The 56,082-nt window shown below is 70.4% G+C and carries 54 protein-coding genes and 1 tRNA gene (2 of these 55 only partly in view); 30 read left to right on the top strand and 25 right to left on the bottom strand.

The window, feature by feature from the left end:
- The 10 genes from ACQUQD_RS17745 to ACQUQD_RS17700 all read left to right on the top strand — a co-directional run.
- Nucleotides 1-484, top strand: the 3' portion of a protein-coding gene (locus tag ACQUQD_RS17745; protein WP_428953068.1) for a DUF2637 domain-containing protein. The gene continues 182 nt to the left of window position 1, outside the view; only the last 484 of its 666 coding nucleotides appear in the window; its start codon lies beyond the left edge, outside the window; it ends in the stop codon at nucleotides 482-484.
- 20 nt (nucleotides 485-504) lie between these two features.
- Nucleotides 505-693 (top strand): mobile element transfer protein, encoded by a 189-nt coding sequence (locus ACQUQD_RS17740; protein WP_428953067.1) that lies wholly within the window; start codon nucleotides 505-507, stop codon nucleotides 691-693.
- A gap of 10 nt (nucleotides 694-703) precedes the next feature.
- Entirely contained in the window at nucleotides 704-859 is a 156-nt protein-coding gene (locus ACQUQD_RS17735; RefSeq protein ID WP_428953066.1) for a hypothetical protein, read from the top strand.
- Between the two features lie 27 nt (nucleotides 860-886).
- Nucleotides 887-1,213, top strand: a complete 327-nt coding sequence (locus ACQUQD_RS17730) for a SpdD-like protein (RefSeq protein WP_428953065.1) — start codon at nucleotides 887-889, stop codon at nucleotides 1,211-1,213.
- A 93-nt stretch (nucleotides 1,214-1,306) separates the two neighbouring features.
- Nucleotides 1,307-1,504, top strand: a complete 198-nt coding sequence (locus ACQUQD_RS17725) for a hypothetical protein (protein ID WP_428953064.1) — start codon at nucleotides 1,307-1,309, stop codon at nucleotides 1,502-1,504.
- 5 nt (nucleotides 1,505-1,509) lie between these two features.
- A complete protein-coding gene (locus ACQUQD_RS17720) occupies nucleotides 1,510-1,755 on the top strand; it encodes a hypothetical protein (RefSeq protein ID WP_428953063.1) in 246 nt (81 codons plus the stop codon).
- Nucleotides 1,752-2,450, top strand: coding sequence for a DNA methylase (locus ACQUQD_RS17715; protein WP_428953062.1), 699 nt, complete (start codon nucleotides 1,752-1,754; stop codon nucleotides 2,448-2,450). Before ACQUQD_RS17720 ends, ACQUQD_RS17715 begins: the two co-directional genes overlap by 4 nt.
- Nucleotides 2,447-3,841: a replication initiator protein RepSA gene (gene repSA, locus ACQUQD_RS17710; RefSeq protein ID WP_428953061.1), complete on the top strand. Its 1,395-nt coding sequence runs from the start codon at nucleotides 2,447-2,449 to the stop codon at nucleotides 3,839-3,841. Before ACQUQD_RS17715 ends, repSA begins: the two co-directional genes overlap by 4 nt.
- Complete coding sequence (locus ACQUQD_RS17705; RefSeq protein ID WP_428953060.1) at nucleotides 3,838-4,050, top strand: excisionase family DNA-binding protein; 213 nt, start codon at nucleotides 3,838-3,840, stop codon at nucleotides 4,048-4,050. The genes repSA and ACQUQD_RS17705 overlap by 4 nt, the downstream gene beginning before the upstream one ends.
- On the top strand, nucleotides 4,050-5,174 hold the full coding sequence (locus ACQUQD_RS17700; protein ID WP_428953059.1) for a tyrosine-type recombinase/integrase: 1,125 nt from the start codon (nucleotides 4,050-4,052) through the stop codon (nucleotides 5,172-5,174). The genes ACQUQD_RS17705 and ACQUQD_RS17700 overlap by 1 nt, the downstream gene beginning before the upstream one ends.
- Before the next feature lie 87 nt (nucleotides 5,175-5,261).
- Here ACQUQD_RS17700 and ACQUQD_RS17695 read toward each other — a convergent pair.
- Both ACQUQD_RS17695 and ACQUQD_RS17690 read right to left on the bottom strand, forming a co-directional pair.
- Nucleotides 5,262-5,334 (bottom strand) — tRNA-Arg (locus ACQUQD_RS17695).
- Nucleotides 5,335-5,498: 164 nt separating this feature from the next.
- Entirely contained in the window at nucleotides 5,499-6,332 is an 834-nt protein-coding gene (locus ACQUQD_RS17690; protein WP_428953058.1) for a hypothetical protein, read from the bottom strand.
- Nucleotides 6,333-6,355: 23 nt separating this feature from the next.
- On the opposite strand from ACQUQD_RS17690, the gene ACQUQD_RS17685 reads away from it, so the two are divergent.
- Genes ACQUQD_RS17685 through ACQUQD_RS17675 form a run of 3 tightly spaced genes read left to right on the top strand, consistent with a single transcriptional unit; the run spans nucleotide 6,356 to nucleotide 8,205 of the window.
- Nucleotides 6,356-6,811, top strand: a complete 456-nt coding sequence (locus tag ACQUQD_RS17685; RefSeq protein WP_428953057.1) for a toxin glutamine deamidase domain-containing protein — start codon at nucleotides 6,356-6,358, stop codon at nucleotides 6,809-6,811.
- A complete protein-coding gene (locus ACQUQD_RS17680) occupies nucleotides 6,805-7,101 on the top strand; it encodes a YrhB domain-containing protein (protein ID WP_428953056.1) in 297 nt (98 codons plus the stop codon). The genes ACQUQD_RS17685 and ACQUQD_RS17680 overlap by 7 nt, the downstream gene beginning before the upstream one ends.
- Before the next feature lie 42 nt (nucleotides 7,102-7,143).
- A complete protein-coding gene (locus ACQUQD_RS17675) occupies nucleotides 7,144-8,205 on the top strand; it encodes a YrhB domain-containing protein (RefSeq protein WP_428957591.1) in 1,062 nt (353 codons plus the stop codon).
- 932 nt (nucleotides 8,206-9,137) lie between these two features.
- Here ACQUQD_RS17675 and ACQUQD_RS17670 read toward each other — a convergent pair.
- The 7 genes from ACQUQD_RS17670 to ACQUQD_RS17640 all read right to left on the bottom strand — a co-directional run bounded on the left by ACQUQD_RS17670 (nucleotide 9,138) and on the right by ACQUQD_RS17640 (nucleotide 17,316).
- On the bottom strand, nucleotides 9,138-9,578 hold the full coding sequence (locus ACQUQD_RS17670; protein WP_428953055.1) for a hypothetical protein: 441 nt from the start codon (nucleotides 9,576-9,578) through the stop codon (nucleotides 9,138-9,140).
- A 74-nt stretch (nucleotides 9,579-9,652) separates the two neighbouring features.
- Complete coding sequence (locus ACQUQD_RS17665; protein ID WP_428953054.1) at nucleotides 9,653-10,153, bottom strand: hypothetical protein; 501 nt, start codon at nucleotides 10,151-10,153, stop codon at nucleotides 9,653-9,655.
- Nucleotides 10,154-10,180: 27 nt separating this feature from the next.
- The gene (locus ACQUQD_RS17660; RefSeq protein WP_428953053.1) at nucleotides 10,181-11,503 is read right to left on the bottom strand and encodes a hypothetical protein; all 1,323 of its coding nucleotides are present in this window, start codon (nucleotides 11,501-11,503) and stop codon (nucleotides 10,181-10,183) included.
- Between the two features lie 96 nt (nucleotides 11,504-11,599).
- Complete coding sequence (locus ACQUQD_RS17655; RefSeq protein ID WP_428953052.1) at nucleotides 11,600-12,019, bottom strand: hypothetical protein; 420 nt, start codon at nucleotides 12,017-12,019, stop codon at nucleotides 11,600-11,602.
- Nucleotides 12,020-12,049: 30 nt separating this feature from the next.
- Nucleotides 12,050-13,390 carry a type VII secretion-associated serine protease mycosin gene (gene mycP / locus ACQUQD_RS17650; protein WP_428953051.1) on the bottom strand — a complete coding sequence of 447 codons (1,341 nt, stop codon included), beginning with the start codon at nucleotides 13,388-13,390 and terminating at the stop codon, nucleotides 12,050-12,052.
- Nucleotides 13,391-15,235: 1,845 nt separating this feature from the next.
- Nucleotides 15,236-15,784, bottom strand: coding sequence for a hypothetical protein (locus ACQUQD_RS17645; RefSeq protein ID WP_428953050.1), 549 nt, complete (start codon nucleotides 15,782-15,784; stop codon nucleotides 15,236-15,238).
- 254 nt (nucleotides 15,785-16,038) lie between these two features.
- Nucleotides 16,039-17,316 carry a M6 family metalloprotease domain-containing protein gene (locus ACQUQD_RS17640; RefSeq protein WP_428953049.1) on the bottom strand — a complete coding sequence of 426 codons (1,278 nt, stop codon included), beginning with the start codon at nucleotides 17,314-17,316 and terminating at the stop codon, nucleotides 16,039-16,041.
- Between the two features lie 223 nt (nucleotides 17,317-17,539).
- Between ACQUQD_RS17640 and ACQUQD_RS17635 the strand changes: the two genes are divergently transcribed.
- Together ACQUQD_RS17635 and ACQUQD_RS17630 are read left to right on the top strand one after the other, a co-directional pair.
- Entirely contained in the window at nucleotides 17,540-18,202 is a 663-nt protein-coding gene (locus ACQUQD_RS17635) for a TetR/AcrR family transcriptional regulator (protein WP_428953048.1), read from the top strand.
- Between the two features lie 110 nt (nucleotides 18,203-18,312).
- Nucleotides 18,313-19,833 carry an MFS transporter gene (locus ACQUQD_RS17630; protein ID WP_428953047.1) on the top strand — a complete coding sequence of 507 codons (1,521 nt, stop codon included), beginning with the start codon at nucleotides 18,313-18,315 and terminating at the stop codon, nucleotides 19,831-19,833.
- A gap of 9 nt (nucleotides 19,834-19,842) precedes the next feature.
- Here ACQUQD_RS17630 and ACQUQD_RS17625 read toward each other — a convergent pair whose 3' ends face one another.
- The gene (locus ACQUQD_RS17625; protein ID WP_428953046.1) at nucleotides 19,843-20,352 is read right to left on the bottom strand and encodes a MarR family winged helix-turn-helix transcriptional regulator; all 510 of its coding nucleotides are present in this window, start codon (nucleotides 20,350-20,352) and stop codon (nucleotides 19,843-19,845) included.
- Nucleotides 20,353-20,465: 113 nt separating this feature from the next.
- Here ACQUQD_RS17625 and ACQUQD_RS17620 point away from each other — a divergent pair, with 113 nt between their 5' ends.
- On the top strand, nucleotides 20,466-21,227 hold the full coding sequence (locus ACQUQD_RS17620) for a dioxygenase family protein (protein WP_428957590.1): 762 nt from the start codon (nucleotides 20,466-20,468) through the stop codon (nucleotides 21,225-21,227).
- Nucleotides 21,228-21,398: 171 nt separating this feature from the next.
- Here the strand turns inward: ACQUQD_RS17620 and ACQUQD_RS17615 are convergent, their stop codons facing one another.
- Together ACQUQD_RS17615 and ACQUQD_RS17610 are read right to left on the bottom strand one after the other, a co-directional pair.
- Nucleotides 21,399-22,457, bottom strand: coding sequence for a questin oxidase family protein (locus tag ACQUQD_RS17615; RefSeq protein ID WP_428953045.1), 1,059 nt, complete (start codon nucleotides 22,455-22,457; stop codon nucleotides 21,399-21,401).
- A 48-nt stretch (nucleotides 22,458-22,505) separates the two neighbouring features.
- Nucleotides 22,506-23,045: an N-acetyltransferase family protein gene (locus tag ACQUQD_RS17610; RefSeq protein ID WP_428953044.1), complete on the bottom strand. Its 540-nt coding sequence runs from the start codon at nucleotides 23,043-23,045 to the stop codon at nucleotides 22,506-22,508.
- Nucleotides 23,046-23,221: 176 nt separating this feature from the next.
- On the opposite strand from ACQUQD_RS17610, the gene ACQUQD_RS17605 reads away from it, so the two are divergent.
- Complete coding sequence (locus tag ACQUQD_RS17605; RefSeq protein ID WP_428953043.1) at nucleotides 23,222-24,229, top strand: sigma-70 family RNA polymerase sigma factor; 1,008 nt, start codon at nucleotides 23,222-23,224, stop codon at nucleotides 24,227-24,229.
- Nucleotides 24,230-24,430: 201 nt separating this feature from the next.
- Here the strand turns inward: ACQUQD_RS17605 and ACQUQD_RS17600 are convergent, their stop codons facing one another.
- Nucleotides 24,431-25,417 (bottom strand): helix-turn-helix transcriptional regulator, encoded by a 987-nt coding sequence (locus tag ACQUQD_RS17600; protein ID WP_428953042.1) that lies wholly within the window; start codon nucleotides 25,415-25,417, stop codon nucleotides 24,431-24,433.
- Between the two features lie 62 nt (nucleotides 25,418-25,479).
- Here ACQUQD_RS17600 and ACQUQD_RS17595 point away from each other — a divergent pair, with 62 nt between their 5' ends.
- On the top strand, nucleotides 25,480-26,997 hold the full coding sequence (locus tag ACQUQD_RS17595) for an MFS transporter (RefSeq protein ID WP_428953041.1): 1,518 nt from the start codon (nucleotides 25,480-25,482) through the stop codon (nucleotides 26,995-26,997).
- 16 nt (nucleotides 26,998-27,013) lie between these two features.
- On the opposite strand, the gene ACQUQD_RS17590 is transcribed toward ACQUQD_RS17595, so the two are convergent.
- Entirely contained in the window at nucleotides 27,014-28,288 is a 1,275-nt protein-coding gene (locus ACQUQD_RS17590; RefSeq protein ID WP_428953040.1) for an ABC transporter substrate-binding protein, read from the bottom strand.
- Nucleotides 28,289-28,349: 61 nt separating this feature from the next.
- On the opposite strand from ACQUQD_RS17590, the gene ACQUQD_RS17585 reads away from it, so the two are divergent.
- The 6 genes from ACQUQD_RS17585 to ACQUQD_RS17560 all read left to right on the top strand — a co-directional run bounded on the left by ACQUQD_RS17585 (nucleotide 28,350) and on the right by ACQUQD_RS17560 (nucleotide 34,305).
- The gene (locus ACQUQD_RS17585) at nucleotides 28,350-29,030 is read left to right on the top strand and encodes a TetR family transcriptional regulator (RefSeq protein ID WP_428953039.1); all 681 of its coding nucleotides are present in this window, start codon (nucleotides 28,350-28,352) and stop codon (nucleotides 29,028-29,030) included.
- Between the two features lie 35 nt (nucleotides 29,031-29,065).
- Nucleotides 29,066-29,830, top strand: a complete 765-nt coding sequence (locus ACQUQD_RS17580; protein ID WP_428953038.1) for a glucose 1-dehydrogenase — start codon at nucleotides 29,066-29,068, stop codon at nucleotides 29,828-29,830.
- Between the two features lie 238 nt (nucleotides 29,831-30,068).
- Nucleotides 30,069-30,830, top strand: a complete 762-nt coding sequence (locus ACQUQD_RS17575) for a DeoR/GlpR family DNA-binding transcription regulator (protein WP_428953037.1) — start codon at nucleotides 30,069-30,071, stop codon at nucleotides 30,828-30,830.
- A 38-nt stretch (nucleotides 30,831-30,868) separates the two neighbouring features.
- Nucleotides 30,869-31,825, top strand: coding sequence for a 1-phosphofructokinase (gene pfkB / locus ACQUQD_RS17570; protein WP_428957589.1), 957 nt, complete (start codon nucleotides 30,869-30,871; stop codon nucleotides 31,823-31,825).
- 130 nt (nucleotides 31,826-31,955) lie between these two features.
- Nucleotides 31,956-33,974, top strand: a complete 2,019-nt coding sequence (locus tag ACQUQD_RS17565; protein ID WP_428953036.1) for a PTS fructose transporter subunit IIABC — start codon at nucleotides 31,956-31,958, stop codon at nucleotides 33,972-33,974.
- A gap of 85 nt (nucleotides 33,975-34,059) precedes the next feature.
- Nucleotides 34,060-34,305, top strand: coding sequence for a hypothetical protein (locus ACQUQD_RS17560; RefSeq protein ID WP_428953035.1), 246 nt, complete (start codon nucleotides 34,060-34,062; stop codon nucleotides 34,303-34,305).
- Nucleotides 34,306-34,389: 84 nt separating this feature from the next.
- On the opposite strand, the gene ACQUQD_RS17555 is transcribed toward ACQUQD_RS17560, so the two are convergent.
- The 5 genes from ACQUQD_RS17555 to ACQUQD_RS17535 form a co-directional block, all read right to left on the bottom strand.
- Nucleotides 34,390-35,181 carry a DUF6227 family protein gene (locus ACQUQD_RS17555; protein WP_428953034.1) on the bottom strand — a complete coding sequence of 264 codons (792 nt, stop codon included), beginning with the start codon at nucleotides 35,179-35,181 and terminating at the stop codon, nucleotides 34,390-34,392.
- A gap of 169 nt (nucleotides 35,182-35,350) precedes the next feature.
- Complete coding sequence (locus ACQUQD_RS17550; RefSeq protein WP_428953033.1) at nucleotides 35,351-36,535, bottom strand: L,D-transpeptidase; 1,185 nt, start codon at nucleotides 36,533-36,535, stop codon at nucleotides 35,351-35,353.
- Between the two features lie 114 nt (nucleotides 36,536-36,649).
- Nucleotides 36,650-37,711: a P1 family peptidase gene (locus ACQUQD_RS17545; protein WP_428953032.1), complete on the bottom strand. Its 1,062-nt coding sequence runs from the start codon at nucleotides 37,709-37,711 to the stop codon at nucleotides 36,650-36,652.
- Between the two features lie 66 nt (nucleotides 37,712-37,777).
- Nucleotides 37,778-39,016: a low temperature requirement protein A gene (locus ACQUQD_RS17540; RefSeq protein WP_428953031.1), complete on the bottom strand. Its 1,239-nt coding sequence runs from the start codon at nucleotides 39,014-39,016 to the stop codon at nucleotides 37,778-37,780.
- Between the two features lie 17 nt (nucleotides 39,017-39,033).
- On the bottom strand, nucleotides 39,034-39,771 hold the full coding sequence (locus ACQUQD_RS17535) for a sirohydrochlorin chelatase (RefSeq protein WP_428953030.1): 738 nt from the start codon (nucleotides 39,769-39,771) through the stop codon (nucleotides 39,034-39,036).
- A gap of 490 nt (nucleotides 39,772-40,261) precedes the next feature.
- Here ACQUQD_RS17535 and nirB point away from each other — a divergent pair, with 490 nt between their 5' ends.
- The 5 genes from nirB to ACQUQD_RS17510 all read left to right on the top strand — a co-directional run bounded on the left by nirB (nucleotide 40,262) and on the right by ACQUQD_RS17510 (nucleotide 48,296).
- Nucleotides 40,262-43,012 carry a nitrite reductase large subunit NirB gene (nirB, locus tag ACQUQD_RS17530; protein ID WP_428953029.1) on the top strand — a complete coding sequence of 917 codons (2,751 nt, stop codon included), beginning with the start codon at nucleotides 40,262-40,264 and terminating at the stop codon, nucleotides 43,010-43,012.
- Nucleotides 43,013-43,147: 135 nt separating this feature from the next.
- Complete coding sequence (locus ACQUQD_RS17525) at nucleotides 43,148-44,581, top strand: NarK family nitrate/nitrite MFS transporter (protein WP_428953028.1); 1,434 nt, start codon at nucleotides 43,148-43,150, stop codon at nucleotides 44,579-44,581.
- A gap of 270 nt (nucleotides 44,582-44,851) precedes the next feature.
- Nucleotides 44,852-47,122 (top strand): formate C-acetyltransferase, encoded by a 2,271-nt coding sequence (gene pflB / locus ACQUQD_RS17520; RefSeq protein WP_428953027.1) that lies wholly within the window; start codon nucleotides 44,852-44,854, stop codon nucleotides 47,120-47,122.
- A 141-nt stretch (nucleotides 47,123-47,263) separates the two neighbouring features.
- Entirely contained in the window at nucleotides 47,264-48,067 is an 804-nt protein-coding gene (gene pflA, locus ACQUQD_RS17515; RefSeq protein ID WP_428953026.1) for a pyruvate formate-lyase-activating protein, read from the top strand.
- Nucleotides 48,068-48,113: 46 nt separating this feature from the next.
- The gene (locus tag ACQUQD_RS17510; protein WP_428953025.1) at nucleotides 48,114-48,296 is read left to right on the top strand and encodes a hypothetical protein; all 183 of its coding nucleotides are present in this window, start codon (nucleotides 48,114-48,116) and stop codon (nucleotides 48,294-48,296) included.
- Between the two features lie 7 nt (nucleotides 48,297-48,303).
- Here the strand turns inward: ACQUQD_RS17510 and mscL are convergent, their stop codons facing one another.
- The 6 genes from mscL to ACQUQD_RS17480 all read right to left on the bottom strand — a co-directional run bounded on the left by mscL (nucleotide 48,304) and on the right by ACQUQD_RS17480 (nucleotide 54,009).
- Entirely contained in the window at nucleotides 48,304-48,762 is a 459-nt protein-coding gene (gene mscL / locus ACQUQD_RS17505; RefSeq protein ID WP_428953024.1) for a large conductance mechanosensitive channel protein MscL, read from the bottom strand.
- A 117-nt stretch (nucleotides 48,763-48,879) separates the two neighbouring features.
- Entirely contained in the window at nucleotides 48,880-49,452 is a 573-nt protein-coding gene (locus ACQUQD_RS17500; RefSeq protein WP_428953023.1) for an RcpC/CpaB family pilus assembly protein, read from the bottom strand.
- 159 nt (nucleotides 49,453-49,611) lie between these two features.
- Entirely contained in the window at nucleotides 49,612-50,466 is an 855-nt protein-coding gene (locus ACQUQD_RS17495; protein WP_428953022.1) for an S-methyl-5'-thioadenosine phosphorylase, read from the bottom strand.
- Between the two features lie 89 nt (nucleotides 50,467-50,555).
- A complete protein-coding gene (locus ACQUQD_RS17490) occupies nucleotides 50,556-50,900 on the bottom strand; it encodes an FmdB family zinc ribbon protein (protein ID WP_428953021.1) in 345 nt (114 codons plus the stop codon).
- A 69-nt stretch (nucleotides 50,901-50,969) separates the two neighbouring features.
- The gene (locus ACQUQD_RS17485; RefSeq protein WP_428953020.1) at nucleotides 50,970-52,259 is read right to left on the bottom strand and encodes an MFS transporter; all 1,290 of its coding nucleotides are present in this window, start codon (nucleotides 52,257-52,259) and stop codon (nucleotides 50,970-50,972) included.
- 250 nt (nucleotides 52,260-52,509) lie between these two features.
- Nucleotides 52,510-54,009 carry a potassium/proton antiporter gene (locus ACQUQD_RS17480; protein ID WP_428957588.1) on the bottom strand — a complete coding sequence of 500 codons (1,500 nt, stop codon included), beginning with the start codon at nucleotides 54,007-54,009 and terminating at the stop codon, nucleotides 52,510-52,512.
- Nucleotides 54,010-54,297: 288 nt separating this feature from the next.
- Between ACQUQD_RS17480 and ACQUQD_RS17475 the strand changes: the two genes are divergently transcribed.
- Nucleotides 54,298-56,082, top strand: the 5' portion of a protein-coding gene (locus ACQUQD_RS17475; RefSeq protein WP_428953019.1) for a penicillin acylase family protein. 975 nt of this gene lie beyond the right edge of the window; only the first 1,785 of its 2,760 coding nucleotides appear in the window; its start codon is at nucleotides 54,298-54,300; its stop codon lies beyond the right edge, outside the window.

The raw sequence follows: 56,082 nt of genomic DNA, 5'->3' as shown, positions 1-56,082 counted from the left end.
CCGGGACCGGTCCGCCTGGACCTGGTTCCTGATCGCCCTCATCGCCTCGCTCGGCGCGAACATCGCCACCGCCGGACTCCTCGACCTGACGCGCGTGCCCGCGTGGCTGTGCATCCTCGTCGCCGGCTGGCCCGCCCTCGCCTTCCTGGGCGGCACCCTCCTCGTCCACTCACCCACCACACCGACCCCGGAACCTGCTCCGGCTGCCGCGCCCGTGTCTGCCTCGCCGGTGCCAGAGGTCGAGGTGCACCGCGAGGAAGAAGCGGCGCCGGAGCGGCAGGAGTTGGCTCCCACCACACCCCTTCCCGCCCCGGCTACAGCTCCTACGGCTGTGCCGCCGGCCTTGCTGGATCACGCCCGGAAGATCGCCGACACCCACCAGGCCTCGACCGGTGCCCCGATCGCCCCGGACACCCTGCGCGCCCGACTCGGCCTGCCCGCCCCAATGGCCGACGCCATCGCCGCCCACCTGCAACTCACCTGACCAGAAAGGAAACCGCTGCCATGACTGCCTATCGCCGCTTCCGCGATGTCCGCCGCTTCGGCCCGGTCCAGGTCGCCACCTTCTACGACGGTCGCGGACGCGAACGCCACGCCTCGGCCTGCACCGCCCCGCGCTGCGACTTCTCCACCGAGTACGACAACCGCTCGGCCGCCGAGCTCGCCGCCCGCACCCACCGCTGCAACGCCTAGGAGATCCGTCGTGGACGTTCCGCTCTGGCTTGCCCTGATCGTCGTCGGCTACCTCGGCATCAAGCTCGTCCGCCCGCCTTGGTGGCTCGTGATCCTGCTCCTGCTCGGGGGCTACCTCATCGCCGGCAGCTTCCTCGGCCCCGCTGTCGACTCCCTCATCAACTAACCCATGCGGAAGGGAGGTTCATCGCTCATGTTCACGCCCAAGGTCCCGGTCAACGACCAGCCCACCGGCCAGATCATCCCGCTGACCAACACGGCGGCTATGGATGGTCACCCGCACGCCCCGACCGACTGCTACTGCCGCCACCAGGCCCCGGCCGCTGCAACGTCGCGGCCCACGGTCCAGCTCACCCCCGGATCGCTCGCGCTGCTCGTCGGTGGCGGCACCGCTGCCGTCCTCGTGGTCGGGACGGTGCTGGTCTCTCTGCTCCTCGCGGTCGCCATCACCGCCGGCGCTCTCGCCATCGTCGCGCTCGTCATCCGCTCGCTCATCCACAGCGAGACCAAGCGCCGCTAAGCGGCTCCCGGAGCGGCCTCTACCGCCAAGTTTCGTCCGCTCCGGGCGCCTTCCCACTTCCTGATCCAACGGACCCGAAAGGGAAGCCCCATCATGACCCAGCCCACCCCTGCCCGCGCACCCATCTGCCCCGACTGCGACGGCTTCCCCGCCGTCAAGGTCACCCTCGGCGGACGCGACCACCGTGGACAGCGCCGCCTGATCACCGCCCACTGCCCCACCTGCCACGGCACCGGCACCCGCCACACCGCCAAGCCGCAGACCGTGGCGCTCGCCGGTTCGGGGCGGTGATCGGGATGGCCCTTCTGAACTGGAACTCGGGCAAGCACTTCGACCACTCCGGCGACTGCGCCTGCACCCAGTGCGGCAAGCCCACCCCCCTGCGAGCCCACTCCGGCGAGCCGGTCCACAAGGTGTGCGCGGAGGACTGGAACGACCGCAACCCCAGCGCCCCGCGCCACGAGCACGAGGGCCGAGACCTGGGGACCAGCCGCTACCACTCCGACCCGCCCCGCAAGCGCCGTAAGGACGGTGGCCGATGAACACCATCGCCGGACGTGTCCTCGACCTCTACTCGTGCGCCGGCGCTGCCGGTTGGGGCTATCACCTCGCCGGCCTTGCTGTGGACGGCTGCGACATCGCCGACCGCCCCCGCTACCCCTTCGACTACCACCGCGGCGATGCCCTGGAGTACCTCGCCCACCTGATCGCCACCGGCGAGATCAACCGCTACACGCTCGTGCACGCCTCCCCGCCCTGCCAGGCCAAAAACACCCTCACGGTCGGCACCAACGCCTCCCAGGGCTGGGGCGGCACCCATGAGGACCTCGTGGCTCCCACCAGGGAACTCCTCGACGCAAGCGGTTTGCCGTACGTGATCGAGCAGCCCAACGGCCGGGCCGAGATCCGCAAGGACGTGTCCCTGTGCGGGGAGATGTTCGGCCTCGGCGTGCTGCGCCACCGCAACTTCGAACTCGGCCGCTGGGCCACCGCCTCGCCCGCGCACCCCAAGCACCGCGGCTACGTGCGCGGTCACCGGCACGGCGTCCGCCGCGAGGGACCCTACGTCGCCGCGTACGGCAACGGCGGCGGCAAGGCCACGGTCCCCGAAATGCAGATCGCTATGGGCATCGGATGGACCGACGTCCGCAAGGAGCTCACCGAGGCCATCCCGCCCGCCTACACGCGCTGGCTCGGCAACGCCTTCCTGACCGCACGGCAGGAGGTGTTCGTGTGAGCGACACCGCCACCGCGGCGGGCTTGGACCCGGCCACCCTCGCCGACATCCTGAGGGTGGCCGGGTCTCCCGGCTTCGACCGCATCCAAGACCAGATCAAGCGCACCGGCGGCTGCTCCGACCCCATCCACCTCCAGGGCTCGACCGTCACCCGCGACCGGACCACCGGCCAAGCCCTGCACTCCTACTCCACCGAGAGCGAGCCGGGCGGCCGGCTCCGGGTCGCCTGCGGCAACCGCCGGGCCTCGCGCTGCCCGTCCTGCGCCTGGACGTATGCGGGCGACACCTACCACCTGATCCGCGCCGGCCTCGTCGGCGACCCGGACAAGGGCACACCGCGGACCCTGCGGGATCACCCCCGGGTGTTCGCCACCCTGACGGCTCCGAGCTTCGGTCCGGTCCATAACCGGCCTGGCACGCGTGCCTGCCGCTGCGGCACCCGACACTCCGAGAACGCAACCGAGTTGGGCACGCCGCTCGATCCCGAGTCGTACGACTATGCGGGCGCGGTGCTGTGGAACAACCACGCCTCCGACCTGTGGCGCTACTTCACCATCTACCTGCGCCGCGAGATCGCCGCCCGCGCCGGCCTCACCCAGAAAGCAGCCCACGCACAATCCCGGCTCTCCTTCGGCAAGGTCGCCGAGTACCAAAAGCGCGGCGCCGTCCACTTCCACGCCGTGATCCGCTTCGACGGCCCCGAAGGACCGGACAGCCGGCCCCCGCACTGGGCCAGCGTCGCCCTGCTCACCGACGCCATCCAGGCGGCCGCCGCTCGAGTACGCGTCGACGTCCCGGCCGCGGGTGACCAACCGGCCCGCACCCTCGGCTGGGGCACTCAGCTCGACGTTCGCCCGATCAAAGCGTTCGGTGACGGCGCGGAGATCACCGAACAGGCCGTGGCCTCCTACGTCGCCAAGTACGCCACCAAAGCAGCCGAGACCACCGGCACCGTCGATCGCCGCGTCGGCAACAAGGAAGCCCTCGTCCTGCTCAAGGTGCCCGACCATCCGCGCCGGCTCATCGAAGCGTGCCTCGACCTACACCACGTCTACCCGGATCGCAAGCTCCGGGACTGGGCCCACATGCTCGGCTTTCGCGGCCACTTCTCCACCAAGTCCCGCCGCTACTCCACCACCCTCGGCGCCCTCCGACAGGTGAGAGCCGACTACCGCGCCGCCCAACACCGCGCCGCCCTCGGCCTCCCCAACCCCGACGACAGCCCGGATGCGACCACGCTCACCCTCGCCCACTGGACCTACGCCGGCCACGGACACACCCCCGGCGAATCCTGGCTCGCCGCCAACATCCGACGCGACATCGAGCACAACCGAGAGACCGCCCGCGAAGAACGCGCCAATGCGACACAGGAAGAGGGGAGTAGTCGGTGAACGACCGCTATCTCAGCGTTGATCAGGTAGCCGAGATCCTCGGCACATCAGTCCGTTTCCCTCGACGCCTCATCGAGGAACGGCGCATCACCTACGTCAAGGTCGGCCGGCACGTCCGCATCCCTGAGAGCGCCGTACGGGAGTTCATCGACTCCCACACGGTCGAGCCGATCAAAGTTCGCCGTGGGGCCTATGGCAGGGCTGCCTGATGGCCAACAGCCAAGGCCGGCGTCGCCGGTTCGGATCCGCTCGGCAGCTCAAGTCTGGCCGCTGGCAGGTCCGTTATCGGGACCCAGGTACGGGCCAGCTCCGGAGTGCTGAGGAGACCTACGCGACCAAGAGAGACGCGGAGGTTGCGCTGACCCACATCGAGGCGGACATCACCCGCGGCCAGTGGTCCGACCCTGATGCGGGCAAGGTTCACTTCGGCCCGTACGCCACTGCGTGGCTTAAAGATCGCAAGCTGGCTGCTCGGTCTCGTGAACGCCACGAGTCGGTGATCCGGCTGCACCTGCTGCCCACCTTCGGCGCACGGTCGTTGGCCTCGATCACGACGGCTCAGATCCGGGCCTGGCGCACGGCGTGCCTCGACCGGACCGGGGAGCCAACCGTGGTCAAGGCGTACCAGATCATGCGGGCCATTCTGAACACGGCAGTTGATGACGAGCTGATCCGTCGCAATCCGTGCCGGATCAAGGGCGCCGACCAGTACGACGTGCCGGAGCGTCCAGTCCTCACGGTGCCCGAGGTGTACGCCGTTGCTGATGCGATCGCGCCGCGCTACCGGCTGCTCGTCCTCTTCGCCGCCTTCACGACCCTGCGCTTCGGGGAACTGGCCTCGCTTCGCCGGCGAGACGTGGACACCGAGAACGCCGCACTCACGGTCCGGCGGGCACAAGCAGAAATGCAGACGGGAGCACTCTTCGACAAGGCGCCCAAATCTGACGCTGGCGTCCGTCCCGTGGCCTTCCCGATCGAGCTTCTGCCGGATGTAAGGCTTCATCTCGACGCCTACGCCGGACCCGGCCGCGACGGACACGTCTTCCTCGGCCCCCAGGGCGGGCAGCTTCGACGGAGCAACTTCCGGGGCGACTGGATCGACGCGAGGAAGAAGGCGGGCCTTACGGTGGATGCCCACTTTCACGATCTTCGGCACACGGGCAACACTCTCGCCGCGTCCGGCGCAAGCCTCCGGGAGCTGATGACCAGGATGGGCCACAGCACCCCGCGGGCCGCGTTGATCTATCAGCACATGGTCAACGGTCGTGACCGGGAGATCGCGGATCGTCTCGGCTCCATGATCCGCAAGGCTCGGGAGGACACCGACTCCTAGGCGTTGTGGCACGAGTGTGGCACGGTCGCGGCCATGGCAAAGGGCCAGTTCAAGAGGATCAAGCCTCTGAACTGGCCCTTAATCGTGTGCCCCCGGCAGGATTCGAACCTGCGACACCCGCTTTAGGAGAGCGGTGCTCTATCCCCTGAGCTACGAAGGCGGGGCTCTGTGGGAAAACGTATGGGAAATTGCGGACATGTCCGCGATGTCCCGTGATCTTCCGTGGGAGCCGTGCGGTGCGCCGCCGGCAGAGGCTGCGCACCGGCGCCAGTGTAGCGGGTGAGGTTCGTCGGCGGCTGAGGGTGCCGGAGGCTGGGGGCTGGGTCAGGGGCTGCCGGCTGTGGCGAGGGCGATCGAGTTGGCCATCCAGGCGTAGCCCAGGTGACCGAGCAGCGCCCCTTCGGCTCCGTACATGGGGATCCGCTTGTCCCAGTGGGAGTAGTCGAGGGTGGAGTTCGAGGGCTCGCTGTCCTGGCGCATGCCGAGGAGTCGGTCGCCGTAGTGGGTGTCGGGTGGGATCTGGCGGATGTGCTCGGTGCGGTTGAATTTCGGGCGTTTGGTTCTGGGGTCGATCGCGCTGTCTTCCTCTGTTTCGTAGACGGGTATCAGTTCGGCGTGGGGCCCGTTACTGCAACGGATTTCGACGGAGTGGTAGAAGCGCCAGCCTGATTTTCCTTCGCGGGCCAGGAGCTCTCGGACGGGGAGCGGGTTGTACAAGGATTTCCCCTCCACCGTGAGCTTGTGTTCGGAGGCTCGGCCGGCTGCCGCGTATACGTCGTGGGTGCATTTTGTTTTCTCGTAGCGGTACTTGGTCAGGGGATGGGGCTTGATTCCGCGGTGCTGTCGGGTGAAGACGATGAGGCCTCTGCGGATCAGTGGGGCGCGGTGTTTACCGCGCCACGCAGTGTCGTAGCTGGCGGCGATTACTCCGGGGGTGCGATCCAGGATCTCGTGGGTGAGGCGAACGGCGGTGGCTGCTTCTTCTTCCCGTTCCGGATCTTGTTCGGGTGAGCGGTGGCGTGCGTTGTCGGCATTGAGGATGAAGCGGCTGTGACATTTCGCTTCCTGGCGTACGGAGGAGGAGGCGATCTTCTTTCCGTAGACGAGGTTGTCGTCGCCTTCCATTTGAGTTCCGGCGTCGTGGTCGACGCGATTCACTACGATTCGGTGAATCTCGGAAGGTGCAGGAATTCCTTGACTCCGAGTGCCCGTGGCTTAAGGATGTGAACAACACCGGACATCCCGGATGCACCGACAACTGCAGTCACAATGTCGTCAGCGTCGACCGGAGGCTGGACGGCGTCGAGGTCAGTGCGTCACCCAAGAAGGAAGGTGACCATATTCCACCGGAGCGGCTCGGGCTGCCCAACAGGGCCAAGGGCCATTACGACCCAGTCGATAGTTATGATGACCTCGTCCGCGACCTCGAGTCCCGCGGCGAGGGCGCGGTGTACATCAGCCGCCCGGACGGAACGGCCCACGTGTTCAACGCCGTGAACACCCCGCACGGCGTTGTCTTCCTGGACGGCCAGAGCGGGACCCTCGGCAGGCTGGAGCAGGACGCCTCCAGCATCATGCACATTCCCTATCGCGACGGTTTGCAAGTTCCCTACCCTAATGCGAGTCCAAAATGGTGACCAAGGACGAGGCTGTGACGGCCGCAGAGAATTTCCTGAAGAACGTTGCTTATCCGGACCGGGTCGATTCCGTGGTGATGTTGCCGGACACGGCGAACAACTTCCCGTATGCCTGGACCGTGCGATTTGATTTTCAGGAGCACATCGATACCGGCGAATTCGCCCTGGCTCCCTTCAGTTCGCTGATCGTCGTACCTCACGACGGCTCACCGGCGCACTTCGCACCGACGTACCCGCCGCCGGCGGAGTACCTGGCTTTGCAGGCCGCCGGTAACTGGCCCCCAAAGTAAGGCTCATCCGTATATGTCCACTCCTGGCCAGGCCGCGGCTGCCTGGCTCCGTCAGCTCTATCGCGGCCTGGTGGAGCTCGCCGCACCGCACCCTGTGCACGAGAGCCCCACCGCCTGGCTGTTCCCCTGCCGTATCGTGCCTCAGCCCGGCTTCCCGCAGACGCCCATGCTCGCGGCCTCCGTCGTCGTGCCCAAGGACGCAGCGCCCCGTTCCACCCGTCACCGAGCGAGCCCTTCGCGGACCTGGCGTCCGCGGCATCGCGCGAGGAGGCGCTTGCCCGTGTCCAGAAGCAGCCGCGCAGGATCAACGCCCGCGGCTGTCTCGTCACCCTGCACACGATGATCGACCGTTCTCCTTCGACGCCCCGTCCCTGGCAGCCATCGGACGAGGCACCCGGGTGGTGGGCTCGGCTGCACCAGCGCTACTTCCCCGACTTCGAGCCGGTTTCGGTGAGCAACTGGGACGACGTGGTCAAGGCCGTGACCGAGACGGGACCCGACACACGCAGCGCGGTGTGGGTACGCCGCGAGGCCGGTGGGCACGAGGTCACGGGCAATCTGCTCTACGCGCACAACAACAAGGGGTACGTCGTCTTCCTCGACCCCCTCACCTCTTCCCTGGCCCAGCTCGACACGACCAACGTGCGCGAGCTGGTCCTCGTACGCGCGCTGCCGCAGTCCGTGCGTGCGCCCTGGGAAGGAGCCGCACACGACTTCGAGGCGGCGCGGGGCAAGGCGCAGCGGTGGCTGGACAGCGCGTACGGCGGGGAGGTGGAACTGGTCGAGCCCGGGCCCGGCGACGAGACGACCCGCGGCTGGGTGTTCTCCTGCGACTCCCGACGCCATCTGCGTGAGGGCCGCTGGCTGGACACCCTGCTCGACGCGACGGTCGTCGTCCTGAAGGACGAGTCCGCCCCCTTCCACGTGCCGAACTCCGCGCCGTGGGCGTGGCTTGCGCACTGGGACCAGGGGCGCACGCCGGGCACCGGCACGTTTCCCGCACCGCCGCAGCCCGGCCGGGCGTACTGGTTCGAGCCGACGCTCGCCGAGCTCGGACCGGTCTTGTCGGCGTCAGACCGGCGGGCGGCCGAGGTGGCGTTTTAGGCCAGGAGAAGCCCGAGCATGACGAGGCTTCGTGCTTCGGCGCCGAAGGCGATCATGCGGCGTTCCGCAGGGAGCGGTCGAACTGTGAGAAGCAGGCTTCGGAGTCCTCGCGATCGCCATACAGGTTCTGGTGGACGGCTGTGTCGTCGGAGATCTGCAGGGGGTGCTCGACGCGGTGGAAGCCGGTCTCGGTGTCACTGCGGTCTGTCTCGCGTTCTCCGGTAGTGGTGGTGATACCGACGGCTTCCCGGTGTTCGTGGGGGCGTTCGCGGGGACACGGGACGGTGAGCAGGTGGTACCAGCGGTGGGTGTGGGTGCTGGGTGCGGATGCAGAGGGGCTTGGCGTCCTTGTGCTGTTTGTTGATCAGTAGGCGGCCGCGGCGGGCGATGACGTCGCGGGGCAGGGCGCCGTCGTAGAGGACGCCTATTGCAGCTTTCGGCGGCGTCGGTGATGGCGCGGGCGAGGTTGAGATCGACGGCGGGTGGAGAAGACCACGAACTCGGAGCCGAGGACCATAGCCCCCTTCTCCTTGCTCTTGTTGTTGTCGGAGCGGTGGCCAGGTAGGGAACTTGGCGACGGTGTCGTCGCCGGCGCTGAGCTCGTGGCGCTGGGGGCTGCTCCACTAGCGTCGCGCGTCGACTGGCAGCAGGCCTTGGCGCCAGACCTGGGCGAGGTCGGCGAAGGCTTCGCCACATCCACCCCGAGGATCGTGCGCTCGACTCGTCGGCGCCCCGCTCGTTGCCGATCCCCGGATCCGTCACGTTCCACTCCGCCACCACGTCCGCCTGCTCTCAAGCGAACGCGGCGCGCACGCGTCAGAGCTCGTCGGGGCCGTTGAGCGCGAACCGGGCTGTCGCGACATGGAAGTGCGCCAACGCCCTGGCAGGCGGCTCCGCTCCGCCAATCCTGGCAGCGGCCGCCGAGGGGCAGATCACGGGTTGCGTGTGCCTCGCCACGTCCACCCCGACGTCAGGACTACCTTCTGCAGCGGGTCCCGCATGTAATTCGAGTCGAAGTCGAAGTCGTGGACGCGCTCGCGGCTGCCGTCCTCCCTCTTCTTCGAACTGCTCGATCGCGAGAACACCCGAGTCCGAGCCCCTCTGCCTGTTTTGCGCTCCACGATGCGACCAGGCGGTTGTCCCGCCCGGGTGATTTCCCGGACCTCGGCACAGACCCGGACTTCGTGGCTCGCTCCGTCCAGACGCATACGGAACTTGAACGTCCGCTCGGTCTGTCGGCGGCCCCTGCCCTTGCCCCACGCAGGTTCCAGCATGTGCCACTCGGCCACCACGTCGGCGTCTTCCTCCGCGAACGCTGCGCGCACTTGCCACGGCTTGTCCGGATGGTTGATCGCGAACAGGGCCTCTTCCACGTGCGAACGCGGCAGCGGCTCCGCGCCCTCCTCCGGGTACCGGGTTCCTGTCCGCCAGTCGCGATAGCGGCCCACTACTCGTCCTCTTCCTGTGCGCTCGGGCGCACGGTGCGTACGAAGGCCTGGAAGTCTTCGAGGACTTCGGGATGCTGTTCCGTCGTGGAGGTCATCGCCAGTTTGATCACTGCATACTTCTGCGGATCGTCGGCGTCCACAAGGGGCAAGTACACCTGGGTCTGAGCCAGATCCCGCCTCGCCTGTTCGACCGCGGCCGCCAAGACCACACGCTGGACCAAGGCGGGCGCGTCCTCGGGGCCGACCTCGCGCCGGTCCACCAAGTGCACGGATTCCGCTGCCAGCGCGAGGAGTTCCAGAGAGGTATCGGCAAGGTCGGTCAGTGGTGTGCCCTTGGGTGGGACTTCCCCGTCGAGCGTGATGTTGGCGGTGAACCCGTCATCAGGGTGAGGGTGCAGCGCGGCGAAGGACACGCCGAAGCTGTCGCATGTCTCGGGTGAGGCCGGGGACCAGCCGTCCGGCAGTCGGAAATCTACCGCCGTTGGAAGCTGCGTGGGCAACTCGGATGCTCCTTTCATCGAAGGGGATTAGTCAAACCAACCGGTGACAGTGTCCTTGACGGACTTCGCGCCATGGCCGACTGCGTCAGCCGCGCCGCCGAGTCCGACGGCGTCAGCCACGTCCCCAGCGGTCTTGGTGAACTTGCCCGGGTCGAATGTGATCTCCACACCGGCTCCTGCCCCTACGACTTCTGAAGCAAAGCCCCCGATGCTTGCTCTCCACGCACCGTCTTCTCCCTTCTTGACGCCGAAGTTGTACTCGACGCCTTCGCCGGTGCCGACCTCCTGGGTTGCGCCGATACCGATGCCGCCCACTTCGATGCCCGTGCTGTGTGATGCCTTCGCCCCATAGAAGGCTTTGGCGTTGAGGCCGATGTTGTCCGTGGTCACCTTGGCGGTGACTCCGGCCTCACCACCGGCGAAGACGTCACCACGTTCGTAGACACCTCCGTAGTCCCCGTACTCAGCCCGGAATTCGGCCAGTCCACGCGCGCCCGCAGAGACCTCAGCTTTGGCCGAAATCCCCTTTTCGCTGAACCCGTAGTTCGCGCTGCCCCGACCGCCCGTGGAGAAGTCCAAGATCCCGGCGAGTTTGAAGTCGCCATTGGTCAGCGCGCCCTTCCCCGACAGATGGAAGATGTCGAAGCCCGACTTGATCGCGCCCTCTTTGCCGTACTTGGGATCCGAAGACGCGCTGAACGAGGGCTTCCATTCGTCCAGGCTCCACTTCCAATCACCTTTCCAGCCCGACTTCTTGTCGCCCTTGGCGGCGGGCTTGTAGTCCTTGAGGTGGTTCTTCGCGTCGCCGTTGAAGCCGGCGGGTGTGCCGTCGGTCGGGTCTGAGTCGACAACCACTCCGTTGAGAGCCGCCTCGACGGAGTGATCGACTTTCTCTGCGTCCTTGACGATCTGATCGAGGTACTCCTGCCAGGCCGTGACTGCGTGACCCACGGAGTCCTCGTACGAGGGATCGTGATGGAGGGCATTGCGCTCGCCCTCGGTCAGGTCTGCGGTGTCGAAGGAGACCGCGCCTTCGACGGAGACGGCCATGCCCGCCTTGATGGCCTCCGCGCGGGCGGACTTGAGCTGCTTACGGACCTCGGCGAACTGGTGATGCGCGTCGCGCAACAGGGAGGCGACGGCTTTGGCTTCGGTCTGGGCCTTCTGGAATTCCTTCAGGGTGATGTCGAAGCGACGGTTGGCGGCATCGGCGCTCAGCCCCGACCAGGTCGGGCCCATAGATACGTTGCGCACATTACGGTCGTAGGCGCGTTCCTGTGTGTGGAACTCCTTTGCCATCCCGTCCCAGCGGTCAGCGGCCGCGGAGAGGGCGGACAGGTCGACCGTCATGATGTCGTGGTAGCTCGGCATGGTTCCCCCCGGTGGTCCTGCGATAGCGGCTGCTGGTCGAAGTGGCGTGCGCGGCAGGGTCGTGGCCCGGCTGTGTCAGAACTCGTCGAACGCCGACAGGGAGCGCGTACGCGCCCCGACCGCACCGTCGGTGCCTTGCAGGGTGCTGTTGGCGCTGCGCAGCGCCGCCTTCTCCGATGACAGCCGGTTCAACAAGCTGTACACCTGCTCGCCCCACGTCTTGTGCGCCTTCTGCAACGCCCCCGAGGTGAGCCACCCGTCGCGGAACTCCTTGACGGCAGTACCGGTCTCGGTGTCCGCCCAGTCGCCCGCCTTACGGGTCCCCGGCTCGATGTGCTCCTCGATGGCCCGCGCGGCCGCCTTCTTCTGCGCCGGGCTCGACGCCAGGTCCGGCTGTCCTACGCCAGCAGGGCCTGCCCCGTCGACGGGTATGTGGTTCAGCCGCATACCCGCCGAACCGTCCGTCGCGTACTGCTCCTCTTTCGTTTCGCTCATGAATCTCGCCCCCGCTCGATCCCGATCATGTCACTGTCTGTTTGCTCGGTCGGTGTCCTGGTAAGGCCATGGCTGGCCCTGCCTCGTGCCTGGCTGCTGGCCGGGGTGAGGCGGTTGCGCCCAACCATGCTGCAGCGTCGGCGGCACAAGCCCGGCCAGCGCCGCGCGGCGCCGGCGACTACGGACGGCGAGCGCCCCACCGCCTGCTCCGGCCAACAAGAGCCCGCCCACCCCCGCCAAGATCCACGGCAAGGCGCTTGAGGACTCATCGGAAGCTGCGGTGGGGGACCCCGAGGCGCCTGTCGACGGCTTGGCGCCGGCACCATCCGGCGCAGCCGAGCCTCCCGCCTTGTAGTCCGGCAGCGGGTACTCATCGGCCGGGCCCGGATCGCCGGGGTTGGTGAGGGCGATCCGGGGGCGTACGGCGCCGTAGCCGATGTCATCCGTGCGCTTCTTGCCGCTGACCGGGCCGCTCGCGGTGTTCAGCAGGACCCGCAGCACCTGGTTGTTCGTCCAGTCCGGATGCTTCGACCAGATCAGCGCCGCCGACGCCGACGCGAGTGCGGTGGCGTCACTGGTGCCGTGTGACTTGCACAGACCGGTCTTCCCCGTGCATGCGGCGATGATCTCTGCGCCTGGTGCGACCAGGTCCACCTGTGGCCCGGACTGGGACTCCTGTGTTTTCTTCAGGTCCTGGCCGATGGCTCCGACGCCCACGACTCCGGGCGTCGCGGCCGGATACTGCAGCTCGTTGGCCCCAGCGCCGGTGTTGCCCACGCCCGCGAAGATCAGTTTGCCCTTGGACAGGGCGTAGGCGACGGCTTTGTTCAACTCGGGCGAATTCTCCCTGCTGGCCTGGGAGATGTTGATGACCTGAGCATCGGAGTCGGCCGCGTAGCGGATGGCCTTGGACATGTAGGTGGGGTAGCTGTCAGGGTTGCCGCCGCTGCGAGTGTGCTCGCTGAGGTCCGGAATGCGGATCGGGAGAACTTTCGTACCCGGAGCAAGTCCGTACGAGCCAGTCGCCTGCCCCTTCGCTCCGGTGCCTGCGATGAGGACGCCCATGCTCGTGCCGTGACCGTCGTCGTCCACGTGCTCGTTGCCGGGGTGCCGGGAGTAGTTCTTGCCGGACAGGACCTGACCGCGCAGGTCGGCGAGGTTCGGGTCGATTCCGGTGTCGATCACGGCGACCGTGACGCCCTTGCCGGTGCTGGTCTTCCACATCTGCTCGGCGTGCATGGCGTCCAGGTACCACTGCCGATCCCGGACGGACTGGGCGCTCGCAGGCGTCACGGCAACCCCTGCGAGCACGACGCCGGCCACGACCGATGCCAGCCGAAGCCTGCGGGCCTGCTTGCTACGGGAACTCATGGTCATCCTTTGTTTTCGCGCCGAGCAGTGGGGGGCAGACCTGGCAGGCGCAGCTCAGGCATCTCACGCTCCGCCTGCTCCACCTCAACGTCCTCTGCGTCGTCCTCGTGCTCCGGCCTCTCGTCACGCGGACGCTCCTCAGACGCACGCCGACGCTCATCCTTACGTGCCGCCAGCGAGGAGCCGCGGGCGGGTTCGCCTCCGTACTGCGCCTGCGTGCCACTACGGCTCGCCGCCGTTCCGCGGGCTTGACCTGCTGCCCGAGTCGTGGCCGTGGAGGCTCGGTGCACCTTCGAGATTTGCTGCGGCTGGCCGCCGACGACCCCGTCGGAGCGGGCAGGTGCCCGTCCACCGGAGCCACTCGTCCCGCGACTTTGGCCTGCCCCTGTGGTGCCGCGGGCCGGTGTCGCTCCGGTACGTCCCGATCCCTCCGGCACACTGCCCCGGGCTCCGACGTCCTGCTGGTAGGGCGATCCGCCGACGACCGTGCCCCGGGAGATCGCGCTTGCGCCGCGCCCTGTCTGCGGCGAGACCGGACGACCTCCCGCAATCCCGTTCGTAGCCCGCCCCGGGCTCCCGCCACCTGGCCCGCGTACCGGCGAGGCCGTGCCGCCCTGTACGCCCGGCATCCCTGGCCGCTCGACCGCGGGAACCCCGCGCCCTGACGTCACTCCACGAGCCGTGCCAGGTGCGCCCGGTGTTCCGGTGCCCTCCGGAACACCGAGCGGCCCGCGTACGGCAGGTGACGACGGAACGCGGCCACCGCCCGGACCACGTGGCGAAGCAACGGAACGACCCGTACCTCCGAACATGGGCGGAGCGCCGGATGGTGGCGTAGCGAGTCCAGAAGATCCCCCGGGCAACGGGGACGACGGTGGTGCCGGTGAGGAAGGAGTTGTCGTGGGAGTTGCAGGGGCGGGGAGCGTACCGGCCCGGTCGAGGGAGGTACCCGTCCCACCCGAAGGCAGATCCGGAGTCGGCCTCGGAAGGTGGGATGCGGAGGTGGTAGAGCGGTGCCCGTCGGCCAGCGAGGCGCCATGAGCCGCTTCCTTGAGCGCGGCAGCTCCCGCCGCGACCACGCCAACTCCCCCTACTGAAGCCGCTGTCCCGGTGCTCGATGGATCACCCGACGAGGACGAGACGTCCTCGGTGCCATGGACGTCGGCGGAGGGGGGAACGAACTGATCTGGAAGCGCCGGGAACTCCGGTGCCTTCAGAGCCTCGATCTGATCCGTTGACGCCGAGTACGACTGCGCCAGCTTCGTCATCAACTGGGACGCCTCGGCACGGTCGTTGTCGTACTGCGACTTCGCCGACTTCACGGAGGATGCCGACGGCCCGCCATCATGGTTACCGACGTCCGTCGCCGCGGCATCGTGCGCGTCAAGGATCGAGCGGGCCGAGGCGCTGGAGTTCTTCAGCGTCTCCAGCTGTGGCTTGACCTCATGCAGCGTGTCCGCCGCGTGGCCGAGCCACTTCCCGGCGCTCTCGCTGTAGTCACCCAGGCTCAACGTCGCTCGCGCGGCGTGGTCAACCCACTTGTGGAACGCGTCGGCACCTTCGCCGTCCCACTCGACCGACGTGCTGTGGGTCTTCAGATCGCCACCGATCTCCTTGATCGTCTTCGCCGCTGACGTCAGCAGCGCACCCAGATCTGACGCCGTCGCGCCGTCCGCCGGCTCGACCATCGCCCACAACTCTTCCGGGCTGTGCACCGCGAAACGGTAGGACTTGGCCATGCCCCACATCTGGGAACCCAGGTCACTCATACCCCGTGTCCTTCCTCAACCAGGCCAACCCCCACACCGACCGCGGCCGCGGTGCCACTGTTCAAGCGGGACGACATCACAGGCCACCCGCTTCGCTGTCCGTCGGCTTCGGCGCAGGCTCGCCGCCTGCAGTGGCGCCCGGACCCTCGTGATGGGAGCCGTGAGCCGACTTGGCGCCTGGGTTCACCAGCGCGTCTGCCTGGGACCGGATGCGATGGAGGCGGGCACGCACATCGTCGTCGAGGTTGTCGTAACCCGTCTTGGACGCGTCGACCGTCACGACCAGGCCCTCGATCTGCAGGGCCAGCATCTTGGACAGGTTCTCCAACTGGCTGTGCACCTTCGTGTAGGCGGAGTGCAACGCATCTGCCTCGTCGAACGCACCCAATCTGCCGCCCGGCATCGCGCCATTCGCGATCGACTTCGGCGCCGCCTTCGACTTCTCCAAGTCGCGCAGCAGCGCGTCGACCCGACGCTTGAATGTCGTGAGCGTCTCGCCCTCGACCAGCATGGCCTTCGCGGCTGCGGCGGCTCCAACTGCCACGGCTGCGACTCCGAAGCCGCCTGCCGCCAGGCCTGCTCCGGCCGCTGCCTCCTGCGACGTATCCCCCGTGCCATCGGACATGTTCTGTCCCTCCCCGTACGGTCGGCATCCGAGGCGACACCGACCGCTCCATGCGTAACACCCGTAACGAAGCAACGTTATCCGGAGGTTGCTTGCCGAACGTTGCTTCGCTGACAGCTACGGCAACAGATGGCTTGAATCGAATTCCGAAGCGCAGAGGAGCCCAGCAGCTCCTCTGCCTACACATACCGAGGTGACCCTGGAACTGAAGACGGCCTTGGAGTGCTTGGCCGAGAGGGTTGGGTCGTCGTCGTTCAGCGGCGCGTGACGTAGACCCGGTAGTTGCCGGAGGCGTCCGCGCCGGCCACCGAGATCCGTACGCCCGTCTTGCGGTCCTTGAACACCTCGCCCGGCCGGTAGGGCGCGTCGGAGAGTTCCGCGTGGACGTTCGGGCGGCGGGTGCAGCCGCCGCTGTCGGGGGTGGAGTCCTCGACCGTGACGGGGCCGTGGCCGGTGTCCACGTCCGCGTCGACCTTGTAGATGAGGACGCCGGGGCGGCAGACCGCCTCGTCGTTGCCCTCCTGGGTGCGGACCTCGATCGCGTAGCCGGTCTTCTCGGTCAGCGGGACGAACGCCATCTTCGTGCCGCCGCCGTCCCGGGACAGCGGCGACAGCAGGTGCTCCGTCGTGCCGGGCTGCGCGGCGCAGCCGATCTGGGTGTCGTCGAGCCAGCCCAGTTTCCACTTGTGCCAGCCGAGCAGGTCGTTCCCGACGCCCCAGTCCTCGCTCATGATGTCCCAGTGCCCGACGGCCCCGCCGCCGTCCTGGGTGTAGAGGTCGGGCAGGCCGAAGACATGGCCGTTCTCGTGCGGCAGCACGCGGTAGCCGGTGTCGGCGTAGGAGCCGGAGCCGTCGTCCTGGCGCGAGTACACGAAGGACGCGTTGGAGAGGGGGACGCCGTCCGCCACCGGCGCCTCGTGGTTGCCCGCGAAGGTCACGGAGAGGACCGTGTCCAGCGCCGAGGGGCCGGCGTTCGGGGTGACCAGGATGTTCACCAGGTCGTACTGGCGGAAGTCCACGTCCGGGTCGGCGGCCGCCACGATGTCGTCGACCAGCTCGCGGTAGCCGGGTTCGAAGGGGGCGCCGCGCTCTATCCCGTACGCGGTGAACGGCTTCGGCATCCGCAGCCAGTGCTTGACCGGGGCCTCGGGGACGTAGTCGAGACGGCCGTACGAGCCGGTGCGGAACCAGTCCTGGGTCTTCGGGAAGAACTCCCCGAGGCGGTCCATCGCGGTGCCCTCGCCGTGCGCGTCCGGGAAGTCGATCATCAGGTTCAGGGCGTGGACCGTGCCGGTGGAGCGGGCGTAGCCGGGGGAGGTGGGCATGCCCTCCGACATCTGTACGCCCATGGCGCCGCGGATCATGCAGGGGCCGAGCGAGGTCGCCCTGGCCAGTGCCGTCGGGCCCGCCGCGGTCGGTGAGCTGTCCAGCAGCCGGCCGGTGCTCGCGGTCATGGTCAGCGCGAGGGCCACCGCGGTGGCCCCGGCGAGCATCGCACCGCGTCGGCCCCTGCGTATCCGCTGCTGCCGCATTCGACCCGCCTCACGCTCGGCTCCGTTTCGATCACCCTGTGTCGAGGTGTGGCGGGCCGCGCGCTGGGTGCGCCGATCGTGGGTTTCTGCGGGCGAGGTGGTGTGAGTCAGGTCACATGGAGTGCGGGAAATAAGCGGGGACGCTCTCCCCGTTTAGCTGTGTGTCCGCAGGAAGCGGGGACTGGCTCCCCGGTTCCGCTCGAGCCAGCCGAAGGAGACCACCGTGGCCACCGCCGCCCCCGCCGAGTCGCAGCGCCGCGTCCCGCGTCCGCGGGCCGACGCCGTGCGCAATCGGGAGCGGATCGTCGCCGCCGCACGGGAGCTGCTCGTGGAGTACGGGACCGAGCTCCCGCTCGACGAGGCCGCCCGCCGGGCCGGCGTCGGCAACGCCACGCTGTACCGGAACTTCAAGGACCGCGGTGAGCTGATGCATCACGTGGTCCTCTCGGTCACCGACCGCGTGACCGAGCACGCCGAGAAGGCACTCGCCGCCGAGGAAGCCGGCGAGAGCGGCGCGTTCGACGCGCTGCGGACCTTCGTGCACGCCGCCGCCGACGAACGCATCGGCGCGCTGTGCCCGCTGCTGCAGGCCACCTTCGACCAGGAGCACCCGGACGTGCTCGCCTCCCTCGACCGGCTGACCGTCGCCATCGAGGACCTCATCGGGCGCGCCCGCGCGGCCGGACAGCTGCGCACCGACGTCGGCGTCGGAGACCTGATGGTCGCGCTGTCCCAGCTCACCCGGCCGTTGCCCGGCAAGGCCTGCCTGGACTTCGACCGGTTCGTCCACCGTCATCTCCAGCTGTTCCTCGACGGCCTGATGGCACCCGCCCGCTCGGAACTCCCGGGCGCGGCCGCGACCTTGGAGGACCTCCGCAAGGACTGACCCTCCGGGGCCGATCCCTCGTCCGCGCCCCGCACACGCAGGGGCAGCCCAGCCCCGCATTCCCGTACTGAACCAATTTCTCAGCTTTATTCACGACTTGGAGTCCCGCTGTGGGTACCCCCTTGCCGGAAACGGCACCCGATTCCCGACGCTGGAAGGCGCTCGTCTTCATCGCGCTCGCCCAGCTGATGGTGGTCCTCGACGCCACCATCGTGAACATCGCCCTGCCCGCCGCCCAGACCGACCTCGGCATATCCGACGGCAACAAGCAGTGGGTCATCACGGCCTACGCGCTCGCCTTCGGCGGCCTGCTCCTGTTCGGTGGCCGCATCGCCGACCTGTGGGGCCGCAAGCAGACCTTCGTCACCGGCCTGATCGGCTTCGCGCTCGCCTCCGCGCTCGGCGGTGCCGCGCAGAACGAGGCCATGATGTTCGGCGCCCGCGCCCTGCAGGGCCTGTTCGGCGCGCTGCTCGCCCCGGCCGCCCTCTCCCTCCTGGCCGTCATGTTCACCGACGCCAAGGAGCGCGCGAAGGCGTTCGGCATCTACGGTGCGATCGCCGGTGGCGGTGGCGCCGTCGGCCTGATCCTCGGCGGATTCCTCACCGAGTACCTGAACTGGCGCTGGACCTTCTTCGTCAACATCCCCTTCGCGGCCGTCGCCGCGCTCGGCGCCGTCCTCGTCATCCGTGAGCCGGCCGGCGCCCGCAACCGCTCGCCGCTCGACATCCCCGGCGTGCTGCTGTCCACGCTCGGCCTGGTCTCGCTCGTCTACGGCTTCACGCGCGCCGAGACCAACGGCTGGTCCGACGCGACCACCATCGGCATGTTCGTCGCCGCGGCCGTGCTGCTGCTCGCCTTCGTCGCCGTCGAGGCCCGGGTGAAGCACCCGCTGCTGCCGCTGCGCGTCGTCTCCGACCGCAACCGCGGCGGTGTCTACGCGTCCCTCGGCCTCGCCGTGATCGCGATGTTCGGCCTGTTCCTCTTCCTGACCTACTACCTGCAGGTCGTGAAGGGCTTCTCGCCGGTCAAGACCGGCTTCGCGTTCCTGCCGATGATCGCGGGCATGATCACGGGCTCCACCCAGATCGGCGCCCGCCTGATGACCCGCGTCAGCCCCCGCCTGCTGATGGGCCCGGGCTTCCTGCTCGCCGCCCTCGGCATGGGACTGCTGACCCAGCTGTCGGTCGACTCGTCCTACCCGGCCCTGATCCTGCCCGCCCAGCTGCTGCTCGGCCTCGGCATGGGTACGGCGTTCATGCCCGCCATGTCGCTCGCCACGATCGGCGTCGAGGCGCGGGACGCCGGTGTCGCCTCCGCGATGGTCAACACCTCGCAGCAGGTCGGCGGCGCCATCGGCACGGCCCTGCTGAACACGATCGCGGCCTCGGCCACGACCGCGTACATCGCGGACCACGCGGCCGGTGCGCGCAACCCGCAGCTGCTCCAGGCCCAGGCCATGGTCAGCGGCTACACCCACGCCATCTGGTGGGCGGTCGGCATCCTGGTCGTCTCGGCCACGATCGCCTTCACGCTCATCAACACCGGCGTCCCGGGCTCGGGCCCGGCCGCGGCCTCCGGCGACACGGAGGGCGTCGAGGACGAGCTGCCGATCCCGGTGGTCGCGCACTGACCCCCGGCGTCACCTGAGCCAGGGGAGGTCCGCCCCGGCCTCCTTGGGCTGAAGTCCCTCGGCGACGATCTTCATGATCTCGCCGAGGGACTTCAGCTGTTCGGGGGAGAGCCGCTCGAAGAGGGCCTGGCGGACCGCGTCGACATGGCCGGGGGCGGTCCGCTGCAGGACCTCCAGGCCCTCGTCGGTGAGGACCGCGAACTGGCCGCGCTTGTCGGAGGGACAGTCCTCGCGCCGCACCCACCCGTTCTTCTCCAGCCGCGCGATCGCGTGCGAGAGCCGGGAGCGGGTGATCTTCGCGCTCATCGCCAGCTCGGTCATCCGCAGCCGGTGCCGGGGTGCCTCGCTGAGCTGGACCAGCAGGCCGAAGTAGATGTGCGGCATCTTCGCGTCGCGCTGGAGCTGGCGGTCGAGGTGGTCCTCCAGGAGCGTGGTGGCGTGCAGATAGGCACGCCAGACGTGCTGTTCGTCCTCGGTGAGCCACTGGGGCTCGGGGTCGCTCTTCTTCATCGGCTCCATCGTAAAGACCTCCTCCTTGAATATTAAACAAACAACGGTTACTTTTGTCAGTACCCAGAGCTTGAAACTTCAAGGAGGTTGTCGTCGTGTCCACCGCACCCGCGCCCGAGCGCATGCCCGCGCTCTACCTCAGCCACGGCGCCCCGCCGCTCGCCGACGACGCCCTGTGGCCCGGCCAGCTCGCCGCCTGGTCCGCCGACCTGCCGCGCCCCAAGGCGATCCTCATGGTCTCCGCGCACTGGGAAGAGGCCCCGCTCGCCCTCGGCGCGGTCGAGACCGTGCCGCTCGTGTACGACTTCTGGGGCTTCCCCGAGCACTACTACCAGGTGCGGTACGCCGCCCCGGGGGCGCCCGAACTCGCGGATTCCGTACGGAAGTTGCTGCGCGCCCCGGGTGTGCCGGTGCAGGATGTGCCGGACCGCGGCCTCGACCACGGCGCGTACGTTCCGCTGGTCGAGATGTATCCGGACGCCGACATCCCGGTGCTCCAGGTCTCCCTGCCCACGCTCGACCCGCAGAAGCTGATGGACATCGGCCGGCGGCTCGCTCCGCTGCGGGACGAGGGCGTGCTGATCGTCGGCTCCGGGTTCTTCACGCACAACCTCGCCGCGCTGCGGCAGGGCGGCATCCCCTCGTGGTCGGCCGAGTTCGACGACTGGGGGCACCGGGCGCTGGACGCGGGGGACGTGGACGGGCTGCTGGACTTCACCCGCAAGTCCCCAGCGGGGGCGCTGGCGCATCCGCGGACCGAGCACTTCGCTCCGCTGTTCGTGACGATGGGGGTGGCGGACGCGGCTGGTGAGCTGGGGGTGCAGCGCTCTGTGATCGACGGGTTCTGGATGGGGCTGGCCAAGAGGTCGGTTCAGTTCGGGTAGGCCGGGCGGATCGGGGCGGGCGCTGTCGCGTCTGCCGGGTGGCTGCGTTGTCGGCGGGCGCGGATTTCGTCGTGGCTGGCCGCGCAGTTCCCCGCGCCCCTGAGATGCGCACTTCGTGCGGCATCTCGTCAAGCAGGCAGCCCCCACCGGCCCGCAGCCTCCGACGCGACCTCAGACCGGCTCGATCAAAGTGAGGGCACGCAGCGCGGCGGCCAGTGCGACATCGCCGCCGACATCCAGGGCCGTGTCGGCGAACTTGATCGCGTGGTCGTCACCATGCGCCGCCGCCCGGGCGAACAGCTCCTCCGGCGACAGATCCCCGGCCCGCTGGAATCCCGCCTCCGCAGCGGGCGCGTACGCCGCCGTCACCGCCGCGCTCGCGGCCCACGCGGCGGCCAAGGACTCGGCCCACAGCTCCCGGGGCAGCGCGGGCAGCACCCTGAGCACCGCGTTCGGCGCCGTCGCCGCGTGCACGAGCATCACCGGGTTGCCATGGGCGTGCGTCGCGTAACGGTGCACCGCCGCCGTGACGAGTTCCGCGAGCCGGTCGCGCGCGGTGTCCGGGTCGACCGGCCCGGAGGCCCACGCGGGCAAGCCGGTGAGCTGGTCGAGGCGGGCCACGATGCCGCCGCTCTGGTCCGCGACGCGCGGCACCGCGTCGAGGGCGGCCGCGGCGTCCGGCGCCGAGGGGAGTGCGGCCAGCGGCGGCAGGGGCTGGTGGCGGGCGGCCCAGTAGCCCAGGCCGTGGGCGAGCTCGGCGAGGCGCGGCCCGGTCGGCTCCGTGGACAGCAGGGTGCGTACGGCATGGCCCACGCGGATCACGGGGTGCGTGGCGCCCGCCGCGATCCCGGGCAGCAGCCGCGGCCACCACTCGGCGAGCACGTCCCGCCAGGGGCGCTCGGCCACGGCCCGCTCGAAGTACGCGATCCAGTCCGCGAGGCGCCGCGGATCGCCGAGCGCCGACTGCCAGTCGGCCGCACGGATCGCGGAGCGAAGGGCCGGCATGTCGTCGAGCCGCCGCTCGTAGTGATCGAGCCAGCGGTGCACGCGGGGCGCCTGGCCGCCGCGTACGAGCGACTCCACGGCCATCGGCCCGTGGTTGCTCAGCCAGCCGTCGAACTCGGGACCGGTGGCGTGCAGCCGCTGCAGCGCTTCGTCGAGAGTGCCCGAGGTGTCGCCCGTGACACCAGCCGTCGTGTCGCTTGTTGAGTCGCCCGTCGTGTCGTCCATGGCCGGAGAGTAGGCACCGGGACACCGGGCGCGTAACGGTCCCGGGGCCTAGGCCTTGCGGCCGAGCGGCTTCTCGTACCAGGCGACGTCCCAGTACGCGCCGAACTTCCGGCCGACCTCCCGGTACGTGCCCACGTGGTCGAAGCCGAAGCGGGTGTGCAGGCGGACCGATGCCTCGTTCGGCAGGGCGATGCCCGCGTACGCCCGGTGCAGGTCCTCGTCGGCGAGCGCCTCGAAGAGGGCCTTGTAGAGGAGGGTGCCGATGCCGCGGCCGCCCGCGTCCGGCGCGCAGTACACCGTCACCTCGACCGACGTGTCGTACGCGGCCTTCGGCCGGAACGGGCTGGAGGTGGCGTAGCCGAGGAGAGGGCCATAAGTCCCCTCCCTCCGTTCCTGCGCAACCAAGAGGCGGTACGGGCCGTCTTCAGGGTGGGAGAGCAGCCAAGGACGTCGCTCTTCCGGCGTGAAGACGGTCGTGTCGAACGTGATCGGCGTCTCACGTACGTAGTGGTTGTAGAGGCTCGTGAGTGGTATGAGGTCATCCTCGACTCCCGGCCTGACCTGCACCTCTGTGAACTCCGACGGCATCCCGTCCCCCTTCCTCGCGCGCTGTGGCGCGACAGGGTACTGCATGATCACAAAAATGATGGGGCAGCTTGGGAATTCTGTCCGGATTCCAGTCGTTGTTTCCTTCGGATGCAGGGCACCCGCGAGGGTGTACGAGCCGTCCGGCCCAGCCGACCTACCATCGCAAGGGAGCACGCATGGCAACCCGTGCCGTAGCCCGTCGTAAGTCCGCCGCGTCCGGCGAGACTGATGCGGCACGCAGTGTTCGCGCCGTAGGCGGGGAGATCGCCGACCGCGACCTGGTCGGGATGTACCTCGACGAGATCGCGCGCACACCGCTGCTCGATGCCGCAAAGGAAGTCGAGCTGTCCCAGACCATCGAGGCGGGCGTGTACGCCCAGCAGATCCTCGACGGCGAGGTCTCCGACAGCGAGGCTGCGGGCAAGGCGTCCCGCGAAGAGCTCGAGGCGCTCATCGCCGAGTCGGAGAAGGCCAAGGACATCTTCATCCGGTCCAATCTGCGTCTGGTCGTGGCGGTCGCCCGCCGCTACCCGCGCAGCGGCCTGCCCCTGCTCGACCTGATCCAGGAGGGGAACGCGGGCCTGGTGCGCGCCGTCGAGAAGTTCGACTACCGCAAGGGCTTCAAGTTCTCCACGTACGCGACCTGGTGGATCCGCCAGGCCATCACCCGATCGATAGCCGACCAGTCCCGCACCATCCGCCTCCCCGTCCACCTGGTCGAGGAGCTGGGCCGGATCCGCCGCGTCCAGCGCGAGTTCAACCGCGAGCACGGGCGCGAGCCCGAGCCCGCGGAGATCGCCGCCGAGCTCGACTCCAAGCCGGAGCGGGTCGCCGACGTCCTGGACTGGGCCCGCGACCCGGTCTCGCTGAACATGTCGGTGGACGACGAGGGCGAGACCCAGTTCGGCGACCTGCTGGAGGACACCTCGGCGGTGTCGCCCGAGCAGTCCGTGCTGACGCTGCTGCGCTCCGAGGAGCTGGACGATCTGATCGGCCGGCTCGACCAGCGCACGGCGTCCATCATCAAGATGCGGTACGGGATCGTCGACGGCCGGGAGCGGACGCTCACCGAGGTCGGCAAGGAGCACGGGCTGACCCGTGAGCGCATTCGTCAGATCGAGAAGCACGCGCTTCTGGAGCTGAAGAAGCTGGCCCGGGACACCGGGTTCGACGCGGCGGCGTAAGGCTCCGCCAGGGTTCACCCGCGACAAGCCGCGGACGCGTCTGCTCGTTCACCGAGTGGATGCGTCCGCGGCTTTCGTCGTGGCTGGTCGCGCGGTTCCCCGCGCCTCCATCGATCAGATGCCGCACGAAGTGCGCATCTCAGGGGCGCGGGGAACCGCGCGACCAGCCCCCACCGGACCCGCACCCGGCGACGGACCCCTTCACGCCGCACCCCCGCCCCGCACCATCCGGCCCCCCAACTCCCGCACGGCCACCGCCAGTTCCTCCGGTCCCCGGACCTGGAACTCGAACCCGGTCATGGCCAGCCGGACCGCCATCCACTCGACCGGCCCGGACGCGGTCGCCCGCAACCGGCACCCGGTCCCGCCCCCGGGCAAGGGCTCGGGCCGCCCCACCGCCGCGGGCACCTTCGCGGAGACCTCCTCGGCCGACGCCGCGAACTCGATGTCGACCTCGTACGCACCCCCGCCCCGCGACTCCATCGACCGGCGCAGATACTCCGCCGCGTCCCCCTCCGGCACCTCCCGCGGAGCGAACCGCGCCCCCGTCGCGAACGGCTCCGACACCCGGTCGACGCGGAACGTGCGCCAGGCGTCGCGATCGATGTCGTACGCCACCAGGTACCAGCGGCGTCCCGTCGACACCAGCCGCAGCGGCTCCACCAGGCGGCGCGTCTCCGTGCCGTCGGCGGCGCGGTAGTGGAACCGGAGCCGCTCCGTGCCGGCCGCGGCCGACGCGATCACGGTCAGCGTCTCGGGCGCGATGGTGGCGCCGTCCCCCGAGGCCAGCGGGATCGTCGCGGCCTGGAGCGTGGCGACGCGGTGCCGCAGCCGCGACGGCAGCACCTGCTCCAGCTTCGCCAGGGCCCGCACCGACGCCTCCTCGACGCCCTCCACCGCGTGCCCGGCGCCGGCCCGCAGGCCCACCGCGATCGCCACCGCCTCCTCGTCGTCCAGGACGAGCGGCGGCAGCGCCTTGCCCGCGATCAGCCGGTAGCCGCCGTCGGCGCCCATCGTGGCCTGCACGGGATAGCCGAGGTCGCGCAGGCGGTCGATGTCCCTGCGCACGGTGCGGCGGGAGACCCGGAGCCGGTCGGCGAGTTCGCCGCCGGGCCATTCGCGGGGGGTCTGGAGGAGGGAGAGGAGTTGGAGCAACCGGGCCGGGGTGTCCGTGCTGGTCGTCGTCATGCCCTCCAGCATGCCGCGCAATTAGGACGCGACCTGACCTACATGCCCTCTACCGTTCTTCCATGACCTCAACCGCAGCACCGGAGATCCGGCCGGAGACTCCCGCAGCCGACGACCGCCGACGTTGGTTCGCGCTCGCCATCGTGATGACGGCGGCGTTCATGGACCTCGTCGACGTCACGATCGTCAATGTCGCCCTGCCGACCATCCAGCACGACGAGGGCGCCACCACCGGGCAGATCCAGTGGATAACCGCCGGATACGCGCTGGCCTTCGCGGCGCTGCTCATCACGGGCGGCCGGCTGGGCGACATCTTCGGCCGCAAGCGGCTCTTCCTCCTCGGCATCGGCGGCTTCACCGTCGCCTCGGCGCTGTGCGGTTTCGCGGCGAACCCGGAGATGCTGGTCGCCTCCCGGATCCTGCAGGGCGGCATGGCGGCGATGATGGTGCCGCAGGTCCTGTCGATCGTGCACGCGACGTTCCCGGCGCACGAGCGCGGCAAGGTGTTCGGCCTGTTCGGCGCGATCGTGGGCCTGGGGGCCGTCACGGGACCGCTGCTCGGCGCGCTGCTGACCGAATGGAACCTCTTCGGCCTCGAATGGCGCCCGATCTTCCTGATCAACCTGCCCGTCGGCATCGCCGCGCTGATCCTCGGCTCCCGTGTCATCACCGAGTCGAAGGCGCCCAAGGCGCTGAAGCTGGACCTCGTGGGCGTCGTGCTCGTCACCCTCGCGATGCTGGCCCTCGTCTACCCGCTGACCCAGGGCCGGGAGAACGGCTGGCCGGTGTGGGGCTACGTGATGATGGCGTCGTCCGTCGTGATCGGCGCCGTGCTGATCGCGTACGAGAGGACGAAGGCGCGGCGCGACGGGTCCCCGCTCATCGAGCTGTCCCTCTTCAAGGTCAAGAGCTTCGCGGCGGGCATCGCCGTGCAGACCGTCTTCGGTCTCACCATGGGCATCTTCTTCCTGACCTGGACGCTCTACATGCAGCTCGGCCTCGGCTGGAGCGCGCTGAAGGCGGGCGTGACCGGGGTGCCGTTCTCCATCGCGGTCTCGGTCGCGGCCGGCATCTCCGTACAGAAGCTGGTGCCGCGCTTCGGCCGCAAGGTGCTCCAGGCGGGCGCGCTGACGATGGCCGCGGGCGTGCTCATCTACGTGTACGAGTCCGGGCACTACGGCCTGTCCATCGCCTCCTGGCAGATGGCGCTGCCGCTGGTCGTGATGGGCCTCGGCATGGGCCTGATCGTCGCCCCGCTGACCGACGCGATCCTCTCCGAGGTGCCGCGCGAGCACGCCGGTTCGGCGTCCGGGCTCATCAACACGGTGATGCAGATGGGCAACGCGCTGGGCCTCAGCCTCGTCTCGGTGGTCTTCTTCAACGTCGTCGAGGACCACATGAAGCAGGGTGCGGGCAACGCGGCCTTCATCGACGGCTTCCACAGCTCGCTGCTGTGGGCCGCGGGCATCCTCGTCGGCATCTTCCTGCTGATGTTCGCCCTGCCCCGCAAGCCCGCCGTCGGCGCCGGCGAGACGGCTGCCGACGCCCCGCAGGACGACCGCCGGCCCGAGCTGGTGTGACCGACGGCTTCGGGCTTCAGGCGCTGGACCGGCCCACCTGGTCCAGCGCCTCCAGCACGTCCGCGGGGCGCCCGCCCCGCAGCACGGCCCGGCCGACGCGCTCCCGTACGGCGGACCGCACCGTGGGCCAGGACCGCAGCCCCACCGGATGGAACTCCGCGTCCGGCATCTGGTCGACGAACGCCCACAGCGCCCGCTGCGAGCGGTCCGACCGCAGCTGGTCCGAGCCCGAGGCGGTCACCGGCAGCGTGGTCTGCCCGGTGCCGTAGGTCCCGGCCGAAGCGCGGCTGTACAGGAACGTCAGGAAGGTGCCCGCCTGCTCGGCGTGGCCGCCCTTCTCGAACGCCATCATCCAGTCGTTGAGCCCGACCGGCGGCGCCGCGTCCCCGTCCCTCTTGGGGAAGGGCGCGTGGGCGTACGACAGCCGCGCCTTGTCCGCGGCGCCGAGCAGCACCGGGTGGGCGACGAGCATGCCGACCCGGCCCGCGAGGAAGTCGGCGTAGGCCCGGGTCCTGGTCAGCCGCGACGGGTCGGCGCCCGCGAGCCCGGGGGTGACGAGCTCGTCGCGCAGCCAGGTCAGCGTCGCCTCGTTCTCGGCGGACGCGAAGTCGTAGCCGCCGATCTCCGAGTAGCCGCCACCGCCCGCGAGCAGCCAGGCGAGCAGCTCGTCCTCCGCGGCCTCCGGGCCCAGCTGCAGCGCGTACGGCGTGGGGACGCCGACGGCCTTCAACGCCTTCGCCGCGGAACGGAGTTCGGCCCAGGAGCCGGGCGGGCCGGTGAGCCCGGCGCGCTGGAACAGCGCCTTGTTGTAGAAGAGGCGCGGGGTGCTGGCGAGGATCGGGATGCCGTACTGGACGGAGTCGACCCGGCCGGCGTCGGCGAACGACGGGATGAAGTCCGCCTGGGTCGGTATGTCGAAGAGCTGCTCGACCCGGTAGAGCTCGCCCTCCTCGGCGTACGGCGCGAAGACGTTGCCCTGGGCGATGTCGGGGGCGCGGCCGTCCTTGACGCGTCGGGCGAGAGTGGCGTCGATCTTGAGGAACGGGACGCGCTCCACCGCGACGCGGATGTCCGGGTGCTTCTTCTCGAAGGCCTTGACGACGTCGTCCCACTGGTCGCCGATCGAGGCGCCGACGCTCTTGTCGTAGCTCGCGACCAGCAGATCGAGCGTGACCCGGCCGCTCCCGCCCGAGCCGCAGCCGCTCGCCGCCAGGGCCGCCGCCCCGGTCAGGCCCGCTGTCTGAAGAAGAAATCGCCGCCGCCGCACGCGTTCGCCCCGCTCACTGGTCATCGGTTGGGCATGATCGTTTCTCGCGGTGGCAGATTGTGCCACATGGGCATATGGTGACTTCATGGCAGGTGGAGCAGATGCGGGCGCGACGACGCTGACCGAGCGGCGCAAGGCCGCCACACGACTGGACATCGCCCGGACCGCGGCCCGGCTCTTCACGGAGGACGGCCTGCGGGCCACCCGCGCCGAGGACATCGCCCGGGCCGCGGGCGTCGCGCCGCGCACCTTCTACCGCTACTTCGCGACCAAGGAGGACGCCGTCGCGCCGCTCTTCGCCGCGGGGGCGCAGCAGTGGGCGGAGGCCGTGCGCGAGGCGCCCGCGGCGCTGTCGGCTCCGCAGGCGCTGCGGTACGCGGCCGAGCGGGCGCTCACCGCGGACGACCCGGCGAACGCGGCGTCCCTGGAATGGGTCCGCGCCCTGCTCCGGCTGACCGGGGAGTCCCCGGCGCTGCGGGCGGTCTGGGCCGACACGTGCCGGGTCTCCGAGGCGACGCTGCTCACGATCCTCGCGGCGCGGGCCGGGATCGACGCGCAGGGCGCTCCGCTCGGGCTGCGGCTCGCGGCGGGCGTGGCGTCCACCGCGGTGCGGGTGGCCGTGGAGACCTGGGCCGATGCGGACGGCCCGGCCTCCGGGGAGAGCGGGCCCGCGGCGCTGGCGCTGGAGTGCCTGACGCTGGCGAGCCTGCCCGACGACGCGGAACGTCGCCCCGGACCGCGCTCCTCGATCGCCGCAGGGGCTTGAAACGTGCCCCTGACCCCAATGAAGTGGAGCCCCAGATGAACAACCTCACCGGCAAGAGCGTCGTCGTCACCGGCGGAGCCCGAGGGATCGGCGCCGAGGTGGCCCGGCGCGTCACGGCCGCCGGAGGCAGCGTCGTCATCGGCGACGTACTGGACGACGACGGTGCGGCGCTCGCCGCCGAGCTCGGGGAGCAGGCCAGGTACGTCCACCTCGACGTCACCTCGGAGGAGGAGTGGCAGGCGGCCGTCGCGTACGCCGTCGCCGAGTTCGGCCGGGTCGACGGCCTGGTCAACAACGCCGGTGTCTCCACGGGCATGCCCCTGGAGACGGAGAGCGTCGAGCGCTTCCGCAAGGTCATCGACATCAACCTCGTCGGCGTCTTCGCGGGCATGAAGACCGTCATCCCCGCGATGAAGGCGGCCGGCGGCGGCTCCATCGTCAACATCTCCTCCGCGGCCGGCCTGATGGGCCTCGCGCTCACGTCGTCGTACGGCGCCTCGAAGTGGGCCGTGCGCGGCCTGACCAAGATCGCCGCGGTGGAGCAGGGCACGGCGCGGATCCGGGTGAACTCCGTGCACCCCGGCATGACGTACACCCCGATGACCGCCCAGGTCGGGATCCAGCAGGGCGAGGGCAACTACCCGAACACCCCGATGGGCCGCGTCGGCGAGGCCGACGAGATCGGATCCGCCGTGGTGTTCCTGCTGTCCGACGACTCCTCGTACGTGACCGGCGCCGAGCTGGCCGTCGACGGCGGCTGGACCACCGGTCCCACCGTGAAGTACGTGATGGGCCAGTAGCCCGGTGACCTGGTGGCCCAGTAGCCCAGTAGCCGGTGCGTCGGTCCGCCGAAGGTCCGTGCGGGGCCCGGCCCTCCTCCCGGAGGGTCGGGCCCTTCGGCATTTCCGGGCCAGGACCAATGTCTGTTTGTGTCCGTCGCGTGCCCGAACCTGTTTACTTTCCGGAAATCCGGTCGTAGCCTCAAGCTGAAGTCACAGATTCGGGCACACTCGACGATGAGGGCACAGGTAAACGGGCATGTACGCACCCGAGCGTCAGCAGGAGATCCTCCGCCTCGCCCGCGACGGCGGCCGGGTCGACGTGCTGTCGCTGGCCGAGGAGTTCAAGGTCACCGCCGAGACCATCCGGCGCGACCTGAAGGCGCTCGACCGGGCCGGTCTCGTCCGGCGGGTGCACGGCGGCGCCATCCCGGCCGGGCGGCTCGACTTCGAGCCCGACCTCGCCGAGCGCGAGGGCACCGCGGCCGACGAGAAGGACCGCATCGCGCACGCCGCGCTCGCCGAGCTGCCGGCCGAGGGCAGCGTCGTCCTGGACGCCGGTTCGACCGTGGCCCGGCTCGCGGCCGCGCTGCCGCTGGAGTCCGCACTCACCGTCGTCACCCACTCGTTGCCCACCGCGGCCCGGCTCGCCGACCACCCCGGCGTCCAGCTCCACCTGATCGGCGGCCGGGTCCGGCACCGCACCCGCGCCGCCGTCGACGCCTGGGCGCTGCGCGCCTACGGCGAGATCCGCGCGGACGTCGTCTTCCTCGCGGCCAACGGATTCTCCGCCGAGGCCGGCCTGACCACCCCCGACCTCGCCGAGGCCGCCGTGAAGCGCGCCGCCGTCGCCGCGGCCCGCCGGGTCGTGCTGCTCGCCGACTCCGGCAAGCACGGCCAGGAGCACTTCGCCCGGTTCGGCGACCTCTCCGACGTCGACCTGCTCATCACCGACAGCGGCCTCGCCCCCGAGGCCGCCGCGGCGATCGAGGCGGGCGGCACGGAGGTGATCCGCGCATGACCATCACCACCCTGAGTACGGAAGCGGCGATACGCGGCATGATCCTCACCGTCACCCCCAACCCCTCCCTCGACCGCACCTACGAGGTCCCCGACCTCGACCGCGGTGAGGTCGTGCGCGCCACCGGCGAGCGCATGGACCCGGGCGGCAAGGGCGTCAACGTCTCGCGGGCGGTCGCCGCCGCCGGTGCCCCCACCCTGGCCGTGCTGCCGCTCGGCGGCGCCCCCGGCGCCCTGGTCGCCGAACTCCTGGACGGCCAGGGCATCGAGGTCGCCCCGGTCCCCGTCGCGGGCCAGACCCGCTCGAACATCGCGCTCGCCGAGCCGGACGGCACGCTCACCAAGATCAACGCCCCGGGTCCCGAACTCTCCGCGCAGGAAGCCGAGTCACTGCTCCGCGCCGTCGGTGAGCAGGCGCGGCGGGACGGGGTCGCCGACTGGATCGCCTGCTGCGGCAGCCTCCCGCGCGGCCTCGCGCCCTCCTGGTACGCCGAGTTGGTGGCCCGCGCGCACGCCGCGGGCGCCCGTATCGCGCTCGACACCTCCGGGCCCGCACTCCTCGCGGCCCTGCGCGAGCGCCCCGACGTCGTGAAGCCGAACGCCGAGGAGCTCGCCGAGGCCGTCGGCCGCCCGCTCGCCACGATCGGCGACGCGGTGAAGGCCGCCGAGGAACTGCGGGAGCTGGGCGCGGCGGCCGTCCTCGCCTCGCTCGGCGCGGACGGCCAGATCCTGGTCGACGCCACGGGCGCCTGGTTCGCGAGCGCCCCCGTCGACGCGGTGCGCAGCAACGTGGGCGCCGGTGACTCCTCCCTCGCCGGTTTCCTGATCGCCGGCGGCGAGGGCCCGAAGGCGCTGGCGTCGGCGGTGGCGCACGGCGCCGCGGCCGTCCAGCTGCCCGGCAGCGCGATGCCGACACCGGCGGACCTGAAGCCCGACGCGGTGACGCTGACGGCGCAGGTCCCGACGGACCGCGTCCTCACGGAGCCGGTGACGTGAACATGAGTGCCCTCAGAGGCGCGGGACCGTGTCCCTGTGCGGCTGCGCCGCGAGGCGCGACCAGAGACAACGAACCCGCACCCGCCAGCGAATCAACCGACACGCAGATGCGTAGGCAAAGGAGCCCGCGATGACCGCCGAGATGATCACCGCGGATCTGGTCGACCTCGACCTGTCCGCCGAAACCAAAGAGGCGGCGGCCCGCTCGCTGGCCGCACGCATGGTCGCGCAGGGCCGGGTGACCGACCTGGACGGCTTCCTGGCGGACGTCGCGGCGAGGGAGGCCCAGATGCCGACCGGCCTCGACGGCGGCATCGGCATCCCGCACTGCCGCAGCGCCCACGTCACCGAGCCCACCCTCGCGTTCGGCCGCGCGGCACAGGGCATCGACTTCGGTGCGCCGGACGGCCCCGCCGACCTGATCTTCCTGATCGCGGCACCGGCCGGCGCGGACGACGCCCACCTCACGATCCTCTCCTCGCTCGCCCGCCAGCTGATGGACGAGGACTTCAAGGCGGCGCTGCGCGCGGCGACCGACGCCGAGCGGACGGCGGCGCTGATCCGCGGCGACGACCCGGCCCCCGACCCCGTACCGGCCGAAGAAGCCCCGGCCGCGGAGCCGGAGCAGCCCGCGACCGGCGACACCTTCAAGATCGTCGCTGTCACCTCCTGCCCCACCGGCATCGCCCACACCTACATGGCGGCCGAGTCCCTGGAGAACACGGCCCGCGACACCGACGGCGTCGAACTCGTCGTCGAGACGCAGGGGTCCGCGGGCTTCACCCGCCTCGCGCCGGACGTGATCGCCGCCGCCGACGCGGTGATCTTCGCCCACGACGTCCCGGTCCGCGAGAAGGACCGCTTCGCCGGAAAGCCCACGGTCGACGTCGGCGTGAAGGCCGGCATCAACCGCCCCGCCGAGCTCATCGCGGAAGTGCGGGAGAAGGCGGCCCGGGGCGAGACGACCGCCTCCGGCGCGGCCGCGTCGTCCACACCTGTGGACAACTCCGGTGACTCCGAGGACGGTTACGGGACGAAGCTCCGCAAGTGGCTGATGTCGGGCGTCAGTTACATGGTGCCGTTCGTCGCCGCCGGCGGCCTGCTCATCGCGCTCGGTTTCGCCGTCGGCGGCTACGAGGTCGCGAACGTCAAGGTCGAGACCCTGCTCAACAGCTTCGACTGGGGCTCCTCGACCAGCTGGGCCGCGCTGCTCTTCTACACCGGCCAGGCGGCGTTCGCCTTCCTCGTCCCGGTGCTCGCCGGCTACATCGCGTACGGCATGGCGGACCGGCCGGGCCTGGTGCCGGGCTTCGTCGGCGGCTCGATCGCGCTGACCGTCAACGCGGGCTTCCTCGGCGGCCTCGCCGCCGGTCTCATCGCGGGCGGCGTCGTCATGGCGATCCAGAAGGTGAACGTCCCGGCCGTGCTGCGCGGCATCATGCCGGTCGTCGTGATCCCGCTGCTGTCCTCGATAGCCGTCGGCTTCCTGATGTTCGTGGTGATCGGCAAGCCGATCGCCTCCCTGCAGAGCGCCCTGACGGACTGGCTCAACTCCCTCTCCGGCGCCAACGCGCTCGTCCTCGGCGTGATCCTCGGCCTGATGATGTGCTTCGACCTGGGCGGCCCGCTCAACAAGGTCGCCTACGCCTTCGCGGTCGGCGGCCTCGCCAACCCCACCGACGGTTCGCTCAAGGTCATGGCCGCCGTGATGGCCGCCGGCATGGTGCCGCCGCTCGCCATGGCCCTGGCCACCACCGTGCGCGGCCGTCTCTTCACCAGGGCCGAGCGGGAGAACGGCAAGGCGGCCTGGGTGCTCGGCGCCTCCTTCATCACCGAGGGCGCCATCCCGTTCGCCGCGGCCGACCCGCTGCGCGTCATCCCCGCCTCCATGGCGGGCGGCGCGGTCACCGGCGCCCTGTCGATGGCCTTCGGCTGCACCCTGCGGGCCCCGCACGGCGGCATCTTCGTGGTCCCGCTGATCGGCAACGCGCTGCTCTACCTGGTCGCGATCCTCGCCGGGGTCTGCGTCTCGGCCGCCCTGGTCGTCGTCCTGAAGGGGCTGCGCAAGACGGCACCGGAGAAGGCGGCCGACGCCCCCGGCGACGAGGCCCCCGCCGTCACGACGGCGAAGGTCCCGGCCGCCGTCTGAGCCGGTAAGAGCCAGAACTGTCCTATCTGCGAGATGCGTCACGGTCCGGGACCAAAGTCCCGGACCGTGGTGTTCACTGGGACGCATGCCTGAGCACGTGTCGATCCTTCAGCAGATAGGCCTGGCGATCCTCGCGGTCGCCACGGTGGCCTGGGTGGTCGGTCTGGTCCGACTGGTGCGCGTCGTCGCCTTCGCCCCGCCCGAGCCGCGGACCCTGCCCTTGGGCGCCCTCCCGGGCCAGTCCCAGGCGCCCGCCGTGGAGTCGGTCCCGCTGACGGCCGACGAACAGGACGCGTTCGCCGGGCTGGTGCGCCAGTTCAGCCGACGCTGAAGCCCGGCGCCCAGCAGTCCTTCGCAGTCCTTCGCAGTCCTTCGCAGTACTTCTCGTGCTCCGCAGTCCTTCGCGGTACGCGCCTCAGGCGCGCGTCCGGCGCGTCGCCGCCCGGTGCTCGATCGCCGCACGCGCCGCCTCCTGCGTGAGATACACCTCGCACATGTGCCGACCGTCCGGCGTCGCCGTGTGCTCGACCTCCCAGAGACTGACCTCGTCCCCGTCACGCAGCAGGAACGCGTGCTCGTACAGCGCGAATCCCTGGCTGACGCGGCGGCCGAACGCCTGCGTGATCTGGTGCGCGCACGCCTCCCGCAGCAGCCGGGCCGTGCCCGGCCCCGGACGGGTCGCCGCGTCCGGGTTCTCCGCGCGGCGCAGCAGCCGGCGCGCGTGGTCCACGGAACTGTCCGGGTCGGCCGGACCGAAGCGGTGCCGCTCCGGCGGGACCGCCGGGAGCTGCACGGGGGCGACGGGAGCCTGCAGATCGAAGTCCGGGGTGGCCTCCGGGGGCAGCGGCAGGCGCCCGGTCGCCAGGTGCAGCTCTTCCTCGGTGACGTAGACCTCGTGCTCCGCGGCGCCGTCCCGGCCGGTGTTGTGGACCAGCTCCCACAAAGTGAGCGGGTTGCCGTCGACGAGCAGCCAGGTGTGCCGGTACGTCTCACGGTGCCGGCCCGCGCTGTGGTGGGCCGAGTGCAGGGAGCTGGCGTACGCGAGCGCGCTGTCGACCAGCTGCAGGGTCTCGTCGGGCAGTTCGAAGGAGTTGAGCGCGCGGCCCAGGAGACGGGCCAGGTGCTCGTCGGGCGACGTGTGGGCCATGGACGACGTGCACGGTGCGGACGACGCGGCGTCGAATTCGTAGTCGTGCGGAACGCTCAAGGCACCTCCCGGCATTGCTGCATGTCACCTTGTGGGTGCATACCGTAGCCCCTAGGTCGGACATCATGTCCGTGAAATCGCAAACGGGGAACCGGATTTGGGAAACCACCTGCACAACGCGTGAGCCGCACGGGAGGTTCCCGTGCGGCTCACGTCGTGGAAGGCGAGGTCAGGCGGCGCTGCCCGCCGTCCACTGGCTCCAGCTCATGTTCCAGCCATTGAGGCCGTTGTCCGGCGCGATCGTCCTGTCGTGCGAGTTCTTCATGATCACGACGTCGCCGACGAGCGAGTGGTCGTAGAACCACTTGGCGATCGTGTCGCCGCCCGCGCCCTTGACGTCACGCATGCCCACGCAGCCGTGGCTGGTGCCCTGGGCGCCGAAGATGCCCGGCGAGCTCCAGTAGTTGCCGTGGATGAACGTCCCGGACTGCGACAGGCGCATCGCGTGCGGCACGTCCGCGATGTCGTACTCGCCGCCGAAGCCGACCGTCGAGCCGTTCATCCGCGTCTGGACGAACTTCTCGGAGATCACCATCTGGCCGTTGTAGGTCGGGTGCTGGGCGCTGCCGGTGGAGACCGGGACGGTCTTGACCGTCTGCCCGTCGCGCACCACCGTCATCTTCTGCGTGTTCGCGTCGACCGTGGAGACCTGCTTGCGGCCGACGGTGAAGGTGACCGTCTTGTTCTGCACGCCGTGGACGCCGTCCGCGCCCTCGACACCGTCCAGGGCGATCTTCATCGTGACCTTGGAGCCGGCCTTCCAGTACTCCTGCGGCCGGAAGTCCAGGCGCTGCCCGCCGAACCAGTGGCCCACGACCTGCTGGCCGCTGCTGGAGGTGACCGTGATGTGCGACTGCACGGCCTTCTTGTCGGTGATCGCCTTGTCGAACGTGAACGACACCGGCATGCCCACGCCGACCGTCGTGCCGTTGTCCGGCGTGTACGTGCCGATGAAGCTGTGCGCGCTGGAGACCGTCGTGAAGATCGAGTTGGCGGCGGCCGTGTGCCCGTCCCCGTCCTTGGCGGTCGCGGAGAGGCGGTACTTGGTGCCGCGCTCCAGCTGCCCCTTCGGCTTCCAGGTCGCGCCGTTCGCCGAGATGGTGCCCGGGACCTGGTCGCCGGACGCGGACTCGGTCATCTTCACGTCGGTGAGGCGGCCGTCGCGGACCGTGACGCCGGTCGCGTTGATGGAGGCGCCGGTGGAGCCGTCCTTGGCGGAGATCGTGATCCGCGGGGCGTCCTTGGCGCCGTCGCCGTTCTTGTTCTCGGCGTTCGCGCTGCCGCTGCAGGCCGTGAGGGTGAGCGCGCCGAGGGCGAGAGTGGCGCAGGTGACGGCTATGTTCTGCCTTCTCACGGTCTGCTCCTTCTGGGGTGTTGCAGGTATTTCCTCCGGTACGTGGTGAGAGCGCGAGAGGCCCGGCGGGGTTCCGCCGGGCCGGTGTGAGCGCAGCCACAGCGGGCTGTTCCGCTACGACGCCGCTGGTGACGTGCCCGTCCCGTACAGGTCTCCGTAGGAGAAGTACGACCCGCCGGAACCGGAACCCGACACCGACCCGGCCGCCCGTACGGCCCGCACGATCGCCCGCGTCACCAGGTCCGCACCCGCCGCGAGGATCTCGTTGAGCGCCAGCGGGTTCGCCGCGTCCAGCGCCCGGGCCCCGGTGGCGAGGGCGAAGACCGTGTCGCCGTCGTTGAGCAGATGCACCGGGCGCACGGCGCGCGCGATGCCGTCGTGCGCGGTGCCCGCGACCTTCTGCGCCTGGGCGCGGCTGAGCTCGGCGTCGGTGGCGACGACGGCCAGCGTGGTGTTGAGCGGCGCCGGACCGTTCGCCGCCGCCGCGTCCGCGATCCGCCGGCCCGCCGCCTCGTGCACCTCGGGGGCCGGATACGTCACCGGGCCGCGCCCCGTGAAGAACTCCCCGTACAGCGCCCCGGTCGCCGGGTCCAGCGCCGAACCCGCCGCGTTGGCGACGACGAGCGCGCTCACCGTGATCCCCGAGCCGAGCACGGTGGACGCGGTGCCGATGCCGCCGCGCACGCTGCCGACGAGCGCGCCGGTGCCCGCCCCCACATTGCCCTCCGGCACGGGCGCGCCGAGGTCCGTCGCCGCGGCCGCCTCCACCGCGGCGCGGCCCGTGGCGGCGTCGGGACGGGCCTGCCAGTCGCCGCCCCGGCCGAGGTCGAAGACGCAGGCCGCGGGCACCACCGGGACGACCCGCCCGGGCCCGGCCACCGGGACCCCGCGGCCCTGCTCCTCCAGCCAGGCCATCACGCCGGACGCCGAGTCGAGCCCGTACGCGCTGCCGCCGGTCAGCACGATCGCCTCGATGCGCTGCACCAGATTGCGCGGGTCGAGCGCGTCGGTCTCCCGGGTGCCGGGGCCGCCGCCCCGCACGTCGACGGCGGTGACCGCGCCGCCCTCGGGGGCGAGCACGACGGTGGTGCCGGTCAGAAAGCCGTCACCGGCGCGGGTGGCGTGGCCGACCCGCAGCCCCGCGACGTCGGTGAGGGCGTCGTTGTACGTCGTCATGTGTCATGCGTACCACGGGAGTTGTCCCGGTCACGCGGGCGTGGGCGCCGGCCGGCGCGAGTGGGTCTACGCGTGCGAGGTGCGGGCCGGCCGCGCGCTCACGGCCGACAGCGTCACCCCGGCCGCCACCGCGAGCGCCGTCACGAGCCCCGCCGCGAGCACCGCCCAGTGCCCGGCGAACGTGCAGCCGAGCACCAGCAACGCGGCCACCGGCAGAGTCAGTTGCTGCGCCACGCCCACCTTGAAGTACCGCGTGTGCAGCGCCCACACCATCAGCAGGAACACCGCCGAGGGGATCGTCACCGCCGCGGCCGCCGCCAGGGTGGACAGGTGCGCCTCGCCGACCGCCTGCTCGACCGCGACCTCGAGGCCCGCGCCGATCGCCGCCGCCGACGCGAAGACGAAGTAGTGGCCGTAACCCCACAGGAACGCCTGCCGGTTGCTGCGCAGCCGGTCGTGGATCGGCACCGCGAAATAGATCCACCACGCCGCGAACACGATGAGCAGCCCGCCCGCCGCGATGGGCAGCAGCTCACCGAGCGCGTCGTTCTCCTCGATGCCGGACTTCACCGCGACCGTCGCCGCCGCGATCGTCTCGCCGAGCACGATGATCGTGAACAGGCCGTACCGCTCGGAGATGTGGTGCGGATGCCAGGACGTCTGCCGGTGCCTCTCCGCGAACACCGGTACGCACATCTCCAGGATCGCCATCGCCAGGAACACCCAGTTCCGTGCCGCCGACGGCGTGAACATCAGGCCCAGCCAGCCGACCTGGCACAGCAGTACCCCGGCCGCGTACCGCAGCGCGACCGTCCGCTCGGCCCCGCTCGTCGACCGCGCCGCGCGCAGCCAGTGCGCCGCCATGGCCAGCCGCATGATCAGGTAGCCGAGCCAGACCACCGTGAACTCGTCGGCGAAGGACCGCGAGACCCCGGCCGCGAGCACCAGCACACCCGCGATCTGGACGAGCGTGACGACCCGGTAGATCACGTCGTCGTTGTCGTACGCCGAGGCGAACCAGGTGAAGTTCATCCAGGCCCACCAGATCGCGAAGAAGACCCGCGCGTAGTCGACCAGACCGCTGCCCGTGTGCCCCTCGGCGACCGCGTGCACCAGCTCCGCGCCGCCCTGCGCCACCGCCACGACGAAACACAGGTCGAAGAACAGCTCCAGCGGCGACGCGACGCGGTGCTCCTCGTGCCGCCCCCGCTCCTTCATGCGGCGCACGGGGGAGCGGTGCGAGGGGGAGTGCGGGTGCGCGGCATCCGGGGCGGGTGCGGCAGGGGTGTCGGGCGTGGGCGTCATGCGCCCAGGACAGCAGATCAGGCGGCGACGCGCGCGAACCGGCGCGCGGCGCGGGACGCGAGCGACGGCTGTCCGTCCGATGCCTCCCGGTATCGGCGTACGACGAGGTCGGCGACGGCCGGATGATCGGCGAGCGGCGCGGTGACCAGCTCGGCGGGGACCGCGCGCAGCGCCTCGCTGAACCGGCCCGGCGCCAGCAGATGCGTCACGACCCCGATCCGCCGGTGCCCCGCTGCCCTGAGCCGGGCCAGCGCCTCGGGCACGGTCGGCTCGGCCGCGGAGCAGTACGCGGTGACCACGGGCGTCCCCGGCCGCCGCTCGGCGAGCCGTCGGGCGGCGAGCAGCGCCCCGCTGTTCCCGCCGGGCCGCGACGAACCGGCGGCCGCGAACACGATCGCGTCCACGCCCGCGCCCGCCTCGGCCGCGCCCAGCCGCCCGTCCAGCGCCGCGTCGATCTCGGGCGCCCCGCTCAGGCTCGACGTCAGGACACACCGGGGCCCGCCGTGCGCGGCGACGACGGCCGGGATGTCGACGGTGCGGTGGAAGCCGTCCCCGAGCAGCAGCGGCACGACGACGGTCCCGGCACGATCCGCCGCCCGAGCCGCCAACACGCTCTTCAGCGAGGGCAGTTGATGGTCCAGGTGGCCGACCGCCGGGCGTACCCCGAGCCGCGTCTCGACCGCGTCGCACAGCCGGCCCACGGTGGCACCGGCGGCGGGCAGCGCACTGCCGTGCACGGCGAGAACGAGAGACATGACGGACGACTCCGATCGGCCTGGCGCTCCAGGGGCCCCAGAAGCTCCCTCAGGGGGCTCTCCAAGAGCTCTCCCCGAGAGGTCGTTCCTCAGGGGGGCGAGCGGGCCCGGACGCGGGGTGGTGTCGCGCACCCCGCGCCCCGGAAGCCGCGTCGCGCGGACTGCGCTGTGGTCGGGGGCAGCCCGCTGACCTCGACGCTACGCCCGCCGCCACCGGCCGCAGTACGCCACAAGCCCCGACCACGCGGGTCGTTGGTCCCGAGAGCGCCGGGCGGTCCGCCGCCCCGAGCCGCGGAGCGGGCCCGGCGGCCGCCGACGCCGGGCCGCCGCCCCCGGAACCCCGACCGCGGAGCCGCGGGGACCAACGCTCCCCGCGCCAGGGCCACAGGTCCCTTCCCCAGGGGCCCAAAGCGGCGCAATGGACGCCGACTTCACGCCTACCGTCGAACACGTCGATCACGCAGACCCCCGCACCCTCGGAGCGCGCCCCATGCCCCACCACTTGGTACTCATAGGCCACGGCATGGTCGGCCACCACCTCCTCCAGCTCCTCGCGGACCGCGGCGCCCTCACGACCTGGCACGTCACCGTCCTCGCCGAGGAGGACCGGCCCGCCTACGACCGCGTCCACCTCTCCTCCGCCTTCACCGGCGCGGACCCCGCCGAACTCGCCCTCTCCACCCCCGAGTTCATCGAACGGCACGGCATCGACCTGCGCCTGGGCGACCCGGCCGAGCACATCGACACCGCCACCCGCACCGTCACCACCACCTCCGGCGCCGCCGTGTCCTACGACGCCCTCGTCCTGGCCACCGGCTCCTACCCCTTCGTCCCGCCCATCGACGGCGCCGACGCCCCCGGCTGCTTCACCTATCGCACCCTGTACGACGTCGAGTCCCTCACCGCGTACGCCTCCCACGACGACAAGCGCACCGGCGTCGTCATCGGCGGCGGACTCCTCGGACTGGAGGCGGCCGGCGCCCTGCGCACCCTCGGCCTGGACACCCACGTCGTCGAGTTCGCCCCGCGCCTGATGCCGCTGCAGGTCGACGAAGGCGGCGCCGCCGCACTGCGCGCCACCATCGAGTCGATGGGCGTGGCCGTGCACACCGGCGTCGGCGCCCGCGCCGTCGAGACCGACGCCGACGGCTTCGCCCGCGCCCTGCACCTCACCGACGACCGCACCCTGGGCGCCGACGTCGTCGTCTTCTCGGCCGGTGTCCGGCCCCGCGACCGCCTCGCCCGCGAGGCCGGCCTCGCCGTGGGCGACCGCGGCGGCGTCGTCGTCGACCGGCACTGCCGCACCACGGACCCGTACATCTACGCGATCGGCGAGTGCGCCCAGACCGCCGACGGCCGGGTCTACGGCCTGGTCGCGCCCGGCTACCAGATGGCCGAGGCCGCCGCCGACGCCCTCGCGGGCACCGGCACCACCACCTTCACCGGCGCCGACACCTCCACCAAACTCAAGCTCCTCGGCGCCGACGTGGCCTCCTTCGGCGACCCGTTCGCCCACGACGGCGAGGGCGGCGACGCGATGGCGGTCGTCTTCTCCGACACCCGCGAGGGCGTCTACAAGAAGCTCGTCCTCGGCCCCGACGGCCGGCTCCTCGGCGGCATCCTGGTCGGCGACGCCGACGCGTACGGGACGCTCAAGCCGCACGCGGGCCGCACGCTCCCGGCCTCCCCGGAGGCGTACATCCTCCCGGCCACCGGCGAGGGGGCCGCCGCCCCCGGGGCCGACGCCCTGCCCGACGACGCCGTCGTGTGCAGCTGCCACAACGTCACCAAGGCCGCCGTCCGGGAGGCCGTCGCCGCCGAAGGGCTCACCGATATCGGCGGCATCAAGCGCTGCACCAAGGCGGGCACGGGCTGCGGCGGCTGCGCGGGCACGCTCCAAGCCGTCCTCGACGCCGAACTCGCCGCCGCCGGGGTCGAGGTCGCGCGCGGCCTGTGCGAACACTTCGCGCTGACCCGCGCCGAGCTCTACGAGACGATCCGCGCCGAACGCCTCACCTCCTACGCCGAGCTGATCGCGGCCCACGGCAGCGGTGCCGCGGGCGCCGCCGACGGCTGCGCCGTCTGCAAGCCGGTCGTCGCCAACATCCTCGGCACCCTCGCCCCCGAACTCGGCCTCACCCACATCCTCCAGGGCGAACAGGCCGCCCTCCAGGACTCCAACGACCTCTTCCTCGCCAACCTCCAGAAGGACGGCACCTACTCCGTCGTCCCACGCGTCCCCGGCGGCGAGATCTCCGCCGAACAGCTCATCGCGATCGGCGAGGTCGCCCGCGACCACGGCCTCTACACGAAGATCACCGGCGGTCAGCGCATCGACCTGTTCGGCGCGAAGAAGGAACAACTGCCCGCCATCTGGCGCCGGTTGATCGCCGTCGGGCTGGAGTCCGGGCAGGCCTACGGCAAGTCGCTGCGCACCGTGAAGTCCTGCGTCGGCTCGAAGTTCTGCCGGTTCGGACAGGGCGACTCCGTGCAGCTCGCCATCGACCTGGAGCTGCGCTACCGCGGACTGCGCACCCCGCACAAGATCAAGGGCGGCGTCTCCGGCTGCCTGCGCGAATGCGCCGAGGCCCGCGGCAAGGACATCGGCGTCATCGCCACCGCCGGCGGCTGGAACCTCTACGTCTGCGGCAACGGCGGCACGAACCCCCGCCACGCCGACCTCCTCGCCACCGACCTGTCCCGGGACGAACTCCTGCGCCTGACCGACCGGTTCCTCATGTACTACGTGCGCACCGGCGAACGCCTGGAGCGCACCGCCCCCTGGTTCGAGCGCATCGGCGGCCTCGACCACCTCACCTCCGTGCTCGTCGACGACTCCCTCGGCCTCTGCGCCGAACTGGAGGCCCAGATGGACCGGCACGTCGCCGCCTACCGCGACGAGTGGCAGGCCGTCCTCGACGACCCGGCCGCGCTCGCCCGCTTCGAGCGCTTCGACGCCGACCCGGCCTTCCTGGAGCCGGGCCGCGGGCGCCCCGCCGTACTGCCCGACGGGACCGGCGCAGCCCTCTTCAAGGACACCGCCGGCACCGTCTACGCCGTCGACGACCGCGACCCGTTCTCCGGCGCCGACGTCATCGCGAACGGGATCATGGGCACCCGCGACGGCGCCCCCGTCGTGGCCTCGCCGATGCACAAGCAGGAGTTCGACCTGCGCACGGGACAGTGCCTGGACGACCCGTCGGTGCGCCTGGCCGTCCACGAGATCCCCGCCACCGGGTGAGCCGGGGGACCTTGGTCGCGCCACGACCCGTGCCTTTGGGGCGGTCGAGGCGCGACCAACGCCTCTGACGCCGCCTTTATCCCGGCGCGAATCTGGAGAGGCAAGGAAAACCCTCCTCACCACCAGGAACACGCCATGAGTCCTGCCGTCCGGGACGCCGCCGTGGTCGACGACGTCACCCGTTCCTACGATCCCCAGCAGTACCGGCCCGGCCGGGCCATCACCGACTGGGAACCCGAGAACGAACTGTTCTGGAAGTCCGTGGGCAAGCGGGTCGCCACCCGCAACCTGTGGATCGCCGTCCCCGCTCTGCTCGTCGCCTTCGTGGTGTGGCAGGTGTGGAGCGTCACCGCCACGAACCTGGCCGACGTCGGCTTCAGCTTCTCCACCTCGCAGCTGTTCTGGCTGACGGCCGTCCCCGGCCTCACCGGCGGCACGGCCCGGATCTTCTACACCTTCCTCGGCCCGCGCATCGGCCAGCGCCGCTTCACCGCGCTGTCCACCCTGGTCCTGGTGGTCCCGCTGATCTGGCTCGGTTTCGCCGTGCAGAACACGGGCACCCCGTACGCCGTGATGGTCGCCATCGCCGCGCTCTGCGGCTTCGGCGGCGCCAACTTCGCCTCCTCCCTCGCCAACATCGGCTTCTTCTTCCCCAAGCGCGAGAAGGGCAACGCCACCGGCATCAACGGCGGCCTCGGCAACCTCGGCGTCTCCGTCGTCCAGCTGCTCACCCCGATCGTCATCACCAGCTCGGTGATCGCCCTCGGCTCCGCCCAGCACAAGGCCGACGGCACCCCCGTCTACCTGCAGAACGCCGCGTTCCTGTGGGTCCCCGTCCTGGTCGTCCTCGCCGTCGTCGCCTGGTTCGGCCAGAACGACCTGAAGGTCGCCTCCACCCCGTTCAAGCAGCAGAAGGTCATCTTCAAGCGCAAGCACAACTGGCTGATGACCTGGCTCTACGTCGGCACCTTCGGCTCCTTCATCGGCTTCGCGGCCGCCCTGCCGATGCTGATCAAGACCACGTGGACCCCCATCGACGCCTCCTACACGGCCGCCACCTACGCCTGGATCGGCCCGGCCGTCGGCGCCCTCGCCCGCTGGGGCGGCGGCTGGCTCGGCGACAAGCTGGGCGGCGCGCGCGTCACGATCATCTCGTTCGTCGGCATGGCCGCCTCGATCATCGGCGTCATCAACTTCATGCCCTCGAACGGTGCGGGCGGCTCCTTCTGGGGCTTCCTCGTCTGCTTCTACCTGGCCTTCTTCTTCAGCGGCATCGGCAACGGCTCCACGTTCCGCCAGATCCCCGTGATCTTCCGCGGGCAGCACCTGAAGGGCCTGACCGAGGGCACGCCCGAGTACACGAAGGCGCTGAAGCAGTCGGAGATGGAGTCCGGCGCCGTCACCGGCTTCACCTCGGCGATCGCCGCGTACGGCTTCTTCTTCATCCCCGCGATGTTCGCCAACTTCGCGGTGACCAGCGCCCTGTGGTGCTTCGTGGGCTTCTACGCCACGTGCGTCGTCGTCTGCTGGTGGTTCTACGCCCGCAAGGGCGCCGAGTCCCCGAGCTGATTCCCGGCCCGGGACGTCCCGGGCCCCCCTCCCGCGCGACCTGTACCACGGGAATTCGACGAAATTCTTGTGAATGCGTTCACAAGCGAACTTGGGTCGAAAGTCCCGAAGGAAACCCCAGGTCAGAGCGGCAAACCCGGTCGGTTTCGGTCCGCAACAAGGCCCATTGGTCCCGAACTCGGGACCAATGCGGCCCCCCGGACCGGCCCGCCGGGAGTCCAATGAATACGTAGCAACCAACCGGTCGAAGAGATGGGGAAGGTGTCGGCGATGACTGCCACTCCCGCGGAAAAGACGACGCACGGCGAGGCCTGGGACGGCTTCAAGGGGGGCCTGTGGCGGGACGCCATCGACGTCCGCGACTTCGTCCAGCAGAACTACACCCCCTACGAGGGCGACGGCGCCTTCCTCGCCGGCCCGACCGAGCGCACCACCGCCGTGTGGGACAAGCTCCTCTCGATGTTCCCGACGGAGATCGAGCGCGGCATCTACGACGTCGACGCGAAGACCCCGTCCCGCATCGACGCCTTCAAGCCCGGCTACATCGACGGCGACGCCAAGGACCACCAGGACCTCATCGTCGGCCTCCAGACCGACGGCGCCCTCAAGCGCGCGATCATGCCGAACGGCGGCTGGCGGATGGTCGAGGGCGCCCTCAACGCCTACGGCTACGAGGCCGACCCCGAGGTCCGCGAGATCTACACCCACCTCCGCAAGACCCACAACGAGGGCGTCTTCGACGCCTACACCCCCGAGATCCGCGCCTGCCGCTCCTCCGGCATCATCACCGGCCTGCCCGACGCCTACGGCCGCGGCCGCATCATCGGCGACTACCGCCGCGTCGCCCTCTACGGCGTCGACCGGCTCATCGCCGCCAAGCAGGCCGACAAGGACAAGCTCGCCGCCGAATGGCCCACCGAGCACGTGATCCGCGACCGCGAGGAGATCTCCGAGCAGATCAAGGCGCTGAACGAGCTCAAGTCGATGGCCATGGCCTACGGCTACGACCTCTCCGGCCCGGCCACCACCGGCCGCGAAGCCGTCCAGTGGCTGTACTTCGCCTACCTCGCCGCCGTGAAGGAGCAGAACGGCGCGGCCATGTCGATCGGCCGCATCGACAACTTCCTCGACATCTACCTCCAGCGGGACATCGAGGCCGGCCTCATCACCGAGGAGCAGGCCCAGGAGTTCATCGACGACTTCGTCATCAAGCTCCGCATCGTCCGCTTCCTGCGCACCCCCGAGTACAACGACCTCTACTCCGGCGACCCCACCTGGGTCACCTGGTCGATGGCCGGCATCGGCGAGGACGGTCGCCCGCTCGTCTCCCGCACCACCTTCCGCGCCCTGCAGACCCTCTACAACCTCGGCCCGGCCCCCGAGCCGAACCTGACGGTCTTCTGGTCGCGCGACCTCCCCAAGGGCTTCAAGGACTTCGCCTCCCAGGTCGCCATCGACACCTCGGCCCTCCAGTTCGAGTCCGACGACCTGATGCGCCCCAAGTACGGCGACGACACCGCCATCGCCTGCTGCGTCTCCGCGATGGCCGTGGGCAAGCAGATGCAGTTCTTCGGCGCCCGCGTCAACGTCGCCAAGGCACTCCTGTACGCGATCAACGGCGGCCGCGACGAGAAGACCGGCAAGCGCGTCGTCGAGGGCTTCGAGCCCGTCGAGGGCGACGTCCTCGACTACGAGACCGTCGCCCGGCAGTACGACGGGATGCTCGACTGGCTGGCCAGGACGTACGTGCACGCCCTCAACGTCATCCACTACATGCACGACAAGTACGCCTACGAGCGCATCGAGATGGCCCTGCACGACCAGGAGATCCTGCGCACCATGGCGTGCGGCATCGCGGGCCTCTCGGTCGCCGCGGACTCCCTCTCGGCGATCAAGCACGCCAAGGTCAAGGTGATCCGCGACGAGACCGGCCTCGCCGTCGACTACGAGATCGAGGGCGACTACCCGGCCTACGGCAACAACGACGACCGGGCCGACGACATCGCCAAGTCCATCGTCCACGGCTTCATGGAGAAGGTCCGCAAGCACCCGACGTACCGCGACGCGGTCCACACCCAGTCCGTGCTGACCATCACCTCGAACGTCGTCTACGGCAAGAAGACCGGCAACACCCCGGACGGCCGCCGCGCCGGCACCCCGTTCGCCCCCGGCGCCAACCCGATGAACGGGCGCGACGAGCACGGGTACATCGCCTCCGCCCTGTCGGTCGCCAAGCTGCCCTACGACGACGCCGAGGACGGCATCTCGCTGACCAATACGATCACCCCGGACGCCCTGGGCCGCACCCCCGAGGAGCGGATCGGCAACCTCTCCGGCGTGCTCGACGGCTTCACGGCCAGCAACGGCTTCCACATGAACGTCAACGTCCTCGACAAGGCGACCCTCGAGGACGCCATGGACCACCCGGAGAACTACCCGCAGCTGACCATCCGGGTCTCCGGATACGCGGTGAACTTCGTCCGCCTGACGCGCGAGCAGCAGTTGGACGTCATCAACCGCACCTTCCACGGCTCGCTGTGAGCCCCCGCTGAACCGCGGCCCCGGGGCCGGGCCCTCACCCCGGCCCCGGGCACCGCGAACTCCCCGTCCAGACCCCGTAGTCCGCGTAATCCGCGTAATCCGCGTAATCCGCGTAATCCGTGTAGTTCGAGGAGCCCTGCCATGACCGTGCTGCTCACCCAGAACCTGAGCGCGAACGACGCCGCCACCCCGGCCGCCGCCGCGACGCACCGCCCCACCGAGGGCTCCGTGCACTCCTGGGACCTGTCGACCGGCGTCGACGGGCCGGGCACACGCTTCGTGACGTTCCTCTCCGGCTGCCCGCTCACCTGCCTGTACTGCCACAACCCCGACACCTGGCGGATGCGCAACGGCAAGCGGACCTCGGCCGACGCGATCGTCGCGGAGGCCGCCAAGTACACCCGGTTCATCGAGGCCGCCGGCGGCGGCGCCACCATCAGCGGCGGCGAACCGCTCCTCCAGCCCGTCTTCGCCGGTGAACTCCTGCACCGCCTCAAGCACGAACTGGGCCTGCACACCGCCCTGGACACCTCGGGATTCCTCGGCGTGCGCGCCACCGACGCCCTGCTGCGCGACGTCGACCTGGTCCTGCTCGACATCAAGTCCTGGGACCGCGCCACCTACAAGAAGGTCACCGGGCGCCCGCTGCAGCCCACCCTCGACTTCGCGCACCGCCTCGCCGACCTCGGCAAGAACGTCTGGGTGCGCTTCGTGCTCGTCCCCGGCCTGACCGACGACCCCGCCAACATCGAGGGCGTCGCCGCCTTCGCCGGATCCCTGGGCAACGTCTCCCGGGTCGACGTGCTGCCCTTCCACAAGCTCGGCGAGGCGAAGTGGGAGACGCTCGGCAAGCCCTTCACGCTGCACGACACGCCCGCGCCCGCCCCCGAGCAGGTCGCCGCCGCCAAGTCGATCTTCGAGGCCCACGGCCTCACCGCGGTCTGAGCCGCGCTCCGGTCCAGGGCCCGCCCCCGCGACGTACCCTGGAGTCATGAGTACCGCCCCCGACCCCGAGCCGCGCGACCCGAAGGCCGCGCTGATCTTCGACGATCCGCTGACGGCGCAGTCCGCCGACGACACGGACCGCGGGTGGGGCGAGCGGCCGGCGGCCGGCGACAACAGCGCCGCCGACCTGGCCCGCTTCCTCGACGAGAAGCCGCCCCACCACCTGTGAAGCGCCGCTAGGGCTCGCTGTGCCCCGAGCCGCGCTGCGCCACGAGCGCGTCGCGGATCTCCTTGAGGACCTCCAGCTCGGAGACCTCGATGGTCTCCTGCACGCCTTCCTTCTCGGCGTCCCGCGCGGCCTTGCGCGCGAGGTACTTCGCCATCGGCATGACCATCAGGAAGTACACGACGGCCGCCGTGATGACGAAGCTCAGGACGGCGCTGAGCACCGAGCCCCACATGATCTGGATGCCCTGATCGCCCGTGCACGGGGCCTTCAGGCAGGACGTGTAGCCATCGAGGTCCTTGGTGCCGAAGGCGCCGACCAGCGGGTTGATGACCCCCTTCACGACCGCGTTCACGATGTTGGTGAACGCGGCGCCGATGACCACCGCGACCGCAAGGTCGATCACATTGCCGCGCATGAGGAAGGACTTGAAGCCCTCCCACACACCCGGTTCGTTCTTCTCGCTCACCAGAAGGCCTCTTTTCACGCGTGCAGATTGCGGAGCAAACGACTTCGCAACTTACGACAGCGTGGGTCAGACCTGTCCAATTCGGTAACTCGATCGAGGGACTTGACGAGACGTACGTCACCACAGAGTCACCGCCAGCCGCGAAGTGGCTCCGACGCCCGCGAGCCGTGCGGCCGTACCGCGCGCCACCGACAGCACCACCAACGACCCGCCCGCCGCCGCGGTTTCGCCCGGCTGCCCGGACGGTGTCTCCTCCTCCGGCACGGACGTCACCCGCGCCCCGGACGCGAGGACCCGCACCCCGGGCCGGCCGTCCGCCCGCGCCGCCACCACGTCCACCCGGTCGCCGGGCCGCAACAGCCGCACCGCCCCCGCGTCCGCGATCCGGACCGGCGCCGACACCGTCACGGCGGGCCCGCGCGCCCGCGCGCCTGGCGGCGCCTCGGCCTCCGTCTCCGCCCGCTCGGGCCCGCGGCCCGTGCCGGACGAGGGCACCGCGGCCGTCAGCGCCGCCGCGGCCAGGGCGAGGCCCGCCGCCACGACGGGGCCGCGCCGGTGCCGCCCCGCACGCCCGGGCCGCCATCGCGCGCCGCGTACGCGCACGGGAGGGAAGGAGGGCACCTCGGACGTCGGGGGAGTGCTGAGCTGGGCCGGGGAAGTCGTCCGGGCCGGGGGAAGGGTCGAGGACACGGTCGTCACCGCCTGCGGGTCGCGTCGGAACGGACGGGCACCGCGCCCGTCTCGCCGACCACGATCCGCCTCCCCGCCGGATCCCGCTGAGCCCCGTGCACTACCGCCGGGTTGTGGACAACTCCCTCACCCGGACGGGTAGTTATGTCAGGGGTGTGGTCACGGCAGCCGGATCCCCGGGTCCATCCCGCCGAGCGCGCCCGCGCACAGACAGTCCCGCTCGCCGCTCGTCGGCAGCCCCGCGACCGCGTCGAACAGCACGGTCCGCAGCCGGTCCACATTCGCCGCGAACACCTTGAGCACCTCGTCGTGCGAGACGCCCTCACCGCTCTCGGCGCCCGCGTCGAGGTCCGTGACGAGGGTCAACGACGTGTAGCAGAGCTCCAGTTCACGGGCGAGCATCGCCTCGGGGTGCCCGGTCATGCCCACCACCGACCAGCCCATCGCGGCGTGCCAGCGCGATTCGGCGCGGGTCGAGAAGCGCGGGCCCTCGACCACGACGAGCGTCCCGCCGTCGACCGGCTCCCAGTCCTTGCCCTGCGCGGCCTTCACGGCGACCTTGCGGCCCACCGGGCAGTACGGGTCGGCGGGGGAGACGTGCACGACGTTCGGCACGGTGCCGTCCGGCAGCGGCAGCCCGTCGAAGTAGGTCTGCGCCCGGGACTTCGTACGGTCCACGAACTGGTCCGGGACCAGCAGCGTCCCCGGCCCGTACTCCGGCCGGAGCCCGCCCACCGCGCACGGCCCGAGGACCTGGCGCACCCCCACCGAGCGCAGCGCCCACAGATTGGCGCGGTAATTGATGCGGTGCGGCGGCAGATGGTGGCCGCGGCCGTGCCGGGGCAGGAAGGCGACCCGGCGGCCGGCGACCTCGCCGAGGAAGAGCGAGTCGCTCGGGGGCCCGTAGGGGGTGTCCACCTGGACCTCGGTCACGTCGTCCAGGAAGGAGTAGAAGCCGGAGCCGCCGATCACGCCGATCTCGGCGTCGGCCTGTGTGTTCGTGTTGGTCGCCATGGTCAGCACAGTAGCCAAGGCGGCCGACGCCAAAGACCCTGCCGTCGGGGACGACAGGGTCTCGTAAGACGTCTCGCGGAAGGTCGCGCCTAGGCGGCGGACGACGAGCTGGAGGAACTCGAGGAGCTGGAGGCCGACGAACCGGACGAGCTCGACGCACTCGACGAGGACGACGTGCTGTCCGAGGACGACGACTTCGACTCGGAGGACGACGAGGCCGACTTCGAGGACGACGCCGGGCTGCTGCTCGACGAGGAGCCGCGGCTGTCATTGCGGTAGAAGCCCGAGCCCTTGAAGACGATGCCGACAGCCGAGAAGACCTTCTTCAGGCGGCCACCGCAGTTGGGGCACTCGGTCAGGGCGTCGTCGGTGAACTTCTGCACCGCCTCGAGGCCCTCGCCGCACTCGGTGCACTGATACTGGTAAGTCGGCACTGTGTCTTCCTCCTGGCACTCTCACTCGATGAGTGCTAACGACGCTCCATAGTGACCTATTCCGCGAGATCAGTCCACTGCCACCGGCACGCGGTGACCGACGCCACGCGCCACGGTCCGTCCCCGGGACGGCGGCACGAGCCTCGACCGCAGCAGGAACATGACCCCCAGGGCCAGCACCGTGCCGCCCATCGGGACCAGGAATCCGGCGCCGTCCCAGAAGCGGTCCTCCAGCTGTCCGGCGACCGTCACGGCGGCGGCCTGGCCGAGCGCGACCGCGCCGGTCAGCCAGGTGAAGGCCTCCGTGCGGGAGCTCGCCGGGACGATCGTCTCGACGAGGGTGTAGCCGGTGATCAGGGCGGGCGCGATGCAGACGCCGACCAGCAGGCCGAGCCCGGCGAGCAGCAGCACGGACTGCGCCGCCCACAGGCCCGACGCGGTCAGGGCCAGGGCCGTGTAACCGACGAGCAGGCGGCGCTGCGGGGCCACCTTCCAGGCGATGGCGCCGCAGACGATGCCGGAGAGCATGTTGCCGGCGGCGAAGGTTCCGTAGAGGACGCCGTTCAGGCCGGGCTCGCCGATCGCCTCCGTGTAGGCGGCGAGCGAGACCTGCATGCCGCCGAAGACGGAGCCGATGCCGAGGAACGTCACGATCAGGACCCGCACGCCGGGGACGCGGAGCGCGGAAGCGTGCTCCACGCGCGCGTGCCCTTCGAGGGAGCGGGCCGACGGCGTGGGCTGCGTGCCCTTCTGGGCGGCGAACAGCAGGCCGCCGACGAGGGTGAGCGCTGCCTCCGTGAGCAGACCCGCGGCCGGGTTGACGCCGGTGCACAGGGCGGTGGCGAACAGCGGGCCGAGCACGAACGTGAACTCGTCGGTGACCGACTCGAAGGCCGCCGCGGTCTGCATCAGGGGCGAGCCCTGGAGCTTGACGCCCCAGCGGGCGCGCACCATGGGCCCGACCTGCGGTGTGGAGGCGCCGGTCGGCACCGCCGCGAGGAACAGCGTCCACGTGGGGGCCCCGGACAGGGCCAGCACGGTCAGCGTGAGCCCGGAGGCGGCGTGCACGAGGACGCCGGGCAGCAGGACGGCCCGCTGCCCGAAGCGGTCGGCCAGCTTGCCTCCGTAGGGCGCGAACAGCGCCATGGAGACACCGGTCGTCGCGGAGACCGCCCCCGCGGTCCCGTACGAGCCGGTGGTGTGCTGCACGAGCAGCACGATGGAGATGGTCAGCATCGCGAACGGCTGGCGTGCCGCGAAGCCGGGGAGCAGGAACGTCCAGGCGCCGCGGGTGCGGAGCAGCTGTCCGTAGCCCGGGCGGGTGCCGGGGGTGCCGGGAACCGTGGCCTTCTGTGGCACGGTGCCCTCGCCTTTCTGCCGCCTGGTGGCCCGGTGGCCTCCTGGTCGAGGAGCACCGGGCCGAGAGCCGTCCTCAGATGCGCCGGGAACCGAGTGATACCTACGGTCCGCGCCAGGAGAGGCCCTGGGCCAAGCAGATCAGGCACTACGAAGCACAGTGCTGCAAGGGGACCGCGGCCGCTTTGCGGTCGCGCCGGCTCTACGTCAGGCAGAGTCGGTGGAACGTGGATCTTTGGTCTACCCGACCATGTTAACGGTCGGTTTCGCCCCCTGTGCCCAGCCAGCCGGCGAGCTTGCCGCCGAGGGCGACGGCCCGCAGGCGCGCCTCCGCGGCGTCGCGCACCGGGTCGGTGGCCACGACCAGCAGTTCGTCGTCCTGGCGCAGCACGGTGGTGGGTGCGGGCACGAAGGACGTCCCGTCGCGCACGACCAGGGTGACGGCGGCGCCCTTGGGCAGCCGCAGCTCGCCGACCTCCACGCCGTGCATCCGGGAGCCCTCGGGGACGGAGACGGACAGCAGATGGCCGCGCAGCCGCTCCAGGGGCGCGGACTCGATGCCGAGGTCCGCGGCCTCGGAGGAGCCCAGCCGCAGCTTCCTGGCGAGCCAGGGCAGCGTGGGTCCTTGGATGAGGGTGTAGACGACGACCAGCACGAAGACGATGTTGAAGATCCGCTGGCTGTCCGCGACGCCGGTCACCATCGGGATGGTCGCCAGGATGATGGGCACGGCGCCGCGCAGGCCGGCCCATGACATGAGGGCCTTCTCCTGCCACGGCATACGGAAGGGCAGCAGGCTGACGACGACTTCCAAGGGGCGCGCGACCATCGTCAGGACGAGTCCGATGATGAGCGCGGGCACGATGTCGTCGGCCAGTTCGTGCGGGGTGACGAGCAGGCCGAGCAGCACGAACATGCCGATCTGTGCGATCCAGCCGAGGCCCTCCGCGAAGCCGCGGGTGGCCGGCCAGTGCGGCAGCTTGGCGTTGCCCATCACCATGGCGGCCAGGTAGACGGCGAGGAAGCCGCTGCCGTGGGCGATGGCGCCCGCGGCGTACGCGACGGTGGCGATGGCCATCACGGCGATCGGGTACAGGCCGGAGGCGGGCAGCGCGACGTGCCGCAGCCCGTAGGAGCCGAGCCACCCGACCGCGAGGCCTATCGCGGCGCCGATCGCGAGCTCCAGGGCGATCTCGCCGATGAGGACGTACCAGTGCTCCACAGGGCCCGCCGCGGAGAAGGCGACGACCAGGATGACCACAGGAGCGTCGTTGAAGCCGGACTCCGCTTCCAGGACGCCGGTGATGCGCTTGGGGAGCGGCACCTTGCGCAGCACGGAGAAGACGGCCGCCGCGTCCGTGGAGGACACCACCGCGCCGATGATGAGGGACTGCCGCCATTCCAGGCCCACCAGATAGTGCGCACCCGCAGCCGTCACCCCGACGCTGACCGCGACCCCCGCGAGCGACAGCGCGACGGCCGCGGGAAGTGCCGGTTTGATCTCCTTCCACTTCGTGCCCAGACCGCCCTCGGCCAGGATCACGACAAGCGCCGCGTAGCCGATGACCTGGGTCAACTCGGCGTCGCTGAAGGAGACGTCGCCGATGCCGTCCTGGCCCATGGCGATGCCGATGCCGAGGTACAGGAGCAGGCTCGGCAGCCCGCTGCGCGAGGAGATGCGCACCGCGGCGACCGCGATGAGCAGGACGAGCGCGCTGACGAGCAGGAGCTGGTTGAGGTGGTGGACAGTCAGGGGCTGTTCCTTCCGCGAGAGGTCGTCTCAGGGGCTGCTGTGGGGGAGTCGCTCCATGAGGCAGCGAGCGAGGTACTTCGTTACCTTACCTAATCGTTAACGCTTTCTTGACGCTCGGGCCGTTTCCTCGAACCTCCGTAGGCGCTCGCTTCCTGACTCCGCGTCCGGGCCCGCACCGCACTGCTCGTATGGTTGCTCCAGCCCTCCCGCCCGTCAGACGCCACCACCCTCGACCGAGGGGCCTTCGAGCCCGCAGCCCAGAGTCAGCGAAGGACAGCAAGGATCGCGATGCCCTCCACTACGAACGCCGCTTCCGGTCGCCAGTCCGGCAGGAAGAAGGGGCGCCGCGCCCGACTGCTCGTGATCGTCCTCGTGTTGGCCGTCGTCGCGGGCATCGGATACGGCGCCTACTGGAGCGTCGACAGCGTGCGTGCCTCCTTGCCGCAGACCACGGGATCCACCCGGCTCGACGGGCTGGACGGGCCCGTCCAGGTCAAGCGGGACGGCTACGGCATCCCGCAGATCTACGCGTCCTCGGACGAGGACCTGTTCATGGCGCAGGGCTTCGTGCAGGCGCAGGACCGGTTCTACGAGATGGACGTGCGCCGTCATACGACCTCCGGTCGGCTCTCCGAGATGTTCGGCAAGGGCCAGGTCAAAACCGATGAGTTCCTGCGCACCCTGGGATGGCACCGGGTGGCACAGAAGGAGTACGACTCCAAGCTCTCGCCCGCGACCAAGAAGTACCTCCAGGCGTACTCCAAGGGAGTCAACGCCTACTTGTCGGGCAAGAGCGGCAAGGACATCTCCGCCGAGTACGTGGCGCTCGGTTTCGAGAACGACTACAAGCCGCAGCAGTGGACGCCGGTCGACTCGGTGGCCTGGCTGAAGGCCATGGCCTGGGACCTGCGCGGCAACATGCAGGACGAGATCGACCGCTCCCTGATGACGAGCCGCCTCGGCCCGAAGCAGATCGCGGACCTCTACCCCGAGTACCCGTACGACCGGAACAAGCCGATCGTGCAGGAGGGCGCCTACAACAGCGCCACCAAGTCGTACGACGCCTCGGCCTCGGGCACCCAGACGCAGAGCGGCACCTCGGGGGCGGCGGGTACCGGCCTGACGGGCGGCGCAGAGGCCCCCAGCGGCCTCCAGAGCCAGCTCGGCGGCCTCGCCGACGTCCTGGACCGGATCCCCGACTCCGCGGGCCTGGGACCCAACGGCAACGGCATCGGCTCCAACTCGTGGGTCGTCTCGGGCGACCACACCATCACCGGCAAGCCGCTGCTCGCCAACGACCCGCACCTGGCGCCGCAACTGCCCTCCGTCTGGTACCAGATGGGCCTGCACTGCACGAGCGTCTCGGCGAAGTGCCAGTACGACGTGACGGGCTACACGTTCGCCGGCATGCCGGGCGTGGTCATCGGCCACAACCAGAACATCTCCTGGGGCCTGACGAACTCGGGCGCCGACGTCACGGACCTCTACCTGGAGAAGTTCAGCGGCGACGGCTACCTGTACGACGACAAGACGGTGCCCTTCACGACCCGCAAGGAGGTCATCAAGGTCGCCGGCGGCAGCCCCAAGACGATCACGATCCGCGAGACGAACAACGGCCCGCTGCTGTCCGACCGCGACGACGAGCTCGTCAAGGTCGGCAAGAAGGCGCCGGTGGGCACCTCCGAGGCCCCCGACCGGGGCGACGGCTACGGCATCGCGCTGCGCTGGACCGCGCTGGAGCCGGGCAACACCATGGACGCCGTCTTCGAGATCGACAAGGCGAAGGACTGGGCCGGGTTCCGCAAGGCGGCCGCCGACTTCCAGGTGCCCTCGCAGAACCTCACGTACGCCGACACCGAGGGCCACATCGGCTACCAGCTGCCCGGCCGCATCCCGACCCGCGGCGAGGGCGACGGCTCGCTCCCGTCGCCGGGCTGGGACTCCAAGTACAGGTGGACCGGCTACATCAAGCAGGCCGAGCTGCCCTACGAGTTCGACCCCAAGCGCGGCTACATCGTGACCGCCAACCAGGCCGTGGTCGACAAGAGCTACCCGTACACGCTCACCACGGAC

The sequence above is a fragment of the Streptomyces sp. cg35 genome, from assembly GCF_050410835.1.
Lineage (GTDB): Bacteria > Actinomycetota > Actinomycetes > Streptomycetales > Streptomycetaceae > Streptomyces.
The sequence above is the reverse complement of the archived record's forward strand: the minus strand, read 5'-3'. Positions and strand labels throughout refer to the sequence as shown.

Excerpts from the sequence above, each read along its gene's own strand:
- nirB (WP_428953029.1), top strand. The coding sequence starts at position 40,262 with ATGCCCCACCACTTGGTACTCATAGGCCACGGCATGGTCGGCCACCAC.
- ACQUQD_RS17545 (WP_428953032.1), bottom strand. The coding sequence starts at position 37,711 with ATGACGACGTACAACGACGCCCTCACCGACGTCGCGGGGCTGCGGGTC.
- ACQUQD_RS17605 (WP_428953043.1), top strand. The coding sequence starts at position 23,222 with ATGGCAACCCGTGCCGTAGCCCGTCGTAAGTCCGCCGCGTCCGGCGAG.
- ACQUQD_RS17610 (WP_428953044.1), bottom strand. The coding sequence starts at position 23,045 with ATGCCGTCGGAGTTCACAGAGGTGCAGGTCAGGCCGGGAGTCGAGGAT.
- ACQUQD_RS17620 (WP_428957590.1), top strand. The coding sequence starts at position 20,466 with ATGCCCGCGCTCTACCTCAGCCACGGCGCCCCGCCGCTCGCCGACGAC.
- pfkB (WP_428957589.1), top strand. The coding sequence starts at position 30,869 with ATGATCCTCACCGTCACCCCCAACCCCTCCCTCGACCGCACCTACGAG.
- ACQUQD_RS17700 (WP_428953059.1), top strand. The coding sequence starts at position 4,050 with ATGGCCAACAGCCAAGGCCGGCGTCGCCGGTTCGGATCCGCTCGGCAG.
- ACQUQD_RS17730 (WP_428953065.1), top strand. The coding sequence starts at position 887 with ATGTTCACGCCCAAGGTCCCGGTCAACGACCAGCCCACCGGCCAGATC.
- ACQUQD_RS17655 (WP_428953052.1), bottom strand. The coding sequence starts at position 12,019 with ATGAGCGAAACGAAAGAGGAGCAGTACGCGACGGACGGTTCGGCGGGT.
- ACQUQD_RS17600 (WP_428953042.1), bottom strand. The coding sequence starts at position 25,417 with ATGACGACGACCAGCACGGACACCCCGGCCCGGTTGCTCCAACTCCTC.
- ACQUQD_RS17740 (WP_428953067.1), top strand. The coding sequence starts at position 505 with ATGACTGCCTATCGCCGCTTCCGCGATGTCCGCCGCTTCGGCCCGGTC.
- ACQUQD_RS17510 (WP_428953025.1), top strand. The coding sequence starts at position 48,114 with ATGAGTACCGCCCCCGACCCCGAGCCGCGCGACCCGAAGGCCGCGCTG.
- ACQUQD_RS17565 (WP_428953036.1), top strand. The coding sequence starts at position 31,956 with ATGACCGCCGAGATGATCACCGCGGATCTGGTCGACCTCGACCTGTCC.
- pflA (WP_428953026.1), top strand. The coding sequence starts at position 47,264 with ATGACCGTGCTGCTCACCCAGAACCTGAGCGCGAACGACGCCGCCACC.
- ACQUQD_RS17645 (WP_428953050.1), bottom strand. The coding sequence starts at position 15,784 with ATGTCCGATGGCACGGGGGATACGTCGCAGGAGGCAGCGGCCGGAGCA.
- ACQUQD_RS17560 (WP_428953035.1), top strand. The coding sequence starts at position 34,060 with ATGCCTGAGCACGTGTCGATCCTTCAGCAGATAGGCCTGGCGATCCTC.
- ACQUQD_RS17525 (WP_428953028.1), top strand. The coding sequence starts at position 43,148 with ATGAGTCCTGCCGTCCGGGACGCCGCCGTGGTCGACGACGTCACCCGT.
- ACQUQD_RS17585 (WP_428953039.1), top strand. The coding sequence starts at position 28,350 with ATGGCAGGTGGAGCAGATGCGGGCGCGACGACGCTGACCGAGCGGCGC.
- ACQUQD_RS17575 (WP_428953037.1), top strand. The coding sequence starts at position 30,069 with ATGTACGCACCCGAGCGTCAGCAGGAGATCCTCCGCCTCGCCCGCGAC.
- ACQUQD_RS17715 (WP_428953062.1), top strand. The coding sequence starts at position 1,752 with ATGAACACCATCGCCGGACGTGTCCTCGACCTCTACTCGTGCGCCGGC.
- ACQUQD_RS17660 (WP_428953053.1), bottom strand. The coding sequence starts at position 11,503 with ATGACGGTCGACCTGTCCGCCCTCTCCGCGGCCGCTGACCGCTGGGAC.
- ACQUQD_RS17640 (WP_428953049.1), bottom strand. The coding sequence starts at position 17,316 with ATGCGGCAGCAGCGGATACGCAGGGGCCGACGCGGTGCGATGCTCGCC.
- ACQUQD_RS17590 (WP_428953040.1), bottom strand. The coding sequence starts at position 28,288 with ATGACCAGTGAGCGGGGCGAACGCGTGCGGCGGCGGCGATTTCTTCTT.
- ACQUQD_RS17625 (WP_428953046.1), bottom strand. The coding sequence starts at position 20,352 with ATGGAGCCGATGAAGAAGAGCGACCCCGAGCCCCAGTGGCTCACCGAG.
- ACQUQD_RS17680 (WP_428953056.1), top strand. The coding sequence starts at position 6,805 with ATGGTGACCAAGGACGAGGCTGTGACGGCCGCAGAGAATTTCCTGAAG.
- ACQUQD_RS17495 (WP_428953022.1), bottom strand. The coding sequence starts at position 50,466 with ATGGCGACCAACACGAACACACAGGCCGACGCCGAGATCGGCGTGATC.
- pflB (WP_428953027.1), top strand. The coding sequence starts at position 44,852 with ATGACTGCCACTCCCGCGGAAAAGACGACGCACGGCGAGGCCTGGGAC.
- ACQUQD_RS17580 (WP_428953038.1), top strand. The coding sequence starts at position 29,066 with ATGAACAACCTCACCGGCAAGAGCGTCGTCGTCACCGGCGGAGCCCGA.
- ACQUQD_RS17535 (WP_428953030.1), bottom strand. The coding sequence starts at position 39,771 with ATGTCTCTCGTTCTCGCCGTGCACGGCAGTGCGCTGCCCGCCGCCGGT.
- ACQUQD_RS17725 (WP_428953064.1), top strand. The coding sequence starts at position 1,307 with ATGACCCAGCCCACCCCTGCCCGCGCACCCATCTGCCCCGACTGCGAC.
- ACQUQD_RS17615 (WP_428953045.1), bottom strand. The coding sequence starts at position 22,457 with ATGGACGACACGACGGGCGACTCAACAAGCGACACGACGGCTGGTGTC.
- ACQUQD_RS17540 (WP_428953031.1), bottom strand. The coding sequence starts at position 39,016 with ATGACGCCCACGCCCGACACCCCTGCCGCACCCGCCCCGGATGCCGCG.
- ACQUQD_RS17720 (WP_428953063.1), top strand. The coding sequence starts at position 1,510 with ATGGCCCTTCTGAACTGGAACTCGGGCAAGCACTTCGACCACTCCGGC.
- mycP (WP_428953051.1), bottom strand. The coding sequence starts at position 13,390 with ATGAGTTCCCGTAGCAAGCAGGCCCGCAGGCTTCGGCTGGCATCGGTC.
- ACQUQD_RS17595 (WP_428953041.1), top strand. The coding sequence starts at position 25,480 with ATGACCTCAACCGCAGCACCGGAGATCCGGCCGGAGACTCCCGCAGCC.